Below are 55,235 nucleotides of genomic sequence, written 5' to 3'. Positions count from 1 at the left end.
AACATGGGCTCGATCATCCGCAGCGCCGCCGCGTTCGGCGTCGAACGCCTGTGGCTCGCCGGGAACGCCACCCCGCCCACGCACCGCAACGTCGCCAAGACCGCCCTGGGCACCGAGCGGTTCCTGGAGTGGGAGCACGCCGGCACCGCCGCCGAGGCCGCCGCGGCCGTCCGCGCCCAGGGACTGCGGCTGGTCGCGGTCGAGCTGACCGGCGACGCCGTCCCGCTGCACGAGGCGCCGCTGGACGGCGACGTGTGCCTGGCCGTCGGCAGCGAGGACCACGGCTGCTCCCCCGCCCTGCTGGCCGCCTGCGACGCCGTCACCTACATCCCGCAGGTGGGGCGCGTCGGGTCGTTCAACGTCGCGGTCGCCGCCGCCCTCGCCCTCGCCGAGGCCCGCCGCCGGGAGTGGACCGCCGGCTGACCGCCCCGGACGGCCCCGGCGGCCCCTACCCGGTGATCTTGTCGAGGAACGCGTCCAGATGGGCGCGGGCACGCGCGATCCGCTCCTGCGGCGGCAGCCCGTCCAACCCCCCGCCGGCGATCGTCTGCCTGAGCCCCCGCACGTACAGGGAACAGGCCAGGTCGGTGCACACGTACTGCCCGACCGAGTTGCCCTGCCGCCCCGCCGCGCCGGTTCGCCGCGCCGTCATCAGCGCCACCCCGCCGCCGCTGCGCGTCGTCATGCACAGTGAGCACATGCTGCGCGCGGTGAACCCGCGCGACCCGCCCTTGACCGCGCGCAGCGCGACGCCGACCGGGGCGCCGCCGCGGTCGGCGACCAGCCACGCCCGCTCGGGGGCGCCCGGATCTCGCCAGCCCAGGAAGTCCAGGTCGTCCCAGGGCAGCTCGGCGAAGTCCTTCGGCAGGTTGAGGCGCTTGGCCTCCCCTTTGGAACAGTTGACGAAGGACCCGCGGATGTCACGTTCGGTGAGGGGTTTCATGGACGCGACGCTACCCGGCCTACATGTATCATGCAAAACCTTAAAACCCTTAAGAAGAGGTGCCGGATGCCGCGAGCCGGAGTGACCGCCGAACGCCTGACCCGCGCCGCCGCCGACCTGGCCGACGAAACCGGACTCGACGGCGTCACCGCCAGCGCCCTCGCCCGCCGCTTCGGCGTCACCACCGCCAGCCTCTACTCCCACGTCAAAGGCATCGACGACCTCCGCGCCCGCCTCACCGCCCTCGCCCTGAACGAACTCGCCGACCGGGCCGCCGCCGCCCTCGCCGGACGCGCCGGCAAGGACGCCCTCCTCGCCTTCGCCGACGCCTACCGCGACTACGCCCGCACCCACCCCGGCCGCGTCGAAGCGGCCCGCGCCCGCCTCGCCCCCGCAACCGCCACACCCGACGTCATCACCGCCGGCCGCCGCCACACCGAACTCACCCGCGCCATCCTCCGCGGCTACGGCGTCCCCGAACACGACCAGACCGCCGCCGTCCGCCTCCTGGCCGGCACCTTCCACGGCTACGTCACCCTGGAAACCGCCGGAGGCTTCGCCCACAGCGGCGACACCGACACCACCTGGCGCAAAGTCCTCGACGCCCTGGACGCCGCCCTCACCCACTGGCCCGTCGACTGACACCCGCCCCCGGCCCCGGCCACGCTAAGATCGCCCCGTGCAGTTCCTCTTGTGCGCATAGGACGCCCCGCGCCGCACCCGCTCCCACCCGGTGCGGCCCATCAGCGTCCCCTCACAACGCCCGCCACCCCGGGCCCGCACCCGAGGAACACCCCCCGTGTCCTACAGCGCCGTCCTGCGCGCCCCGCACGCCCGCCGCACCTTCACCCTCACCCTCACCGGCCGCCTCGCCTACGCCACCGCCCCCTTCTCCCTCACCCTCGCCCTCGTCGCCGCCACCGGCTCCTACACCACCACCGGCGCCGTCATGGCCCTCTACGGCCTCACCATCAGCGCCCTCAGCCCCCTGCGCGCCCGCCTCATCGACCGCCACGGCCCCCGCCGCGCCCTCCCCCCGCTCACCGCCGCACACGCCCTCGTCCTCACCGCCCTCGCCGCCGCCACCTGGCACCCCGCCACCCCCGTCCCCGCACTCGCCGCACTCGCCGTCACCGCAGGAGCCACCGCACCCCCGCTCGGCGTCGTCATGCGCACCCACTGGAGCGACCTCCTCCCCGACCGCGCACTCCTCCACCGCGCCCTCAGCCTCGACGGCGTCGCCGAAGAACTCCTCTACGTCACCGGCCCCCTCCTCGCCGGACTCATCGCCGCCACCACCACACCCTCCCTCGGCATCGCCGCCGGCGCACCCCTCATCATCATCGGCACCATCGGCCTCACCACCTCACCCGCACTCCCCCGCACCCGCCCCACCACCCGGCCCGGCCCCCGCCGCCCCACCATCCCCATCGCACCCGCCCTCGCCGCCGCCACCGTCGGCACCGCCCTCGGCTCCATCGGCCTCCTCGCCGTCGCCCACGCCCGCCACCACGGCGCACCCACCGCCACCGCCGCCTGGATCGAAGCCGCCCTCGCCGCCGGCAGCGCCCTCGGCGGCCTCACCTACGGCGCCCTCACCTGGCGCAGCACACCCCACACCCGCCTCACCGTCTGCACCGCCGCCCTCGGCACCGCCCTCGCCGCCGCGGCCCTCGCCCCCACCACCGCGACCCTCACCGCCCTCATCGCCACCGCCGGCCTCTTCATCGCACCCGCCACCACCACCGCCTACCTCATCGCCGACACCGCCGCCCCACCCGACGCCCGCGTCCGCGCCGCCACCTGGGTCAACACCTCCCTCAACCTCGGCGCCACCACCGGCACCGCCGCAACCGGCGCGCTCCTCGACCTCCTCCCCCTCCACCTCTGCTTCCTCATCACCACCCTCCCCGCCGCCCTCACCACCGCCCTGCTCCTCCGCACCCGCCACCGATGACCGCCAACTCACCGAACGGCCCGCCCGCCCGCGACCACCGCGAACCGGGCGGGCCGCCCCCTCACCCCAACTCGTCCAACTTCCCCAACAACACCGCCCGCTCACGCTCGTTACCGCACAACCCCACCGCCGCCTCCAACTCCACACGCGCCTCCTCCACACGCCCCAACCGCCGCAACAACTCCCCCCGCACACTCGGCAGCAAATGCGACCCCGACAACGCCCCCGCCTCCACCAAACCGTCCACCACCGGCAACGCCGCCCCAGGCCCCCGCGCCATCGACACCGCCACCGCCCGATTCAGCTCCACCACCGGCGACGGCGCCAACCGCCCCAACGCCTCGTACAACACCACGATCCGCTCCCAATCGGTCTCCTCCACCGACCCCGCCACCGCATGACACTCCGCGATCGCCGCCTGCAACCCGTAAGCCCCCAACCCCCGCCCCGCACGCTCCGCCCGCGCCAACGCCGCCCGACCACGCCCGATCGCCGCACGATCCCACCGCCGCCGATCCTGCCGCTCCAGCAACACCGGCTCCCCGTCCGGCCCCACCCGCGCCGGAAAACGCGCCGCCGTCAACTCCAGCAACGCCAGCAACCCGTGCACCTCCGGCTCCTCCGGCATCAACCGCGCCATCACCCGCGCCAACCGCTGCGCCTCACCCGCCAGATCGAACCGGATCAACTCACCCCCCGAACTCGCCGACGACCCCTCCGTGAAGATCAGGTAAATAACGCTGAGCACCGAACCCAGCCGCTCCACCCGCTCCCCCGCCGACGGCACCGCGAACCGCACCCGCGCCGCCCCCAGCGTCTTCTTCGCCCGCGTGATCCGCGCCTGCACCGTCGCCGTCGGCACCAGGAACCCGCGCGCGATCTCATCGCTCGTCAACCCCCCGACCACCCGCAACGTCAACGCCACCCGCGCCTCCCGCGACAACACCGGATGACACGACGTGAACATCAACGCCAGCACATCGTCATCGATCTGATCCGGATCCCACAGCACGTCCTCGTCCTCCCGCCCCCCACCCGCCGGCGCACCCCCCGACACCGCACCGCCCTCACCCAGCTCACGCGCCAGGACGGCATACCTCTCATCACGCGCCGCACGCCGCCGGAACGCGTCGATCGCGCGCCGCCGGCCCACCGTCAGCAACCACCCCGCCGGATTCCGCGGCACACCCTCCCGCGGCCAGTTCACCAGCGCCTCCGCCAGCGCCTCCTGCGCCAGATCCTCCGCCAGCGCGAAATCGCCGGTGTACCGCGCGAGCGCACCGACGATCCGCGCCGACTCGATCCGCCACACGGCGGTGACGGCCTCACGACCGTTCGAATCGCCCATCACCCGAAACCCCGCTCAGAGCTGCCCGGTCGCCTCGCGCCAGGCCCGCTCCTTCTGGATCCACTCGTTGTCCTGCGGGAACTCGTCGATCGTCGTGACCCGCCGGATCTCGGTCTTGAACCCCGGACCCGTGATCGGCGACCGCTTGGCCCACTCCACGGCTTCCTCCTTGGAGGCCACGTTCAGGATGTAGAACCCGCCGAACAGCTCCTTGGTCTCCCCGTACGGCCCGTCGGTGACGATGGGCGTCTCGGCGGAATGGTCGACCACGACGCCCTCCGCAGCGTCGTCGAGCCCCTCGGCGGCCAGCAGCACACCGGCCTTGATCAGCTCCTCGTTGTACCGCCCCACCGTCTCCAGCATCTGCGTGAAGTCGACGTTCCCCATCTGCGCGTAGGCCTCGTCGGTCGCGCGCCAGATCAGCATGTACTTCATCGTTCCGTCTCCCTCGAGTCCTCCGGGCCCTCTCCTCCGGGACCCTCTCACCCCAAGGTCGAACGGGAACAGCACGGATCGACACCGCCGCCGAACTTCTCCCGAAAATTTTCTGGAGACCCTCACGCCCCGCCCGGCACACCACGCCAGGCGGATCACCGAGACCACGTACCACTACCTAGGACCGCAGTGCCGACCCGTCCGCCAGTTGTCGGTCGCGGCGGCGATCACACCGTCCAGCCTCTCCAGCGCCCCCACCAGATCATCGATCCGGCGCTCGACGCGGTCCCGCTCGGCAAACCCACCCGTGACCGACCTCGTCACCCCGCCCGCTCCCGTCATCTCGGCCAAGCCGATTGCGCTCCTCGCACCCGACCGGGGCGCGGACCTGCACGTGCGCGTATCCGTGGCGGCGGGCGCGGCTCCCGACCGCCGATCGGACGCGGCCCGGTCCGGGCGCGCGGTCAGGCGCGGGTGCGCTCCATCAGACCGGCGAACTCCTCCAGGGAGATCTTGCCGTCACGGTTGACGTCGCTCTCGACGACCAGCTCCACCGCGCGCGTCCGGTCGGCGTCGAGGCCCAGGGCGCGCATGAGGTTCTGCAGCTCCGGGATGGTGATGTAGCCGTCACCGTCGACGTCGACGAGGTCGAACGTGGGCTTGTAGTCGTCGATGCTGCTCATGGTCGGTGTCTCTCCTTTGTTGACGGTGGGCTGACGTTAGCATCAGCCCACCGGCTTTACACAGTAAGGTAAGGGTGGTCCAGGGGAGTCCGCCATAATCGGACGAGTGCGCCGCTCGTACGAATTCCTCGATCACCCCGGCCCCATCCCGTTCGCCCATCGCGGCGGGGCCGGCGGGCGTCCCGAGAACTCCATGGCCGCCTTCCAGCGGGCGGTCGACCTGGGCTACCGCTACCTGGAGACCGACGCGCACGCCACCGCCGACGGCGTCGTGGTCGCCTTCCACGACCGCACCCTCGACCGGGTGACCGACCGGACCGGCACCATCGCGCGGCTCCCCTACTCCGAGGTGGCGCGGGCCCGGATCGCCGGCACCGAGCCGATCCCCCGGCTGGAGGACGTCCTGGGGGCCTGGCCGGACGCCCGCGTCAACATCGACCTCAAGGACGCCCCGGTCATCGGGCCGCTCGCCGAGGTGCTGCACCGCACGAACTCCTGGCACCGGGTGTGCCTGACGTCGTTCTCCACCCGCAGGCTCGCGCAGATGCGGGCGCGGCTGCCGCTGTACACCGACCGGGACGTGTGCACGGCGCTCGGCCCGCGCGGGGTGATGGCGCTGCGCGCCAAGTCCTACGGGGGGCCGACGGCCAAGCTGGTGCGGCTCGCGGCGACGGGCGTGGCGTGCGCGCAGGTACCCTACGGGCTGGGGCCGCTGCCGTTCGTGACCGAGGGGTTCGTCGCCACGGCGCACCGGCTGGGGCTGCAGGTCCACGCGTGGACGGTGAACGACGAGGCCGCCATGGAGCGGCTGCTGGACCTCGGCGTCGACGGCATCATGACCGACGAACTGGTCACCCTGCGGCGCGTCCTGGCCGCCCGGGGGCTGTGGGAGCGCCCCTCCCCCGCGCCGGAGACACGCGCCGGCGCCTGACGGGCGCGCGCCGGGACGGCCGGCGGTTCAGCGGCCGAACCCGGGCGGCCGGTACTCGGCGGCGATGCGCAGCGGCGCGGCCTGAGGACGGTCGGCGGGCTGAGCGGGCTGCGCGGGCTGTCCCGTCTGGGACAGATCGACCCGCTGCGACCGCACCATCTCCAGCAGCTCCAGATCTTCCGGAGAGACCAGTGCGGCCATCACCTTGCCCCGCCGCGTCAGCTTCACGGGCTCGCCGGTGTAGGCGACCCGGTTGACGAGGTCCGCGAACTGGGCGCGTGCTTCGGTTACCGGAACATCCACGGGATTCATCGTATAGCGAAACATGGTCACTCCCCCTGGCCCAGGCACCGCGCCACCACTAACCTCAGACGTACATAGTGTACGGAATGTACAGAACGAGCGGGAGGGTTCATGAACGAGGAGCCGAGGCCCCGACCCGGAGAGCGGCGACCGGACATGCGGCCGGAGCCCCGGCCGGACACCCACGCGCCCCGCGTCCGGGCCAAGGTCGCCGAGGCGCCGCAGCTCGCGGAGGCGCAGCTGTTCGAACGGCTGCTCGCGCAGCGCATCGTGTTCCTCGGAACCGAGATCGACGACCGGGTGGCCAACCGGGTGAACGCGCAGCTGCTGCTGCTCGCCTCCCAGGACGCCCACCGCGACATCACCCTCTACATCAACTCCCCCGGCGGCGTCGTGGACGCCGGGATGGCGATCTACGACATGATGCAGTTCGTCCCGAACGACATCTCCACCGTCGCGATGGGCATGGCCGCCTCCATGGGACAGACACTGCTGTGCGCGGGAACGGCCGGCAAGCGCTACGCGCTGCGGCACGCGCGCGTCATGATGCACCAGCCGCACGGCGGCATCGGCGGCACCGCGTCCGACATCAGGATCCAGGCCGAGCAGTCGCTCTACCTGAAGCGGACCCTGGCCGAGCGGACGGCGTTCCACACCGGGCAGCCGCTGGAGCGGATCGAGGCCGACGCCGACCGGGACCGGTGGTTCACCGCCGACCAGGCCCGCGAGTACGGGTTCATCGACCACGTCATCGACAGCACCGACCGGGTGGGCACCTGATGCGGGCCGAGAAACGCTCCCTCATCCCCTCCTACGAGGAGCAGACGCCCTACGGGCGCAAGGAGACCGACCCCTACAACAAGCTATTCGAGGACCGCATCGTCTTCCTCGGGACGCCGGTCGACGACGTCAGCGCCAACGACGTCACCGCGCAGATGCTGGCGCTGGAGGGCCTGGACCCCGACCGCCGCATCGCCCTCTACATCAACTCCCCCGGCGGGTCGCTGACGGCGATGATGGCGATCCACGACACGATGCGCTACGTCCGTCCCGAGGTGGAGACCACCTGCGTGGGGCAGGCGGGTGCGGCGGCGGCGGTGCTGCTGGCGGCCGGGACGCCCGGCAAGCGGGCGGCGCTGGCGAGCGCGCGGATCCTGCTGCACGAGCCGGAGGTCGGGACGTCCCGCGGCCAGTCCAGCGACCTGCAGATCCAGGCGGAGGAGGTGCTGCGGCTGCGGGCCCAGACCGAGGCGATCGTCGCCGAGGCCACCGGGAAGGACCCCGAGACGGTCCGCCGCGACCTCGACCGCGACCGCTACTTCACCGCGCGGGAGGCCCTGGAGTACGGGCTGATCGACGAGGTCCTGACGTCCCGGCGCTGACCCCGCCCGGACGGGCGCGCGCCCCCGCGGCACGGGCCGCGCCGAAGGATTCCCGCCGAGCGGCCCGGCCCCGGCGAAACAAGCAGGGTTGGACCGGCCCCCGGACGGGAATCTTGTCACGAGATTCAGCGTTGGTCAGGGCAAGACCGCAAGCCGTCTGGGAGGCACGTGACGATGGCCGAGCGCGCACTTCGCGGCACCCGACTCGGAGCGACGAGCTACGAGAACGATCGCAACACCGATCTGGCCCCTCGGCAAGAGGTGGACTACACCTGCACCAAGGGCCACCGGTTCACCGTGACGCTCGCAGCCGAGGCCGAGGTGCCGATGACCTGGGAATGCCGCAACTGCGGCGCCACGGCCCTGCGGGTCGACGGCGAACTCCCCCAAGCGAAGAAGGGGAAGCCGCCGCGGACGCACTGGGACATGCTCATGGAACGCCGTACCGTCGAGGACCTCGAGGAGGTGCTGGCGGAACGGCTGGAGATTCTGCGGGCCGGGCGCAGGAGGACCGCCTGACCGACACGATCGGGTGACGCTTCGCGGGACGGGCCCGCACCGTGCAAGCACGTGCACGGTGCGGGCCCGTCCCCTTTCTGGTTCTCAAGGCGCAGTGCCCGTTCGCCGGGCGCTGCGCGGTACCGGTGCGGCTACTTCCATTCGAAGACCTTGGACTCGGTCTTGCCGCTCGCGTCGGTTTCGTGCTCGAAGACGGCGGCCACCCCGTTCAGGCGCGACAGCTTCTGCGACGTCGTCCGGTAGAAGATCGATCCACGGAACGAGGTCGCTCCGTCGTTCATGAGCCTGCCGACTCCCTGACCTTCCCAGACGGCGGTCGCCCCGTCGACGGTCGTCGTGCAGCCCTGGCCCTCACCGCGCAGAACACCGTCGGGGCCCAGGACCGACACGTACGTCCCGAGGTCCACGGCGTCGTCATCGAGCAATCGGCCCCGGGCCTCGAAGGAGACCTCGACCCGCGCCTCGCCCTGCTCGGTCGGCGGAAGGACCCGGGTCCCCGTGACCTGCCCTGTGTCGTGTCCCAGCTGCTCTCCCAATGCCATTGTCATCCCCCCGTCGAATGCGGTTCTTCTTCAGGACAGCACCGGCCTATGGGCACGTCAATGCGGTGGTCCGCCGAAAAGGCCACATAGATACCTGCGTCTTCGGCAAGGCGGATCTCCGTTCGGGCCGCCACGAAGATCTCCGGCAAAGCGGGCGAGCACCGGACGCCGTCCCGGCGCGCGAGCAGGGGACGTGCGGCGCTTGACCCGCGGGCGGCCCTTGGCGGTGCCGGAGCTTGCAGGTTTTACTCCCGTGGTCTGGCAGGTGACCAGGTGCTTTGTGAGACTTGGAAGAGGGCTTGGGGCTCACCCTGCGCAGGAGGATCGCTCGACCGGACGAACCGGAGCGGTCCCCGCATCGGACCGAGGGGGGACCATGACCGAAAACGCCGCGATACCGAGATGGCATGTCGTCGGCGACTGGTTCGACGCGTGCAAGTGCGACGTTCCGTGCCCGTGCACCTTCGCTCAGGCACCCACTCACGGCGACTGCGACGGTGTGCTCGCCTGGCACATCCGCGAAGGGCGCTACGGGGACGTGTCCCTGGACGGCCTCAACGTCCTGATGATCGGCTCTTTCACCGGCAACGTGTGGGAAGGCAAGCATTCGGAGCCTTACGCCGCCATTTTCATGGACGAACGCGCCGACGAGGCCCAGCGCGAAGCGCTGGAGCGGGTCTTCGGCGGGCAGGCCGGCGGATGGCCCGCAGAGTTCGTGCGGATGTTCAATCCCGAGATGAAGGGCCTCGAGTACGCGCCCGTCGCCGTCTCGGTCGACGATGATCTCGGCTCCTGGAGCACGGAGGTTCCCGGCCGGGTCGAGGCGAGGGGCGAGGCCCTCGGCGGCCCCACCACGCGCGCGGGGGAACGCGCGCAGAGCACGGGCCTTCCCGGTTCCGAGACCGGGCCGGGCCAGGTCGTGACCTGGGGAAGGGCGCTGTCCTACCGGGCGCAGGCCTTCGGGTTCGATCTGAACCGGCAGAACACGTCGAGCAAGCACATCACTTTCGACTGGAGCGGGCCGGATTGAGGTCCGCGCTGCATGCGCCGTACGCCCGGCGGGGCGGCGGTGCCCGGCCCGCGGCGGCGGAGTTCGTCTTCGTCGCGGTGCTGCTCGCCCTGTCCGCCGCCGCGTGGGTGGCGGTCCACCACTTGGCCACGCCCCACATGCGCATGGGGATCCTCACCGGCGCGGTCCGTCCGGGGCACTCCGGCGGCGGTATGGAGCCGATGCCGATGAGCGGCGGGCTGTTCCTGGGCATGTGGCTCGTGATGATGGCGGCGATGATGCTGCCCGCGGTGGCGCCGGTGATCGTGCGCGTCGACCGGATGATGCGGGGGCGCGGCCTCGGCGGGTCGCGATCGTACGCGCTGGTCGCCGGTTACCTCCTGGTGTGGGGGGTGGCCGGGGTCGCCGCGTACGCGCTGTTCCAGGTGTTCCAGGTGACGGCGTCCGCGGCGGGCTTCCCCGTCGTCGCACGGGTCGGGGCCGGGGTCCTGCTCCTGGCCGGCGTCTACCAGCTCACGCCGATGAAGAACGCGTGCCTGCGGCAGTGCCGGTCGCCGCTGGCCGTGGTCGTCCGGCACGGGCCGCGGATCGCGGCGAGCCGCACGGGCGCGGTGCGTGCCGGGGTCCACCACGGGGCCTACTGCCTGGGCTGCTGCTGGGCGCTGATGGCGGTCCTGCTCGCCGCGGGGATGATGAGCCTGGTCTGGATGGGCGTCCTGTCCGTGGTCGTGCTCGCCGAGAAGACGGCGTGGAACGGCGTCCTGCTCAGCCGCCTGCTGGGCGCCGGGATGATCGCCTTGGCGTTCGTCCTCATCGCCGCGCCCGAGCTGTCTCTCACCGTGACCTGAGCCCGCCGAGACGGTCCGCGTTCCGCCGGACGGGCCTCGACCGGCGCGACCGCGCTGCTGTGGATCGTCGACGTCTACTCGCTCACGGTGGCCGCGCTGCTGGTCACATCCGGCACTCTGGGCGATCGGCTCGGCCGGAAGCGTATGGTGCTGGCCGGCTTCGCCGTGTTCGGCCTCGCGTCCGCGGCGGCGGCGGTGTCCACCACGACCGGACAGCTCATCGGCGCCCGGGTGCTGCTCGGCGCGGGGGCGGTGATGATCATGGCGTCCACAGTGGCGATCATCCGGACGGTCTTCACCAACGGGCGGGAGCGGGCGATCGCCATCGGCCTGTGGAGGCTGGCGCTCATGCCGCTGGCCGCCGCCAACGCCGTCGGCGCCGCACCGTGGCGGGCGGGACGCCGGGGCCACCGGGCGGCCGGGGCGGCCGCGCTGGCGGCCTTCGGCGGCACACTGGCCGCTCTCGCCACCACACCGAACGAAGCCGTCGTCCTCGTCATGCTGGTCGTAGGGTGCTGCCGCCGGCGAGGTGATGACGCTCGGCGCGGACCTGGTGATGTCGACGGCTCGCCCGGAACGTGCCGGCGATCGGCGGGGAGTACGGGACCCGCACGATCGTGCCGACGCTGGCGGCGGCGCCCCGGCGGGGGCTGGTGCCGGCGGCGAAGGCGGCGGTGGTCGCCGGCCTCGTCGCGGCGGCGGGCGCGGCGGGCCGGTTCGTCCTGCCCCGCAACGGGTTCACCGCGGCGGCCGGGTACCCGCCGCTGTCGGTGCTGGACGGCGCGACGACGCGTGCCGCCGCCGGGGGCCTGACGGGCGCCCTGGGGCTGCTGTGGGCCGCGCCGGTGGTCGTCCCGCTGCTGGCGGACGACCGGTGGCGGGAGCGGGTGGAGCGGTTCGCGCCGATGCCGGCGGGCCTGTCGGTGCAGGCGACGCGGGCGCTGGAGCGGGTGCCGATCGGGCCGTGGTCGGGGCTGAGCGTGCCGACGGCGTGGGCGGCGCTGGCGCTGCTGCTGGCGGGGCGGTGCTGGCGCGCCGCGACGCCTGACCCGGCCCGGTGGGCCGGGCGCCGGTCGAGCGCGGGACGGGGTCGGGCGGGGCGGGACGGTCAGGCGAGGGGCTTGCGGCCCGCGTCCCGGTCGGCGCCCGTCGCGCCGCCGTCTCCCCCGGCGCCCTTGCCGGTGTCCTTGTCGAGGTCGATGACCTCGCCCTGGACGACGGGGCCGCGGGGCGTCTCGGGGTCGCGGCCGGGCGCGCCGAAGGGCCCGAACCCGCCGAGGCCGGCCTGGCCGAACGGGCCGGCGCCGAACCCGGCGCCGCCGGGCGGCGGGAACAGGGTGGCCGAGCGGGCCTGCGCGACCTGCATGCGGCGGGCCGCCCACCGCGACAGCAGCCCCCTGACCAGGGGACGGGTGAACGGCAGCACGAACGCGAACCCGAACACGTCGGTGACGAACCCGGGGGTCAGCAGCAGCGTCCCGCCGATCAGGACGAGCCCGGCGTCGGCCAGCTCGCGGTCGGGGACGACGCCGCGGTTGAACGTCTCCTGCAGGGCGCGCCACGCGCGGCGGCCCTCGCGGCGCATGATCCAGCCGCCCAGCAGGCTCTCGAAGACCAGCAGCGCGACCGTCGGCCAAGCACCGATCACCTCGCCGACCTGGATGATCACGTAGATCTCCAGGACCGGCAACACCAGGAACGCCAGGACCAGTGCGAGCGGCAGCATGGCTCCATCTTCGGGGTCGGGAAAGCCTTTACGGGGTCAACGCCGCGACGTCCCCGAACGTTTCCCCGGCGGGGCCCCCATCACTGAGAGCGTAAAGGGGTCAGCGGGGGCCGCGGAACTTGTCGACCCGGTCGGTCATCCCCCACTGGGTGATCCGCATCGCGGCCTCGGCCATCACGTCGCGGCTCATCTTGCTGGTGCCGTGGACGCGTTCGACGAACGTGATCGGGACCTCCACGACCCGCAGGCCCTCGCGCAGGGCGCGCAGCGCCAGGTCGATCTGGAAGCAGTAGCCGCGCGAGTCGACGTCGTCCAGCCCGATCTTCTCCAGGGTGGCGGCGCGGAACGCCCGGTACCCGCCGGTGGCGTCGTGCAGGGGGATGCCGAGCATGAGCCGCGCGTAGGTGTTGGCGCCGCGCGACAGCGCCTCGCGCCGCTTGGGCCAGTTCTCGACGCGGCCGCCGGGCACCCAGCGGGCGCCGATGACCAGGTCGGCGTCCTCGAGGGCGGCCAGCAGGCGCGGCAGTTCCTCGGGCTGGTGGGAGCCGTCGGCGTCCATCTCGACCATGACGTCGTAGCCGTGGTCGGCGGCCCACCGGAACCCGGCGATGTAGGCGGGCCCGAGACCGTCCTTGCCCTGCCGGTGCAGCACGGCGATCTGCGGGTCCTCGGCCGCCATGGCGTCGGCGACCTCGCCGGTGCCGTCGGGGCTGGCGTCGTCGACGACCAGGACGTCCACCGACGGGACGGCTTCGCGGACCCGGCCGGTGATGCGCTCGATGTTGTCCCGCTCGTTGTACGTCGGGATGATCACGAGCACGCGCCCGAGCTCGGCCGGCATCTCCATCGGCGTCATTTCTCCTCGTCGTTCCTGTCCACCGCGTTCCCGTCCACCGCGTGCCCGCCGGTCCCGTGCGCGGCCCGGGCGGTCCGTGCGCTCCGCGCGGAGCGCGTCATGGACCGGGCGGCGGCGCAGGCGGCCAGGACGCCCAGCGCCGCCATGGCCCACTCGGGCGCCGCGCCCATCCGGTCGGACGGCGTGGTCGTCGTGCGCGCCGGGACGGTGGCGACCTGCAGGTCCCGGACGAACTCGGCGGACCGGTCGATCATCCGGCCGTCCGGTGCGACGATCGCGCTGATCCCGCTCGTCGCGGCAACCAAGATCGTACGGCCATGTTCGACCGCGCGCAGCCGGGACATCGCGATCTGCTGCGGCGGCAGGCTGGTGTGCCCGTAGGTGGCGTTGTTGGTCTGCACGACCAGCAGCTGCCCGGCGGCGACGTCGCGGACCTCCTGGTCGTAGGCGACCTCGAAGCAGATGACGTCGCCGACGGTGACGGGCCCGAGCCGCATGACGCCCGAGCGGGTGCCGTGGACGAAGTCGCGGGGGATCTGGTCGAGCCGGTCGATGAACCGCGTCAGGACGTCGCGGAACGGGACGTACTCCCCGAACGGGACGGGGTGCCGCTTGACGTAGTGGTCGCCGGGGCCGGTCCGCGGGTCCCACACGATGCCGCGGTTCTCGACCTTCTCCCCGTCGGGGGTGGCGGTGAGCGCGCCGACGAGGACGGGGACGCCGATGGCCTTGACGGCGCCGTCGATGGCGGCGCGGGCGTCGGGTTCGCGGTAGGGGTCGAGGTCGCTGGAGTTCTCCGGCCAGACGACCAGTTCGGGGCGGGCGACCTCCCCGGCGCGGACGCGGCGGGCCAGCTCGTGGGTGGCCTCGACGTGGTTGTCCAGGACGGCGCGGCGCTGGCCCTGGAAGTCCAGGCCGAGGCGGGGGACGTTGCCCTGGACGACGGCGACGGTGACGGGGTCGCCGCCGGTGGGCGTGGGGATCAGGGCGCCGCCGCCGACGACCGCGCCGGCGATCGCGAGGGGGACGGCGACGGGCACGACCGGGGCCAGGACGCGCCGGGCGCCGCGCCCGCGCGTCCCGCCGTCGCCGCCGTCCCGCTCACCGGACGCGTCGCCGCCGGTGGCGCGGGCGCGCAGGGCCGCGAGGGCGGCGTAGGCGAGGAGCCCTCCGATGAGCGCGGTCAGGAAGGTGACCAGCGGCGCGCCGGCGACGGCGGCGTAGGGGGTGAGGGGGGTGGAGGTCTGGCTGAACGCGAGCCGCGCCCACGGGAATCCGCCGAAGGGGACGCGGCCGCGGGCGGCCTCCTGCGCCACCCACAGGCCGGCGGCCCACACCGGCCAGCCGGGGAGGCGGGCGGCGAGCGCGATCCCGGCGCCCATGGGGGCGAGGTAGGCGGCCTCGACGAGGCTGAGCAGGATCCACGCGTCCGGGCCGATCTTGACGATGCCGGTGAGGACGGGGATGAAGAACGCGGCGCCGCCGAGGAAGCCGAGCCAGGCGCCGGTGCGGGCGGTGCCGCGGACGCCGCCGGGCGCGCGCCGCAGGCCGGGGACGCGGCCGTGCAGGGCGAGGGTGAGGACGGCGACGCCGACGGGCGCGAGGACGACCAGGTCGTGCGGCGGGAACGCGAGCCACATGAGCAGGCCGCCGACGACGGCGAGCAGGGTGCGGGGCCATCCGGCGGCGCCGCCGCGCCGGAACCACGCGGCGAGGCGCCAGTGCCGCCGGGGCCGGGCGGCCGGCCCGGTGCCGGCGGCCGTGTCCCCGCCCGTGTCCCCGGCCGCGTCGGGGGCGGCGGACGCGGCGGCCGGCTGCCGGTCCGGAATGATGTCCTGGGCCAACTCCACGCCCCGTTCGCTCGGTCTCTCGGGTTCTCCCGACTCTGCCTGCTCGGAACGCTACCGGGCCGAGCGGGCGAGGGCGACCACGAGCGGGCCCGGACGCGCGCGGCCCGGCGCGCGCGAACACGCGGGGGCGCGCGGACGGGGGCGGTGACCCGGAGGCCGGGGACACGGAAGAGGGCCCGTGACATCCGTCGGGCCGGAGTCGTCCCACAGGCGGTGAGAGCGAGGCTCCGTTTTCTACTGGATGTCCGGGCCCTTCCCGGGTCCAACCCCCTGGCCGATCGGGCGGCTCCGCCCCGGACGCGGCGTCGGTTCACCGCACTGGCTCGGGCGGGCGGGCGTGCTGCCCGGTCCGCCGCGGCACGGTGCCCGGCAGCGCCGCGGGCGGCCGATCGGTGAGTCCCGTGCTGGACTGGAGCCGAATTTACCGGCTCTCACGGCCTTGTCAACCGCCGCATGTTCTGCGGCTACTCCCCGTTCACCCAGGTCAGGGCCATGATCGGTGGCCGGGGTGACATCTGCGCCGGTCAGGGCGCGGCGGTGCGGTCCGGCCGGTTCCGGTTTTCCGGGCGCGGCGGCCTTCCCGGGCGCGTCGCGGCGGGCCGCGCCGGGGCGTCCCGGGCGGGTCAGTCGCGCGGTCCGGGGACGACGACGGTGCCGGTGGCGGTGGCGGCGACGATCGGCTCGGGGAGGACCTCGGCGGACGATTCTCCCTTGTCGGGCCGCCCCCGGCACACCACGCGGGCCTCGAACTCGATGGTGCGGCTGCGGGTGCCGAGGCGGGCGACGACGGCGACGGTCTCCACGACGTCCCCGGCGCGGACGGGGGCGCGGAACTGCACGTCGGAGTAGGAGGCGAACAGGCCCTCGTCGCCGTCGGTGCGGATGCAGGCCTCGGTGGCGGCGTCGCCGAACAGGGCGAGCAGGTAGGCGCCGTCGACGAGGTCGCCGGCGTAGTGGGCGTGGGAGTAGGGGATGTAGCGCCGGTGCACGACGGTCAGGCCCCGCCGGGGATCGGCGGGCTCGCCGGTGGCGGGTCCGCCGGTGGTGGGTTCGGTCACTGGGGGTCCTCTCCGTGGGCGTCCTCGGGCAGGAGGGCGTGGACGACGTAGCTGGCGACCTCGGCGGGGGTGGTGCCGCGGCCGAAGATGCGGTCGACGCCGAGGTCGGCGGCGGTGACGGTGTCGAAGCGGGGCCCGCCGACGACGAGCAGGGGGCGTCCCATGCCGGGGCCGACGGCGGTGGGGTATTCGGCGTGGAACGCGGCGGCCATCTGCTTGGTGTTGTGCAGGTGGGCGTTGCGCTGGGTGACGACCTGGGAGACCAGGACGGCGTCGGCGTCGACGGCCTTGGCGCGTTCGACGAGTTCGGCGACGGTGACCTGGGCGCCCATGTTCACGACCTGGATCTCGCGGTAGTACTCCAGGCCCTTCTCTCCGGCGAAGCCCTTGACGTTGAGGATGGCGTCGATGCCGACGGTGTGGGCGTCGGTGCCGATGCAGGCGCCGACGACCACGAGCCTGCGGTTGAGGGCGCGGCGGATCGCGAGGTTGACCTCCTGGGCGGTCAGCAGCGGGTACTCGCGTTCGGGCGGCGCGGGGATGGAGGCGTAGTCGATGAGGTGGCGGGTCTTGCCGTAGACGATGAAGAAGGTGAAGTCGGGGCCCATCGGCTTGGCGTGGACGACGCTGGCGGGTTCCAGGCCCATCTTCCCGGCGAGCTGGAGGGCGGCGGCGTCGGCGCGGGGCCCGGCGGGGACGGGGAGGGTGAACGACATCTGCACCATGCCGTCGCCGGTGGTGTCGCCGTAGGGGCGGATGACCTGGCGGGTGTCGGCGGGCTCGGCGGGGGCCCGCGTCCCGGTCCCGGTCGCGGGGCTGTCGACGGTCATGCGGGCACCTCCTGCCCGGCCGCGGCGCGCGCGGCGTCGGATCGCTGCGGGTTCTCGGTGTCGAGGATCTCGATGGCGGGGTTGACGTACCCGTCGGCGCGCTCGACGACGCCGTCCAGGCCCTTGCCGCCGTCGGGCGGGCGGCGGGTGACGCCGAAGGTGCCGTCGGCGATCGCGGTGAGCAGCCCGTCGTCGCCGATGCGCTCGAGCAGTTCGAGGGACTCGGCGAGCACCTGCCGGGCGCGGCGGGCGATCAGCCCGTCGGGGCGGGGGACGAAGTCGTCGGCGAGGCCGCCGCAGGCGTCGCGGACGTAGCGGACGTTCTCCAGGGCCAGGTCGCGGTCCGACAGCCAGGGGGTGTGGATGCCCTCGGTCATCATCCCGATCAGGATGATCGACTGCCCGGTCATGACGCCGGCGAGGTTGAAGAAGGCGTCCAGCAGGTATCCGGCGAAGATGTTGCCGGTCATGTGCTTGGTCGGCGGCATGTACTTCAGCGGCGCGTCGGGGAACAGCTCGCGGACGAGCTGGGCGTGGGCCAGCTCGAGCCGGAACGACTCGGGGATCTTCGGGTCGATCTCGAAGGCGTGGCCGAGGCCGAGCTGGGCGTCGGTGAGCCCGGCCTCGTGCCCGAACCGCTCGTTGAGCAGCTGGCTGACGACGACGGTGTGGGCGGCGTCGACGGCGTCGGCGGTGGTGAGGTAGTTGTCCTCGCCGGTGTTGATGACGATGCCGGCGCGGGCGTGGATCTGCCGCGAGAACCGCTGGTCGATGAACGTGCGGCGCGGGTTGATGTCGCGGAAGATGATCCCGTACATGCAGTCGTTGAGCATCATGTCCAGGCGCTCGAGCCCGGCGAGGGTGGCGATCTCGGGCATGCACAGCCCGGACGCGTAGTTGGTGAGCCGCACGTAGCGGCCGAGCTCGCGCGACACGTCGTCCAGGGCGGCGCGCATCAGCCGGAAGTTCTCCTGGGTGGCGTAGGTGCCGGCGTAGCCCTCGCGGGTGGCGCCCTCGGGGACGAAGTCCAGCAGCGACTGGCCGGTGGAGCGGATGACGGCGACGACGTCGGCGCCCTCGCGGGCGGCGGCCTGCGCCTGCGGGATGTCCTCGTGGATGTCGCCGGTCGCGACGATCAGGTACACCAGCGGGCGGGCGGTGGCGCCGGGGTCGGCGGGGCGGTCGGGCGGCGGCAGCTCGGCGAGCAGCCGGTCGCGTTCGGCGCGGCGCCGGTCGATGCGGGCGATGCCGTCGCGGGCGGCGGCGGTGGCGGCGGCGCGGGCGCGGTCGGCGTCGGCGCCGGCCGGCAGCCGGAAGGAGACGCCGCCGCGGGCGGCGGCGCCCGCGAGGTCGGCGAGGGTGCCGTGCGGGCCGCGCAGCAGGGCGTCCCAGACGGGCAGCGCGACGCCGTGCTCGAGCCCGACCTGGTCGCGGACGGCGTCGGCGAGGTGGTTGGCCCAGGGGCGGCCGCCGTCGTCGGCGCCGGCGAGGCCGGCGAGGCGCAGCACGGCGCGCTCGACCGAGACGGTCGTGTGGGCGCGGGCCATCGCGATGATCGGCTCGGCGGCGCGGGCGGCCAGCCGGCGGGCGGTGCGGACCGCCTCGGGATCGAGGTCGAGCTTTCCGTGCGGCGCCATCGCCGTCTCCCCTCACACCGCCGCCCCTCCCGGGCCGGCCGAACAATCATCCTTCACTTCGCGCGCTCTACGGAAGATCTTCCGTTATCGGAACCGAAATCCGCAAGAAGTCCGATAGATCCGGTTCGCGCGCCGCACCCGCGCCGCTCCCATGCCGCACCCGCGCCGCACCCGCGCCGCTCCCCTACACCTTCCCGCCGCGCGGCGGAACCCCACCCCGCCCGCGGCACGCTTCCCCCGCCGATACCGCTCCGTTGCCCGACCGGACGGTCACCTGACTTCCGCGTGACCGTTCCGGCGACTTTCCCGAACACCCTCCACAGACACTCAACGTGACCTTAAAATCACGCCCAGTGTCGGCGGCCCCTGGTCCGGTGCCGCCTCCGACCCCGAACCCGTGGAGGGGCATGATCGTCTATTTCGCGGCGGCCGCCTGTGCCGTCGGCGTGGTCGCCGTCGCGAGCGCGCTGGTCCGGCGCACGCGCCGCGCCGACGACGACGCGTCCCCCGACGGCCCCACCGTCTCGCACGCCGGGGCGATGCTGTCGGCGCTGTTCCTGCTCGCGTTCGCCATCGCCGTCATCGTCCCCTGGACGACCGCCGACGCGGCCCGCGCCGGCACCTACGCCGAGACGCAGGCCATCGCCGAGACCTACTGGGCCGCGTCCCGCCTGCCCGACGACCAGCGCACCGCCGTACGCAGCGGCCTGCGCGCCTACGTCGACACCGTCCGCGACACCGAGTGGGAGCTCATGGCCGACGGGCGGCTCGCGCCCGCCGGGTGGACGCTGCTGGACCGCGTCCGCCGCGACGTCATCGCGCTGAAGGCCGACGACGACGAGCTCCGCGAGGCCCGCGCCGCCGTCCTCGACAACATCGGGCAGATCGCCGCCGCACGCAACCAGCGCGCCATGGACGCCCGCACCACGCCGCCCGCCGGCCTCACCGCCGTCACGGTCCTCACCGGCGTCGTGGTCGTGCTGCTGCCGTTCCTGGCCGGGGCCGCACCGCGCGGCGCGGCCCTGATCCCGCTCGCGCTCATGGCCGCGCTGCTGGCCGCCGGAACCTACCTGACCATCGACATCGCCCACCCGTTCGACGGGGCCCTGGCCGTCGGGCCGGAGGCCTTCGTCGAACTGCAGGCCGAACTCCAACGCATCGACGGAGGTGGATGACCCTTGCGCCGCGTCCTGATCCTGCCCGCCCTCATCCTGCAGGGCGGGGCCGCCGGCGCCCTCACGCTGGCCGCCGCCCCGCCCGCCCACGCCGACCCGCTGCCGCCCGGCGGCGTCAGCGTCTGCATCGACGGAGAGGTCGAGGTCCACGTCGGCAACGGCCCGGGCGAATGCCCGAAACCGCCGACCCCCGAACCGCCGACGTCCCCGCCCCCGACGCCCGAGCCGCCGCCCGAACCGGAACCGACGCCCGAGCCGCCCGAGCCCACGCCCGAGCCGCCCCCCGAACCGCCCGCCGAACCGTCCCCCGAGCCGCCCGCGGCGCCGCCCCCGGCCGGGCCGCCGGCCGCCGAGCCCGCGCCCCGGCCGCCCGCGCCGCGACCCGCCGCGGTCACGCGGCCGGCCCGCCCCGCACCGCCGCGGGCACTGCCCCGGCCGGCGCCCGCACCGTCGCCGTCGCCGCGCGAGAAGATCGTCCACCACACCGTCCAGCGCGCCTCCGACGAGCGGCCCGAGCGCCGCGACCCGCTCAGCACCTCACTGGTCCTGGTGATCATCGCGGTCGTGGTCAGCGCCGGGACGGCCATCGCCTTCGCCCGCTGAGCACCGCCCGGACCCGCGAGGCCGCCGGCCCCCACCGGCCGGTGTCCGCCCGCCCGACCGGCGCGCGCCGCGCCCGCCCTCCCGTCGGCCCCGGGACCGGGATGGGACGATCGTGTGCCCGTCCCATCCCGGTCCGTCACGGCTTGCGGCCCACCCCGCCGAACACCAGGAACCGCTCCGGGGAGTCGACGCCGCCGTCCTCGGGACGCCACAGCGGCACGTACACCAGCCCCGGATCCAGCAGGTCCCACCCGTCGAAGAACCGAAGGATGCCCTCGTGCGACCGCGCCACGGCCGGGGACGTCGCGCGGTCGTACAGCTTCCCGATCGCCGCGGCCTTGCCCGGCTGCGCGTCGTGCGTGAGATGCGACAGCACCAGATGGCTGCCCGGCGCCGCCGCGTCCCGCAGCGCCGCCACGATGCCGTCCGGCCGCTCCTCCTCCTTCACCAGGTGCAGCGCCGCGACCAGCAGGAACGCCACCGGACGCGACAGGTCCACCAGCTCCGCCAGCAGCGGGTCGCCCAGGATCCGCTCGGGCCGCCGCATGTCGGCCTGGATCACCGCCGCCCGGTCGTTGCCCTCCAGGATCGTGCGGCTGTGCGCGACCGCGACGTCGTCGTTGTCGACGTACACCACCCGGGCGTCCGGATTCACCGCCTGCGCGACCTCGTGCACGTTGCCCTGCGTCGGAATGCCCGACCCGATGTCGACGAACTGGTCCACCCCGGCCTCGGCGACCGCGCGGACCGCGCGGCGCAGGAACGCCCGGTTGGCGTGCGCGAGCTCCCGCGCCTGCGGCTCCACCCGCAGCAACCCGGTCGCAAGGTCACGATCCGACGCGAAATTGTGGTCTCCGCCGAGCAGGAAGTCGTACACCCGTGCGACGCTTGGTCTCCGACTGTCGACTTCGGGTGGGATCCACTCGGGGTCCATGCACGTCTCCCTTGTCCATGGAGGGGCAGCGGCCGCGGGGCGCCCACAGCGTAACGCGGCACCGCCCGCACCACCCCGTACACGGGACTGTGAACACCGATGTCCACGCACCCCGCGGCACGACCGGAACCGGCCGCCCCGCTCGACCCGGCGACGCTCGACCCCGCGACCGTCCTGCTCGACACCGGCGGCACCGTCACCGGGTGGAGCGACGGCGCCGCACGCCTGTTCGGCCGGGCCGCCGCCGACGCCGTGGGCGCCGACCTGCCCGGACTCCTCGGCGGCCCGGCCGCCGCCACGCTCGCCGACGCCGTCGCGCGCGCCGCGTCCGGCCGCCCCTGGACCGGGACGCTCCCGCCGATCCCCGGCGCCCCCGACGGCCTGCGGGCCACCTGCCAGGCCCTCACGGCCGAATCCGGCCGGACGCTCGTCGCGCTCACCGTCGCGCCCCCGTGGGCCGGCGGGCTGGAACTGCTGAACGAGGCCGGACGCCGCATCGGCTCCACCCTCGACCTCGCCCTGACCGCCCGCGAGATCGTCGCCGTCACCGTCCCCCGCTTCGCCGACGCCGGCGCCATCTACGTCCTCGAACGCCGCCTCGCCGACGACGACGCGCCCGTTCCCGACGGCCGCGACGACGGCTCGGTCGTCGTCCGCCGCCTCGCCGTCGCGTTCGCCGGCGACGACCCCGGCGACTGGACCGCCGCGTTCCCCACCGGCGAGGTCATCGTCTACCCGGCCGCCACCCCCTACGCCCGCTGCGTCGCCACCGGCCGCACCGTCGAGTTCGGCGGCGAGGACGCCCTCGACACCATCGCCGCCCGCACCGGCCGCCGCGTCGAGGCCGTCCTCGACCACGTGTCGCTGCTGGCCGTCCCGCTCACCGCCCGCGGCCGCGCCCTCGGCTTCGCGGTGTTCAGCCGCAAACGCGGCCGCGCCCCCTTCGGGCCCGCCGACACCGCCCTCGCCGCCGAACTCGCCGCCCGCGCCGCCACCGGCATCGACAACGCCTGCCTGTACCGGCGCGAGCGCCGCACCTCGACCGCCCTGCAGGCCGGGCTGCTGCCCACCCGCGTCACCGTCCCGCCCGGCCTGCGGATCGCGCACCGCTACCGGCCCGCCCGCGCCGCGGTCGGCGGCGACTGGTACGACGTCGTCCCCCTGCCGGACGAACGCGTCGCGATCGTCATCGGCGACTCGGTCGGGCACGGCGTCACCGCCGCCGCGGCCATGGGCCAGCTGCGGGTCGCCGCGCACACCCTCGTCAGCTGCGAACTGCCGCCCGCCGAGGTCCTCGCCCGCCTCGACGCCATCGCCCAGGACCTGGACGCCGCCCAGTTCGCCACCTGCCTGTGCGTGGTGTGCGACCCGGCGACGCTGCGCTGCGAGCTCGCGTGCGCCGGGCACCCGCCGCCGCTGCTCGCCCTGCCCGACGGCACCGCCCGGCACTTCGCCGTCGCCGACGGCCTGCCCCTCGGCGTCGCCGACCCCGCCCACCCCGCCGAGTACGAGCAGGTCACGGCCGTCCTGCCGCCCGACGGCGTCCTGGCCTTCTACACCGACGGGCTCGTGGAGAGCCGCATGCGCAACATCGAGGACGGCATCACCCGGCTCGGGTCCGCGCTGGTCGCCTCGCACGCCGCCGCCGGCGGCTCCCTGGAGGACGCCGCCGACGGCATCCTGGCGCTGCTGGCCGACCAGCAGGGCCAGGACGACATCGCGCTGCTCCTCGTCGCCCCCGAACCTGACCGGCGCTGATCACCGGCCCCGCGGCGGGGCCCCGCTCACAGGCCCGGGATCTGGTGGTTGCGGAACGCGTCCACGAACAGCCGGTGGTCGTCCCGCACGACCTCCGCGTACGCCATGCCGAACCGCACCATGTCCTCGACGAACGCCGACTCGTCCGCCCCGATCACCGAGCTGATCGCGTCCTCCACCTGGAACCCCACCAGCGTGTGGTCGGAGTCGCTGTCCGACACGCAGTGGATCTTCGCGGTGGCGCGGCCCAGGTCGTCCAGCACCGACAGCATCTCCTCGGGCTCGGTCAGCCCGCCCCAGTCCAGGTCCTCCTCGTACGGCGACAGCTCCTGCACCACGAAACCGACCCCGTCGATCTCGGTGTACCCCAGCCACGGGTCGGTGTTGGCCTGCAGCGCCCGCCGCGACACCGCCGTCCGGTGCCCGTGGTGCTTGAAGTACTCCCGGATCCGCGCGTCGTCCACCACCCGGCTCGGCGCCGCCACGTTCCCCTGCTTCATCGACAGGATCACGTCGTTCTCCAGCGCCTGCGAACGCCCCTCCACCAGGATGTTGTAAGCCGACAGCCCCGCCGACCCGATCCCGAACCCCGACGCCCCCACGATGTCCTTGATCTCGTAGGTCAGGCTCGCGAACCGCTTGTCGGCCGGGATCGTCTCCAGGTACTCCCGGTAGGCCGCCTCCACCTTCGCGCGCTCGGCCTCGTCCAGCCGCCGCACCCCGGCCCGGTCCCGGAACCGCCGCTCGTGCGCCTCCAGGACCGTCTTGCCCTCCAGCAGCCCGATCCGCGTGGACGACAGCGCGTCGATCAGCACGCCCCGCACGTACCCGTCGGTCGTGTCGAGCGTCAGCGCGAAGTCGTCCCCGCCGCCCGACGCGAACCGCCGCACCTGGTCGACGTACGCCCGCACGTACGCCTCGATCAGCCGCCGGATGTCGGCGTCGGAGATCGCCTTCTGCCACGCCAGCAGCGCCAGGCTCGCCACCAGCCGCTTCACGTCCCACGTGAAATGCCCGACGTACGCCTCGTCGAAGTCGTTGACGTCGAACACGAACACGCCGTCGTCGTTCATGTACGTACCGAAGTTCTGCGCGTGCAGATCCCCCTGGATCCACACCCGCGCCGTCCGCTCGTCCGCCCACGGGTCGTCGTCGTCGACGATGTCGGCGTAGAACAGGCAGGCGCTCCCCCGGTAGAACGCGAACGGATCGGACGCCATCTTCCGGAAGCGGCGGCGGAACTCGGCGGGACTGCGCTCCATCAGGTCCGAGAACGCGTCCACCAGGACGTCCACGATCTGCGCCTGCCGCTCCTTCGGGTCGCGACCGCGCAGGTCCTCGGTGATGCTCGCCATCGGGCTCTCTCCTCAGATGATCGGGTGACTCCCCGCCGCTGCCGGGACGTACCCGGTCATTGTGCCGGGTCCGCCCCCGTGCGGGCGGTGAACAACGCGCGAACCCCCGGCTCGGCGCGCAGGAGGTCCAGCGCGTATTGGGCGTGCCCCGGCACGTATCCGTTCCCGATCAGCATCGTCACGTCCGCCGCCAGCCCCTCCGCGCCCAGCGCCGCCGCCGGGAACGACGTCGCCATCGAGAAGAACACCACCGTCCCGCCCTGCGCGGTCGCCAGGATCGCGCCGTGCTCGCACCCCGGCACGTCCACGCACACCACCGTCACGTCCGCGGGCCCCCCGGCGGCCTCCGCCACCGCCCGCGACACCGCCACCGGATCCCGCGCGTCCGCCCGCACCACGGCGTCCGCCAGCCCCGACGCCGCCAGCCGCGCGCCCTCCTCCGCCGACGGCACCAGCCCCACCGTCCGGGACGCCCCGGCGCGCCGCGCCGCCGCCAGCGACAGGCACCCGCTCTTGCCCGCCGCGCCCAGCACCGCCACCACCGGCGCCGCCCCGGACGCCGCCCGCGCCTCCACCACGCGCCGGGTCAGCGCCGGCGCGCCGCACACGTCCATCACCGACAGCGCCAGCGGGACGGGCACGTCGCCCGGCAGCACGGCGGCGATCGACCGCGCGAACAGGATCGCGTGACCGCGCGCGGGCACCTGCTCGGAACGCCCGTCCCACCCGGCGAGCCCGTCAGTGACGGCGAGCGGCGTCAGCGTGAGCGACACCAGCGTCGCGACGCGGTCGCCCGGCTCCAGGCCGAGCGGCGACTCCGGCCCGGCCTCGTCGACGACGCCGACGAGCATCCCGCCCGAACCGGTGACGGGATTGTGCATCTTGCCGCGCTCGCCGATGATCCGCAGCACCTCGGCGCGGACGGCGTCCGGGTCCCCGCCGTGCGCGGTGCGCAGCTGCCGGAAGGACGCCGCGTCCAGGTTCAGCCGCTCGACCGCGACCCGCACCTCGTCCGGGCGGATCCGCGGGTCGGGGTCCAGCCGGTGCGCCGCCTGCGGCAGCACCCCCGCCGGCTCCAGCACCCGGTGCAGCCCGATCTCCGTCCCGCCGCCCGTCCCGCCGCCCGTCCCGCCGGCGCGCTCCGCGGCCGTCCCCTGGGTCATTGCGCCTCCCCTTCGGTCACCGACAGCCCATGGAAGATATACCGAGGGCACCTGGTTTGATCGAAAGTCTTCCCGTAATGTCGGCCCTACACAAGATTTTTGTGCGATCACGTGAAGCGAGGAGGGGTCGACGATGACCACTGCCCTGCATCCGGACACCGGCGCCGGCGCCCGGAACGCGCAGACCGCGGACACCACCGCGGAGCAGGCGCCCGGACGGCCGGCCGACCAGCCCTACCGGTACCGGCGCCGCCCCCTGGAGGAACCCGACTGGCGGCGCATCCCCGGCTGGCGCGACGTCACCACCGCCGAATGGGAATCGGCCCAATGGCAGCGCGCCCACTGCGTCAAGAACCTCCGCCAGCTCCGCGCGGTCATGGGCGACCTGCTCGACGACTCCTTCTACGCCGACCTCGAGCGCGACCAGGCCGAACGCGCCACGATGTCGATGCTGCTGCCCCCGCAGATGCTCAACACCATGGACGTCTCCTCCACCGCCGCGTTCCGCGCCGACCCCGTCCGCCGCTACATGCTCCCGGTGTTCTCCGACCGCCGCACCGACTGGCCGTCCCACCCGCACGCCGCCCGCGACTCCCTCCACGAGGCCGAGATGTGGGCCGTCGAGGGCCTCACCCACCGCTACCCCACGAAGGTCCTCGCCGAACTGCTGCCGACCTGCCCCCAGTACTGCGGCCACTGCACCCGCATGGACCTCGTCGGCAACTCCACCCCCAACGTCGACAAGCACAAGTTCACGATCCGCCCCCCGGACCGCCACGAGGCCATGCTCGACTACCTGCGCCGCTCCCCCGGCGTCCGCGACGTCGTCGTCTCCGGCGGCGACGTCGCCAACCTCCCCTGGCCCCGGCTCGAAGCGTTCGTCGACGCCCTGCTCGGCATCGACAACATCCGCGACATCCGCCTCGCCAGCAAGGCGCTCATGGGCCTCCCCCAGCACTGGCTGCAGGACGAGGTCCGCGCCGGCATGGAACGGCTGGCCACCAAGGCCCGCGAGCGCGGCGCGCAGATCGCGATCCACACCCACGTCAACGCCGCCCGGTCGGTGACGCCGCTCGTCGCGCGCGCCGCCCGCGCGATGCTCGACACCGGCATCCGCGACGTCCGCAACCAGGGCGTCCTGCTGCGCGGCGTCAACGACTCCCCCGACGCGCTGCTCGACCTGTCGTTCGCGCTGCTCGACGAGGCCGGGATCATGCCGTACTACCTGTACATGTGCGACATGATCCCCGGCAGCGAGCACTGGCGGCTCGCGGTCTGGGAGGCGCAGGAGCTGCAGCACGCGATCATGGGCTACCTGCCCGGGTTCGCGACCCCCCGCATCGTCTGCGACGTCCCCTACGTCGGCAAGCGGTGGGTGCACCAGCTCGCCGACTACGACCGCGAGCGCGGCATCTCCTACTGGACCAAGAACTACCGGACCGGGCTCGAAGCTTCCGATCCCGATGCTCTGACCAGGCGATACGAGTACCACGACCCGATCTATACCCTCCCGGAGGAGGGCCGTCGCTGGTGGCGGGAGCAGGCCGTGGCATGACGCGGTGTAAAAATGTGCAATGAGGTGATTGAACCCGCCCGAGGCCTTTACGTTGTAGATCATTAGCGGGCGGCCTATCCTCGGGCGCATGGCCCGCGATCTTCCGGCCCGGTTCCCCGTCGGCGCGGCGGTGACGGTCGCCGACCTCGAGGACGACCCGCATCCGCACCTCGCCCGGCTGCGCGCCGCCGAGCCGGTGTCCTGGCTCCCCGCGCTCGGCGGCTGGCTCGTGACCTCGCACGCCCTGGCCGTCCGGGTCATGCGGGACGCCGCCGCGTTCACCGTCGACGACCCGCGCTTCTCCACCGCCCGCGTCGTCGGGCCCAGCATGCTGTCGCTGGACGGCCCCGCCCACGCCCGCCACCGCGACCCGTTCGCCCGCCCGTTCCGGCCCGCGCGGACCCGGGAGCGTTTCGCCGCGTTCGTCGAGGCTGAGGCCGGCCGGCTCGCGGGCGCGCTCGCCCCGGCGGGACGGGCGGAGCTGCGCGGCGACCTGGCGGGACCGCTGGCCGTCGCGGTGGTCGCCGAGGCCCTCGACCTGCCCGAGGTCGACGCCGCGACCGTCCGATCCTGGTACGGGACGTTCGTCGACGCGGTGTCGGCGCTGACGGGCGCCCCCGAGGGCGGCGCGGACGAGGGCGCGGCGCTGGAACGTTCCGGTGCGGCGTACGCGGCGCTGCGGGAGGCGGTCGCGGCGGCGATGGCCCGCCCCGGTTCCCTGCCCGCCGAGGCCGCGCGCGGCGACGCGGGGCGGGCCGGGCTGGACGCCGCGGAGGTGGTGGCGAACGCGGCCGTGCTGATGTTCGGCGGCATCGACACGACCGAGGGGCTGATCTCCAACGCAGCGCTGCACCTGCTCTCCGACCCCGCACTGGCGGCGGCCGCCCGGGACGACCGGGGCCTGCTGCCCGCCGTGATCGAGGAATCGCTGCGCCTGGAGCCGCCCGCCGCCGTCGTCGACCGCTACGCGGTCCGCGACGCCGACCTCGGCGGGGCGCCGGTACGGGCGGGCGACCTGGTGCGGGTGTCGATCACCGGGGCCAACCGCGACCCGGCCGTGTTCGCCGATCCCGGCCGCTTCGACCCGTACCGGCCCGACGCCGCCGAGCACCTCGCGTTCGCGCACGGCCCGCACTTCTGCTTCGGCGCCACCCTCGCCCGGATGGAGGCCCGCGCCGCCCTCGGCGCGGTGCTCGACCGGTTCCCCGGCGTCCGGCTCGACCCCGGGCGGCCCGCGCGGCCGCGGGGGCTGGTGTTCCGCAAGCCGGACCGCCTGGACGTCCGCTGGGACGCGTCCGCGCAGGTGATCACGCCGCCGCGGGGGCCGGACGACCGGCCCGATATGGCACCATCGGGCAGATGATCGTAGAACGCCGGGTCGAACTCCGCTTCGGGCAGCAGAGCCGGGAGGCGGAGACCCACACCAACCTGTCCGCGATCCGCCAGGACGGCCCCTGCCTGTGGGCGGCGGGCGACGAGACGGCCACCGTCGAGCGCCTCACCGCCGTGACCGGGCCGGACGGCCGCGTCACCGGGTACGAGGGGCACGTCACCGTCCCGCTCGCCGACCTGGTCCCGCTGCCCGCCGGCCCGGACGAGGAGGCCGACATCGAGGGGCTCGGCCGGGCGGACGGGTGGCTGTGGGCGATCGGGTCGCACAGCCTCAAGCGCAAGAAGATCAAGCCGGGCCAGTCGGCGGCGAAGTCGCGCAAGCGGCTCGCGACGGTCCTGCGGGAGGACAACCGCTTCATCCTGGCGCGGATCCCGCTGGTCACCGGGGAGGACGGGCTGCCCCGCGCGGTGCGCGAGGACGGCGACCGCACCGCCGCGGTGCTCGGGCTGAACGGCGACTCGATCACCGACCTGCTGGCGGAGGACCCGCACCTGGCGCCCTTCCTGCACCTGCCCGGCAAGGACAACGGCGTCGACATCGAGGGCGTCGCGGTGCACGGCGACCGGCTCTACGTCGGGCTGCGCGGGCCGGTCCTGCGCGGCTGGGCGGTGCTGGTGGAGATCCGGCCCGGCCCCGACCCCGACGACCCGCGGCGGCTGCGGGCGCTGCCGGTCGACGGCGACGCCCCGTACCGCACCCACTTCCTCGACCTCGGCGGCCTCGGCGTCCGCGACCTGTGCCCGCACGGCGACGACCTGCTGATCCTCACCGGCCCCAGCATGGACCTGGACGGCCCGGTGCGGGTGGTGCGGTGGCGCGGCGCGGCGACCGCCGACGCCCCGGAGATCGTCCACGCCGACGACCTGGAGGTGCTCGGCGACCTGCCGTACGGCGACGGCGACGACCACGCCGAGGGCATCGCCGTCCTGGACGAGCCCGGGCCGGGCCTGCGGCTCCTGGTCGTCTACGACAGCCCGTCCCCCGATCGCCTCACCGCCGCCGGCGGCGTGGTCGCCGACGTCGTCCACCTACCCTGACCCGCCGCCAAGTAAGCGCTAGCTTTTGCCGTCTGCTTTCATGGTCGCAAGACCCCTACCGGCCGGAAAGAACGAGGCGAGCATGATCGAGTGGTCCGACGAAGACCTGATGATCCGGGACGCGGTCCGCGACTGGATCGACGCGGAGGTCCGTCCCAACCTGGACGCGCTGGAGTCGGGCGAACTGCCGCCGTACGACATCATCCGCGGCCTCTACAAGACGTTCGGCATGGACGAGCTGGCGCGCTCGTCGTTCAAGGCCCGGATGGAGAAGGAGCGCGCGGCCGCGGCAGGCGGGACGGACGCCTCCGACGACGACGGCGACGGCGACGACGCGGGGACCGGCCGCGGCGGCAACGCGGCGATGAGCATGATCCCGATCATCGAGCTCTGCAAGGTCGCCCCGGGCCTGGTCTCGGCGATGGGCGTCGGCCTCGGCCTCGCCGCCGGGACGATCATGAAGCGCGGGACGGTCGAGCAGAAGGAGCGCTGGGCCCTCGACCTGCTCACCATGGAGAAGGTCGGGGCGTGGGCGATCACCGAGCCCAACTCCGGCTCGGACGCCTTCGGCGGCATGCAGGCCACCGCCCGCAAGGTCGGCGACGAGTACGTCCTCAACGGCAGCAAGACGTTCATCACCAACGGCCCGTACGCCGACACGATCGTCTTCTACTGCAAGCTCGACGAGGACGGCGTCGAGCCCCGCGACCGCGAGATCCTCACGTTCGTCCTCGACACCGGCATGGACGGCCTGGAGCAGAGCAAGCCGCTGCGCAAGATGGGCCTGCACTCCTCCCCCACCGGCGAGCTGTTCCTCAACGACGTCCGCGCGGGCGCCGACCGGCTGCTGTCGTCCGGCAAGGGCGGCGGCAAGGAGTCGGCCAAGCAGAACTTCGTGACCGAGCGCGCCGGCGTCGCCGCGATGGCCCTCGGCGTCATCGAGGAGTGCCTGAAGCTGTCGGTCGAGTACGCCAAGACCCGCGAGCTGTGGGGGCAGCGGATCGGCGACTTCCAGCTCATCCAGCTCAAGCTCGCCAAGATGGAGGTCGCGCGCCTCAACGTGCAGAACCTCGTCTTCCGGCACATCGAGATGCAGCGCGCGGGCCGCGCCCCCACCCTCGCCGAGGCGTCCGCGATGAAGCTGTACGCCGCGCAGGCCGCGAGCGAGGTCGCGCAGGAGGCCGTCCAGCTGTTCGGCGGCAACGGCTACATGAGCGAGTACCGGGTCGAGCAGCTCGCCCGCGACGCCAAGTCGTTCCAGATCTACGCCGGCACCGACGAGATCCAGGTGACGCACATCGCCCGCGACCTGCTGTCGCGCTGACGTCCCGGCCGTTCCGGCCGTTCCGGCCGTTCCGCGGCGGACTGTCGGGGGCCTCTGTGATCATGAGGCGCCCGACAGTCCCCGTGGAAAGGCCCCCATGTCCACCGACCTTTACGGCGCGCGCGTCCTGGACGTCGTCCCCGGCGAGGCCCGCGTCCGGTTCCGCGTGTTCGTCGTGTACTACGACGTCGCGTACAAGGACCACGCGCCCCTGCCCGGCGACGACGTCGGGTTCTTCTTCCGCCTGCTGTGGGAGGCGGCGCACGACCTGCCGATCGTCCGGTGGGACGCGCTGCAGGCCGTCCCGCTGGACGACTTCCTCGAACCGGAGTGGGTGAACGCCAACGCCCACCGGTACGTGCGCCGCGTCGACCGCGTCGCCGTCCGCAACCACCCGGTCGGCGACGACGGCTGGGACGGCCTGCACGACTTCTACTACGAGCGCGACGGCGGCTGGACGAACGAGGACGGGCTCGTCCAGGCCGACTACGACGTCCACGTCGCCGACGCCGCCTGGCTGGAGCAGCTCGAGGCGGGGCACTCCTGGGGCACGACCAACTACGTGTCCGACGCCGACCTCGTCACCGACCCCGGGGCCCCCGCGGTCGTCGACCTGCGGGAGGCGGCCCGCGTCCTGGACCCGTTCCCCGGCGCGGACACCGACGACGCCACGCCCTCCGACCTCGCGTTCTCCGACGACGGAGCGTACCTCGCGGTCACCAGCCAGGCCTGCGAGCTGGTCGTGTACCGCACCGCGGACTGGAGCGAGCACGCCCGCCTCCCCCACGACGGCCGCGTGCCGTGGGGCCAGGACGTCCAATGGGTGCCGGGGACGCACCTGCTGACCGGGCGCGTGCTCGAACGGTCGGCCGCCCCGCCGACGCGGGCGTACGACGTGGACGGAGGCGCGCTGGTCGACGTCCCGGAACAGCCCGGCGAGGCGCGCTCGCGGTCCGGGCGGTACCGCGTCGACTACGGCGACGGGCACATCCGCTTCGCGGCCGCCGACGGGAGCACCGCGCGGCGGGCGCCGGTCCCCGGCCGGTACGCCGCCGGCGCGTCCTTCACCGCCGACGAGACCCGCATGTTCGTCGGCGGCGGAGCGGACGTGCACGTGCTCGACCCGTCCGACGGGCGGCTCCTCGCCAGCCTCCCCGGTGTCGGGGCCGGCGCGGTCGTCCGGCCGGACGGCGCCTACCTCGCGGGCACGGCCAGCGATACCCCCGGCGACCCCGAGGCCATCGGCCTGTGGAGCGCCGAGGACGGCCGCCCGCTCATGCGCTGCCGCCCGAAGGACCACCACTACGTGTCCACCCTGGCCTGGTCGCCGGACGGGAGCGTCCTCGCCGCGTCGCTCATCCAGAGCCGCCACGGGTACGGCGGCGCCGTCCATCTCTTCGCACCCGGCGACCCGCTCACCGCACCCGAGGCGGGCGAGCCGTCCGAGGAGGTGCTGCGCGAGGGCCTCGACCGGAGCTACGTCCCCGACGACATCGTGTTCCTCACCGGCCTGCTCGCCGACCGCGAGGACGACCCGGAACGCCGGGCGCGCGCCTGGCGGGCGACCGCGAAGAGGCTCGCGGACTGGGCCACCCCGCCGGTCCCCGCCGTCGCCGAGGCGTACCGCCGGGCACTGGAGCACGGCACCGGCCCCGCCGCCGTGTCCGACGGCGTCTCCCTCTCGCACCTGCTGTACGGGCGGGACGACCTCGACGGGGCGGTGGACGCGGCCCGCGCCGCCCACCGCCGCGCCGCGGAACTCGGCGACCGCGCGCCCGCCGGCCTGCGGCACGCCGCCGCCGTCCGCCTGGCGGACATGACCCGCACCCGCGGCGCCGGCGGCGACCTCGACGAGGCCGAGGCCGCCTACCGCGTCTGCCTGGACCTCCGGCCCGACGACCCGTGGACGCTGCTGGGCCTCGGCTGGGTCGCCGCCGAGCGGGGCGACTACGACGCGGCGCGGCCCCACCTGTTGGCGGCCGTCGACGCCGGCGACCCGAAGACCGAGGGCTACGCGGCCATGCTGCTCGCCGCCCCGGCGAAGCAGGCCCGGGACGTCGGCGAGGCGCTGCGCTGGTACGAGCGGGCCCTCGCCGCCGACGACCGGCACGCGCCGCTCGCGACGGGCCACCTCGGCGAGCTGCACTACTGGATGGGCGACCGGGACGCCGCGCGCCGCTGGTACGAGCGGATGCTGGAGGTCACCGACCTGCCCGACCTGGTCGCCGAGGCGTGCTGCCGGCTCGGCGAGATGGCCGCCGCGGACGGCGACGCCGCCCGCGCGGCGCAGCACCTCGAGCGGGCCGCCGCAACGGGCGACCCGGCGTTCGCCGGGAAGGCCCGCGAGCTGCTCGCCCGGCTGCCGCGGAACTGACCGGTTCCGGGCGAACTTTCAGGGAAGCTCCGCCATCGAAGAGGTGGAGGGCGGGTGCGGGCGATCGCCCGCCCTCCAGAAGATCTTTTCTGGACAGCCGACGACGGGAACTGGATACTCACGAACATGGACGGTGGGCCCTCATACCCGGTGCGGGCGTCCGACGGCGAGCGCGACCGGGTGCTGCGCGTCCTCAGCGACCGCGTGGCCGAGGGCCGCATCTCGCACGAGACGTTCGAGCGGCGCGTCGACATGGCGCTGCAGGCCCGCAGCCGCGCCGAACTGGACGAGATCGTCCACGACCTGCCGCCGCCCGGCCGGGTGGTCGGCCGCCTCACCGGGCTGGTGTCGTCGTTCTCGCAGGCGACCGCGCGCATCGAGGCGGCGTGGCGGGCGCCGCGGCTGCCCCGGTTCGCGCTGCCGTCCGGCGGGCCGTCGCGCATCGTGGTGGGGCGCGCCCCCGCCTGCCAGTTCGTGCTGAGCGACCTGACCGTCTCCCGCTTCCACGCCGAGATCTACCGCACCGGCGACACCTGGATGATCACGGACCTGGGGTCGATGAACGGCACCCGGGTCAACGGGTGGCGGCTGACCGGACCGGCCCGGGTGCGGCCGGGCGACGAGGTCGGCTTCGGCGATTCCAGCTTCATCGTCTCCGCCACCTGACCCCGGCCGCCGCGGACCCGGATCTGGTTGGATGCCCGGTATGGCCGACCTCGACGACGCCCGCGCCTGGGCCGCCCGCTCGATCCGGGCCCTGACCGACGACGCCGCGCGCGCCGAGCCCACCCCGCTGATCCCCTTCCCGCTGCCGGACGGCTGGGGCGTGTCCCTCCTGCTGAAGGACGAGTCCGCGCACCCCACCCGGACCCTCAAGCAACGGGCGGCGCGCGCGCTGTTCCGGCACGCGATCGCCTGCGGCCGGATCGTCGAGGGCACCCCGGTCGTGGAGGCCACCGGCGGCGGCGCTGCCGTCGCGCAGGCGTACACGGCGCGGCTGCTCGGGCTGCCGTACACCGCGGTGATGCCGGGCGAACCGGACGAGCGCCGCGCGGCGCCCGTCCGGGAGCTGGGCGGCGACGTCCGGTTCGTCACTCCCCCGCTCGCGATCTACGACGAGGCGCGGCGGCTCGCGGCCGACTCCGGCGGCTGCTTCCTCGACCAGTTCGGCTGGGCCGAGCGGGCGCTGGACCACCGCGGCGACGACCTGGCCGGCGAACTGTTCGCGCAGGCGGGACGGCCGGACTGGGTGGTCGCCGGGGCCGGGACGGGCGCGACGGCGGCGTCGCTGGGGCGGCACGTCCGCGAGCACGGGCTGCCGACGCGGCTCGCGGTGGTCGATCCGGAGAACTCCGCGTACTTCCCCGGATGGGCGTCGGGCGCCGCGGACTACGCCACCGGGATGCCGTCCCGCATCGAGGGCATCGGCCGTCCCCGGATGGAGCCGGGGTTCCTGCCGTCCCTGATCGACCTGATGATCCCGGTCCCGGACGCGGGGAGCGTCGCGGCCGCGCGGGCGGTGCGGGCCGCGACCGGGCTGCCGGTGGGCGGCTCCACGGGCACGTGCCTGTGGGGCGCGCTGCACCTGGTGTCGCGGATGCGGGACGCGGGCGCGCGCGGCGGCGTGGTCGCGATCATCGGCGACGCCGGCGACCGGCATCTGGCCACCTACCACGACGACGGTTGGGCGGCACGCAAGGGCCTGGATCCGGCGCCGCACGCGGCGGCGATCGACCGGTTCCTGCGCGGCGGGCCGTGGGAGCCGCCCGCCATGAGCGGGTGACGCGCGGGGGTGAGCGGAGGCGCGAGCCGGATCCGGTAGATTCGGCGCTTTGGCCGGTCCTGAGCGGGGCGGGCGCCTTGACAAAGTAAGGTCCGGCCGGTCGGGGCCGGGCGCGACGAGGAGGAGGACAGCCGTGCAGATCGGGTTCGCCGTACCGGTGGCGGGGGCGTGGTCGACCCCGGCCAACCAGGTGCTGATCGCGCAGCGGGCCGAGGAACTCGGCTACGACTCCCTGTGGACGCTGCAGCGCGTGGTCAACCCGGCCGGTTCCGCGGACCAGACGTACCGCAACGTCCCCGACCCGCTGATCACGCTGGCCTACCTCGCCGGGTACACCGCGCGGGTGCGGCTCGGCGTCGCCGTGGTCAACCTGCCGTTCTACTCCCCCGCCCTGCTCGCCAAGCAGGCGATCACGCTCGACCACGTCACCGGCGGGCGCCTGGACCTCGGGCTCGGGCTCGGCTGGATGCCCGAGGAGTTCGCCGCCGTCGGCGCGTCCATGGAGCGCCGCGGCGCCCGCGCCGAGGAGTTCCTCGCGGCGCTGCGCGCCTTCTGGACGGGCGAGCCCGGGGAGGTCAGCGAGTACCACGGGGAGTTCTACGACATCCCGCCGGTCACCATGGACCCGCGGCCGCTGCAGGACCCCGAGCCGCCGATCCTGCTGGGCGGCGCGTCGGAACCGGCGCTGCGCCGCGCCGGGCGGCTCGCCGCCGGGTGGGTCAGCTCCAGCCGCGCGAAGCTGGCCGACATCGGACGCTCGATCGACATCGTCCGCGAGGCGGCCGAGAAGGCCGGCCGGGACGCCGCCGCGCTGCGGTTCGTCTGCCGCGGCGCGGTGCGGATCCGCGAGGAGGGCGACGACGCCTCCGACATCGGCACCGGCGCCGACCGGCGGCCGCTGACCGGCACCTACGACCAGATCGTCGGCGACTTCGACGCGCTCGCCGAGCAGGGCGTCACCGAGCTGTTCCTCGACCTGAACTTCGACCCGCGGCTCACCGGTCCCGACGCCGACCCGTGGGACTCGATGTACATCGCCCGCGAGGCGCTCGAGGCGCTCGCCCCGCGCTGACCCCGCCGGGCCGCACGTTCAGAGCTCGGAGCCGTCCGCCGTGCCGTCGGGCCGCGGCGGGCGGCCCTCCCACGGGGTGCTGAGGACGACGGTGGTCCGGGTGGCGACGTTCGCCGCCGCCCGGATCCGCTGCAGCAGGTCCTCCAGCTCGTTCGGCGACCCGACGCGCACCTTCAGGATGTAGCTCTCGTCCCCGGCCACCGAGTGGCACGCCTCGATCGCGGTGAGATGCGCCAGCCGGTCGGGCGCGTCGTCGGGCGCCGCCGGATCGATCGGCTTGATCGACACGAACGCGGTGAGCGGCAGCCCGATCCGCGCGTGGTCGAGCCGGGCGGTGAACCCCTGGACGATCCCGCGCTTCTGCAGCCGCCGCACGCGCTGGTGCACGGCCGACACCGACAAGCCCGTCTCCTTGGCCAGGTCGGTGAAGCTCATCCGCCCGTCGTCGGCCAGCAGCCCCAGGATCTGGCGATCGATCTCCTCCACGAGGGGAATCTAGCGCGCCCGCGGGACCGCGCGAGCCGCCACAGATCACAGATCGGCGCCATCCCGCGGAATCGCGCGACATTCCGGGCAGATCACCGGCGCCCGGAGCGCAGCGCCCCGCAGGACCCGCGCACGACGAGCTCGGTCGGCAGCCGGACCGGCCCGCCGCGGCCGCGCCGCGCGGGCTCGCGCAGCAGCAGCTCGCACGCCCGGTACCCGATGTCGCGGCCGGGCCGGGCGACGGCGGTCAGCGGCGGGTCGCACAGCTCCGCCCACGGGACGTCGTCCACCATCGCGATCGACACGTCCGCGGGCACCCGCAGGTCCAGCTCGCGCGCCACCAGCACCGCCGCCTCGCCGAGCAGGTGCTCGGCGGCGACGACGGCGGTGACGTCGGCGCGGCGCTGCAGCAGCCCGGCGGCGGCCGCGTAGGCGGCGTCGCGGGCGGGGCGGGCCGCCACGACCAGGTCCTCCTCGGCGGGGACGCCGAGCCGGGCGAGGGTGTCGCGGAACGCCCGCTCCCGCACGCCCGGCTCGCCGCCGGGCGCGGCGGCGCCGAGGAACGCGATCCGCCGGTGCCCCAGCCCGACGAGGTACTCCGCGAGGGACCGGACGCCGCCCGCGTCGTCGGCGAGCACGGTGGGGATCTCGGCGAGGCCCGGCAGCACCCGGTCGGCGAACACGACGCTCGAGCACACCCGGGCGGCGGCGCGCCAGTCGGCGGTCTCCCCCGCCGGGCACGCGATGATCCCGTCGACGCGCTGCTCGACGAACCGGTCGACGATCTCGGCCTCGCGCTCGGCGTCGCCGTGCGCGGCGTCCACGATGACGTGCCCGCCGAGCGTCCGCGCGCACGCCAGCACGCCCGCGACCAGCTCGGCGCAGAACGGGTCGGTCACGTCCGGGACGATCAGCCCGATCCCGCCGGAGCGCCGCAGCTTCAGGCCGCGGCCGAGGGCGCTCGGCCGGTAGTCCAGCTCGCGGGCGGCGGCCAGCACGCGCTCGCGGGTGGCGTCGGCGACCGCGCCGGTCCCCGAGAACACGCGCGACACCGTGGCGATGCCGACGCCGGCCGCGGCCGCCACGTCCTTGATGGTCGCCGATCGCCGCTCCGCCATCGGCCGTCCTTCCCCCGGGAGGTTTTCGATCATCTTCTCATAACGGACTCTCCCCTGGAAACGGTTCCATGATGTTTACTCCACACAACGCAGCAAAAGCCCTGCTCGGCAGGGTACTGAGGAAACGTTTCCACAAGGAGCGCGAGGGATCCGATGGCGAAGATCACGCTGGACCAGGTCGACAAGGTGTACTCCGGCGGCGTCAAGGCCGTGGACGGCCTGAACCTGGAGATCGGCGACGGCGAGTTCATGGTGCTGGTCGGCCCGTCCGGCTGCGGCAAGTCGACCGCGCTGCGGATGATCGCCGGGCTGGAGGAGATCAGCGGCGGGAAGATCTCCATCGGCGACCAGGTCGTCAACGACCTCGCCCCCAAGGACCGCGACATCGCGATGGTCTTCCAGAACTACGCGCTCTACCCGCACATGACCGTCGAGCAGAACCTCGCGTTCGGCCTGAAGCTGCGCGGCACCCCCAAGTCGGAGATCAAGCAGAAGGTGCAGGAGGCCGCCAAGATGCTCGGCCTCGAGCAGTTCCTGTCCCGCAAGCCGGCCGCGCTGTCGGGCGGCCAGCGGCAGCGCGTCGCGATGGGCCGCGCGATCGTCCGGCAGCCGCAGGCGTTCCTGATGGACGAGCCGCTGTCGAACCTCGACGCCAAGCTGCGCGTGTCGATGCGGGCGTCGCTCAGCCAGCTCCACGAGCGGCTCGGCGTCACCACCGTCTACGTCACCCACGACCAGATCGAGGCGATGACGCTCGGCACCCGCGTGTGCGTCCTGCGCGAGGGCGTCCTGCAGCAGGTCGACACCCCGCAGCGGCTGTTCGAGAACCCCGTCAACCTGTTCGTCGCCGGGTTCATCGGGTCGCCCGCGATGAACTTCGTCACCGCCGACCTCGCCCGCGGCGACGGCGGCGCGCACGTCTCGTTCGCCGGCTACACGCTGCCCGTGCCGGACGCGACGCTGGACGCCAAGCCCGGCCTGCGCGACTACCTCGGCAAGCAGGTCGTCCTCGGCATCCGCCCGTCGGACTTCGAGGACGCCGCGCACGCCAAGCCCGAGTGGGCGCCGATGTCGGTGCGCAGCACCGTCACCGAGGAACTGGGCAGCGAGATCAACGTCATCTTCACCATCGACGCCCCGCCGGTCGAGCACAAGGACACCGCCGACCTCGCCCGCGACGAGTCCGAGGGCGAGGAGGACATGGCGATCCCGCTCGCCGAGAACAAGGCGCTCTGGACGGCCCGCGTCAACTCGCGCTCGCAGGTCCGGCCCGGCCAGCACGTCGACCTGGCCGTCGACACCGGCCGCCTGCACTTCTTCGACCCCGCCAGCGGCCTGGCCATCGGCCACCCCGACCGCAAGCCGGGCGCCCCGTCGGTCACCAAGGCCGACGCCTGACGGATCGCGCCCGGGCGGGAGAGCCCGCCGGAACGGACGATGCCCGCGGCCCCGGAAGGGGTCGCGGGCATCGCCGTCGGTCCGGGCACCGCCCGGTCCGGCTCACATCACCGTGTTCACTTCACCAGGCTCACTTCACCGAGCCGGCCAGCACTCCCTGCACGAAGTACCGCTGGAACGCGAAGAACACCACCAGCGGGACGATCAGCGACAGGAACGCCCCCGGCGCCAGAATGTCGATGTTGCCGGTGAACTGCCGCATCTGCGACTGCAGCCACTTCGTCATCGGCTGCGCCTCCGTGTCGGCGAACACCAGCGCCACCAGCAGGTCGTTCCACACCCACAGGAACTGGAAAATGCCGAGCGAGGCGATCGCGGGACCGCCCAGCGGGAAGATCACCCGCCGGAAGATCGTCCACTCCGAGCCGCCGTCCATCCGCGCCGCCTCGAGCAGATCCCGCGGGATCGCCGCGAAGAAATTGCGCAGCAGGAAAATGGCGAACGGCAACCCGAACGCCACGTGGAACAGCACCACGCCGGTGATCGAGCCGAACATCTGGAACCCGCCGAACTCGATGGCGCCGTACAGCTTCGCCACCGGGATCAGCGCGACCTGCACCGGCACCACCAGCAGCGCCACCACCAGAAGGAACAGCCAGTCCCGGCCGGGGAACTCCATCCACGCGAACGCGTACCCGGCGAGCGCGGCGATCACCACGACCAGCACGGTGGCCGGGACGGTGATCAGCATCGTGTTCCAGAACGAGTCGACGAAGTCGTCCCGTCCGAGCAGCGAGGAGTAGGCGTCGAACGTCAGCTGGGACGGTTCGGTGAACACGTTCCACCAGCCGTCCGCGGTGTTGTCCTCGGTGGAGCGCAGCGACGCGACGAGCAGCCCGAGCGTCGGCACCAGCCAGAAGAGCGCGATGAGCACGAGCAGCGCCTGCGCCGCCCCGCCGCCGACCTTCCCGACGATGCGGGCCGCGACGCCCCGGCGCGGGGCGCCCGACGCACCGCCGCCCGGCGGGGCCGTCTTCGCTGCGCCCTTCTCCCCCGTGCCCTTCTCCCCGGTGCCCTTCTCCCCCGTGCCCTTCTCGCCCGTGTCCACGGCCGCGGCCTTCCCGTCCACGGCCGTCTCCTCCGGAGGAGTCTCGTCCGAAGCGGACCGTTCCGTGCCGTCCGCGGTGCTCATTTCCGCTCCTGCCGCATTCGCCGGATGTTGAACAGCATGGCGGGCAGCACCAGCAGGAACAGCAGCACCGCGATCGCGCTGCCGGCTCCCTGGTCGTTGCCGCCGCCGAACGACTCGGTCCACATCTCCAGCGCCAGCACGCTGGCGTCCGGATCTCCGCCGCCGATGATGTAGACGAGGTCGAAGACCTTCAGGACGTTGATGACCAGCGTCACCAACACGACCATCAGGACGGGCGCCAGCAGCGGGATCGTCACCCGCCGGAACACCTGCCACTCGGTCGCGCCGTCCACCCGGGCCGCCTCGAGCGCGTCCCGCGGGATGGCCGCGAGCCCGGCCGCGATCAGCACCATCGCGAACCCGGCCCACACCCACAGGTACGCGCCGATGATCGCGGGCGTGATGAGGGTGCTCCCGAGCCATTCGGCGCCGCGGTACGCCTCGGTGAAGTTGCCCTGCGGCAATCGGATCGTGACCTGCCCGGACCCGACGTCCTCCAGCGTGAACGTCCCGTCCGGGCGGGTGGTCGCGGTCGCCACCACCTCGCCGCCGCGGACCGCCTCGACCCGGACGCCCGGCAGCCCGCTCTCGCCCTGGTTCGGCTGGTTGAGCGTGCCGCCCCCGCCCCGGGTGAAGTCGAACCACACCGCGCCGGTGATCTCACCGGAGCCCGCCCGCGGCGGGGCCGCCGCGGGCTCCGCCGTGTCCGGCAGGTACTCCGGCTTGACCTTCACCAGCGGCAGGACCGCGGTCTGCCCCGCCGACACCGGCCGCGCGGTGACGACGGCGCCGCCGTCCTCGCGCACCGGCTGGTCGCCGGCGGTCCGGGGACCGGCCCCCGGGTAGGTGCGGTCGGTGCTGAACATGTCGTGCACGGCGACCATCGCGGCGTTGGCGATGCCCTTGTCGGGGTCCTGCTGGTACACCAGCCGGAAGATCACGCCGGACGCGAGGAACGAGATCGCCATCGGCATGAACACCACGAGCTTGAACGCCGTCGCCCACCGGATCCGCTCGGTGAGGACGGCGAACACCAGGCCGACGATGGTGACGATCGTCGGCGCCACCACCACCCAGATCGCGGTGTTGCGGACCGCGACGAGGTTGTCGCGCCCCTGGAAGACCCCGGTGTAGTTGTCGATGCCGGCGAAGTCGCCCGCGGCGTCGAAGAAACTGCGGATCACCGAGTAGACGATCGGGTACACCACGAGGAAGCCGAGCAGCAGCAGCGCCGGCAGCAGGAACAGCAGCGCCAGCCACGACGGCGGCGTCAGGCGCTCGCGTCCCCCGCGGCGGGGCGGCGCGCTGCCCGCACCCGTGCCCGCCGCGCCGGCACCGCCGTCCACGGCGGCGGCGCCGCCGGCCGTCACGGCCGGCGGCGTCCCGTCTTTCGGAGCCTTCATCGGGGTCCCTTACTTGTACGCCTCGGCGGCCGCGGACTCCAGCCGCTCCTGCGTCCCCTCGACGTCGGTCGGCTTCTGCACGAACTGGCGCAGCGCCTCCCACATGCCGTCGCCCGGGGTCGCGCCGAACGCGGCCGGCGTCAGGTCGGACATGTCGTAGCGGGCGGCGTCGCCGGCGGCCTGGAGCTGCTGGATGAGCTGCTTGGCGATCGGGTCGGAGTAGGCGTCCGGCGGCACGTTCTTGTTCGGGGTGAGGTAGCCGCCGAGCCCGGCCCAGGTCTTGCCCGCCTCGGGCGAGGCGAGGAACTTCATCAGCTCCTGGGTGCCCTTGTCGGCGGTCAGCGCGACGGCGACGTCACCGCCGAGGATCGCCGGCGCGGTGTCCCCGGCCTGCGGGAACGGGAACACCTTGGCGTCCGTGCCGACCTTGGCCTCGGTGGTGCCGATGTTGGCGGCGGCGAAGTCGCCGCCGTACACCATGGCGCCCTTCTGCTCGCCGAAGACCTGCGTGACCGACTCGTCGAACTTGGTCTTGGTGGCGGTGGCGACGCCGCCGTTGAGGAAGTCGGGCTTGCCCCAGATCTTCGCGAGCGTCGTCAGTGCGTCCGCGACGGTCTTGTCGGTCCACTTGAGCTCGTGCTCGGCGAGCTTGTCGTAGTTCTCCGGCCCGGCCTGCGACAGGTAGACGTTCTCGAACCAGTCGGTGAGCGTCCAGGAGTCCTGCGGCCCGGCGGCCAGCGTGAACGGGGTGGTGCCGGAGTTCAGCAGGGTCGTGGACGCCTGCGCCAGCTCGTCGAACGTCTTGGGGGGCTGGACGCCCGCGGTGGAGAACGCCTCCGGCGAGTACCAGATGATCGACTTGTAGGCGGCCTTGATCATCACGCCGTAGGTCTTGCCGTCGCTGGAGCCGAGCTCCTTCCAGTACGGCTCGAAGTTCTTCTCGACCTCCGCGACGACGTCGGCGCCGAGCGGCTTGAGCTTGCCGTCCCCGGCGTACTGCCGCATCAGGCCCGGCTGCGGCAGGATCGCCACGTCCGGCGGGTTGCCGGCCGACAGCCGCGGACCGAGGTAGGCGTCGGTGTTCTCGCCGGTGGAGGCGTAGTTGACGGTCGCGCCGCTCTGCTTCTCGAACGCGTCGAGGACCTTGCGGAAGTTCTCCTCTTCCGGGCCCGTCCACTTCGCCGCGACCTCGACCGTGACGCCCTTCAGCGGGCCGTCGCCGCCGCCGTCGCCCTCACCGCCGCCGTCGTCCCCGCCGCACGCCGCGGCGGACGACACCAGCATCCCCGCCGCGACGGCCGCGCCGAACGCCCGGCGGCCGAACCATGAGACCCTCATCCCTCATCCTTCCTGAGCGGACCGGCCGCGCCGTCTGCTCCCCAGATCGACGCGCCGGACTCGATATCGAAGAAGTGCAGGCGCCCGGTGTCGACGCGGATCGTCACCGGGTCGCCCGCCTTCACGCGGGTGCGGGGGCTGAACCGGGCGACGATGTTCGTGCGCTCCTCGCGCGCGCCGCCCGGCACGTCGGCTCCCGCGTCGCGGGCGAGCTCCTTGGTGTCCTCGGTGACGACCGGCGCCGCCTCGACCGCGAAGTGGACGAGCACGTCCGAGCCCATCGCCTCCACCAGGTCGGCGGCGGCCTCCAGCCGGGTCCCCTCGGGGGCCTCGGCGAGCTCGGCGTCCTCCATGTCCTCGGGGCGGACGCCGACGACGACGTCGCGCCCCAGGTAGGACGCCAGGGCCGGGCGCTCGGTCAGCACCGCGGGCGGCAGCGTCAGCGTCCGGGCGCCGATCTCCAGGCGCGGGTTCTCCGCGTCCCCGGTGAGGGCGCCCTTGAGCAGGTTCATGGCCGGCGATCCGATGAAGCCGGCGACGAAGAGGTTCGCGGGCCGGTCGTAGAGCTCCTGGGGCGGCGCGACCTGCTGCAGCTCGCCCTTCTTCATGACCGCGACCCGGTCGCCGAGCGTCATCGCCTCGGTCTGGTCGTGCGTGACGTAGATGGTGGTGACGCCGAGGTCGCGCTGCAGGCGGGCGATCTCGGCGCGCATCTGCACGCGCAGCTTCGCGTCGAGGTTCGACAGCGGCTCGTCCATCAGGAACGCCTGCGGCTCGCGGACGATCGCGCGGCCCATCGCGACGCGCTGCCGCTGGCCGCCCGACAGGTTGCGGGGCTTGCGGCCCAGATGCTCGGTGAGGCCGAGGATCTCGGCGGCCCGGTCGACCTTCTCGCGGATCTCGGCCTTCGGCAGCTTGCGCAGCGACAGGCCGAAGCCGATGTTGTCGCGGACCGACAGGTGCGGGTACAGGGCGTAGCTCTGGAACACCATCGCGACGTCGCGGTCGCGGGCCGGCACTCGGTTGACGACGCGGCCGCCGATGGTGACCTCGCCCTCGGAGATGTCCTCGAGGCCGGCGACCATCCGCAGCGCGGTCGTCTTGCCGCAGCCGGAGGGGCCGACCAGGACGAGGAACTCCCCGTCGGCGATGTGGAGGTTCAGGTCGGTCACGGCCCGCGTGCCGTCGGGATAGACCTTCCCGACGCTGGTCAGGTCGACCTCTGCCACGGCGTCTCCTCTTCTTCCGGCACGGGTTCCCGGCGCGTCCGGGCAGGTGGAAGCCCGGACGCAACGCGGGAGAAACGGTCACTACCCCGGCGTAACTTGAAACAAGGTGGTACATCGCGGAACGCCCCCACCGCAATACGCGGTGTGCCGGGGAACGCATTTGGTGCAGAGATCGTTATCGTCGCGATCCCGGCCGTTGATGGGCGTCTCGGCCGCGCCATTCATTGGACGTCCGAAATGCCGGGAGGGCGGGACGAAAACGTCCCGCCCTCCCCCGGTTGCCGATCGGAAAACCGGTCTTACCCGAATCGCCTGATCAGGCGGTGCGTCAGCCGACGATCACGAGTCCGCGCCCGGTCACGTTCATCGGCTCGTACCCGTCCTCGGTGCACACGACGATGTCCTCGATGCGGGCGCCGTGCGGCCCGGGGTAGATGCCGGGCTCGATGGAGAACGCCATCCCGGGCTCCAGCGGCTCGGTGTTGCCCGCGACGATGTACGGCTCCTCGTGCGACTCCAGGCCGATGCCGTGCCCGGTCCGGTGGAAGAAGTGCTCGCCGTGGCCCGCCGCCGCGATGACGTCGCGGCCCGCCGCGTCCACCGCCTCCGGCGTCGCCCCGGGCCGGACGGCCTCGCACGACGCGCGCTGCGCCTCCTCCAGCACCGCGTAGTAGGCGCGGTAATCGGCGGGCGGCTCACCCACGCAGTAGTTGCGGGTGGAGTCGGAGCAGTAGCCGGACGGCATCGTGCCGCCGATGTCGACCACGATCGGCTCGCCGGGCCGGATCTCCCGGTCCGACAGCTCGGCGTGCGGGTTGGCGCCGTTCGGGCCCGACCCGACGATCACGAAGTCGACCCTCTCGTGCCCCTCGGCGATGATGGCGTCCGCGATGTCGCGGCCCACCTCGCGCTCGGTGCGCCCGGGATGCAGGAACTCCGGCACCCGGCGGTGCACCCGGTCGATCGCGGCGCCCGCCTCGCGCAGCGCCGCCACCTCGGCCGCGCTCTTGCGCATGCGCAGCTCCCGCAGCACCGACCCCGCCGCGACCTGCTCGGCGCCCGGCAGCGCCGCCCGGAACCGCAGCGCCATGACCGCCCACATCCGGTCGGCGACCCCGATCCGCGCGACGTCCCGCGGCAGCCGGGCCGCGGCGAGCGCGAACGGGTCGTCGGTCTCGTCCCACGGCACGAACTCGATCCCGAGATCGCCGGCGGGCGACTCCTGCGCGGCGGGCAGCTCCAGCCGCGGGACCATCATGAACGCGTCGCCCGACGCGGGCACCACCAGGCACGTGAGCCGTTCGAGCGGCAGCGCGTCGTAGCCGGTGACGTAGCGCAGGTCGGGGCCCGGGGTCAGCAGTACCGCCCCCAGCCCCGCACCGGCCGTCGCCTCCTGAACACGGCCGAGCCGCTCGCGCGGATACAACTCCATCGTCACATCCGTCTCCATCTTCGCGGGCAGCGGCGCGCGCGTCCGCCGGGACGCCCGCCTCGCGGGACGTCCCCGGCGATGCGCGATCGCCGCTTCCTCCTCCCCTGTGACCTGGTCCTGTTACATTCTGCATGTGCTCCGACACAGGATTAGCCGCCTCGGATACGTCCCCAGCATCGCAAGAACCGGCGGACGACGCCGCCCCGGGCCGCCCCGCCGGCACGGCGGCTGACCGGGTGCCCGCGAGGGAGACCGGCCGCGCCGCCGGGCGGGCGGCGGGCCGGACCGACGCGAGACCGGACGCGCGGGCCGAGGCACGGGCCGAGTCACGGGCCGAGGAGCGCGCCGAACGGCTCCGGGCCGCACGGGCCGCCGCGCTCGCCGCCGGGGAGGCGGCCGCCGCCGACCGGCGGCGCCGGCGGGCCGCCGGGGAGCGCCGGGTCGCCGTCGAGCTGCAGCGCGCGGTGCTGCCGCTGCCCCGCGGCGTCCGCGACCTGCCCGGCCTGCGCGTCGCCGTCCGCTACCTGCCCGCGCGCGACGAGACCCGGGTCGGCGGCGACTGGTACGAGGCGGCGCCGATCGCCCCGGACGAGGTGCTGCTCGCCGTCGGGGACGTGTCGGGGCACGGCCCGGCCGCCGCCGCCGAGATGGCCCGGCTGCGCGGCGCCCTCGGCGGCCTCGCCCGCACCGGCGCGTCCCCCGGCGCGCTGCTCGGCCTGCTCAACGAGACCCTGGCGGGACCGGCCGACGCCCCCGGCGCCGCGGACCCGCGCACGGCGAGCGTCGTCGCCGCCCGGTACCGTCCCGGTCCGCGGCTGCTCACCTGGGCGCGGGCCGGGCATCCGCCGCCGGTCCTGCTGCGCGGCCGCCGCGCCCGCCCGCTGGACGCGCCCGGCGGCGTGCTGCTCGGCGTCCCGGGCGCGCCCCGCCCCGCCGACGCCGAGATCCGCCTCCGCCGCGACGACCTGCTGCTCCTCTACACCGACGGCCTCGTCGCGCGGCGCGGCCGGGAGCCCGCCGACGGGCCGGCGATGCTGTGCGCGGCCGCCGCGGAACGGCACGCCGCCCCGCCGGACGCCGTCGTCGACCACGTCCTGCGGTCGCTGGGCGCCGCGAACCCCGACGACGACATCTGCCTCCTCGCCGCGCGGGTGACGTGAGAGAACACGGAGCGTCGGACCCGCGTGGAAGGATGTGCGCATGAGCGGGCTGATGCTGCTGGACACGCCGTCGCTGTACTTCCGCGCCTTCTTCGGCGTGCCCGAGTCGGTCACGGCGCCGGACGGGACGCCGGTGAACGCCGTGCGGGGGCTCGTCGACATGATCGCACGGCTCGTCCAGGACCGCTCCCCCGACCGGCTCGTCTGCTGCATGGACGCCGACTGGCGGCCCGCGTTCCGGGTGGCGGCGCTGCCGTCCTACAAGGCGCACCGGGTCGCCGAGGACGGCGGCGACCAGACGCCCGACCCGCTCTCCGCGCAGCTGCCGATCATCGACGCCGTGCTCGACGCGTTCGGGCTGGCCCGCGCCGGCGTCCCCGGGTTCGAGGCCGACGACGTCATCGGCACCCTCGCGGTGCGCGGCGCCGCCGACGGGCCCGTCGACATCGTGACCGGCGACCGCGACCTGTTCCAGCTCGTCGACGACCGCGGCCCCGTCTCCGTGCTCTACACCGCGCGGGGCGTCCGGAACCTGCAGGTGATGGGCGAGAAGGAGGTCGCGGAGAAGTACGGCATCCCGGGCCGCGGCTACGCCGACTACGCGACGCTGCGCGGCGATCCCAGCGACGGGCTGCCGGGCGTCCCGGGGGTCGGCGACAAGACGGCGGCGGCGCTGGTCACCCGGTTCGGCTCGGTCGAGGGCATCCTCGCGGCGCTCGACGGGGGCGACGAGGGCTTCCCGGCGGGCGCGCGCAAGCGGATCGACGCCGCCCGCGACTACCTCGCGTCGGCCGAGACCGTCGTCCGCGTCGTCACCGACATCGAGGCGCCGGAGCTGGCCGCGCTGGACGACCGCCTGCCCGCGGGCGCGCGGGACCCGGAAGCGCTGGTGGAGCTGGCGGACCGGTGGAACCTCTCGAGCCCGGTGAACCGGCTGCTGAACGCCCTGGCGCGCTGATCTGCCCGCTCCGCACGATCCTCTCCGCACGGCCGCGCGCGGCACCGTCGGCGCAATCCGGACTACAAGTTGCACCGAAAGTGTCAGATGACGCAGACCGGCCGTGCCCGCGGGTGCAGCATCGGGAACGGTAAGGGGCTTTCCTTGGCACATGCATGCAGCACGCACAGCGCCGCGAGGCCGGTCGTGACCCCCGCCCGGCCGCGTCGGCGGCATGAACGGACCGGCACCCGGGGCTCTGGGCCTCACCGCCCCACTCCCCCCATTGCCGCGGGTGCCGGTTCACGCGTCCGCCCGGCCGCGCCCCCGGGGCGCGTCGCGGGTGCGGAAGGGGAACTCCGGTGAGCCCGGCGACGGCCCGCGCGGCGCGGAGCGCGGGCGACGGCTTCTGGGAGGACCTCGACGGCGCGCAGCGGACGGCGCTGCGACGGGCGGGCCGTCCCCGCTCCTATCCGGCCCGGGCCCCGCTGTGCTACCAGGGCGAGGACTCCGACCACATCATCGTGATCGAGGACGGCTGGGCGAAGGTCGCGTCGGCGACCGAGGACGGCCGCGAGATCGTCCTGGCCGTGCGCGGGCCGGGCGACCTGGTGTGCGAGAGCGCCGTGCTCGGCAGCCGGCAGCGGTCGGCCACCGTCACCGCGCTCAACGCGGTGCGGGCGCTCATCGTCCCGGCGGCGCGCTTCACCGCGTTCCTGGACGCCCATCCCGGGATGTGGCTGCTGGTCAGCGGGACGTTCGTGCGGCGCCTCGACGACGCCGACCGCCGCCTGCAGGCGACGGTGTCCGCCCAGGGCGCCCGGCGGCTCGCGCTGCTGCTGGCCGACCTCGCCGACCTGTCCGCCCGGCACGTGCCGCCCGCGGCGGGCGGCGGGATCGAGATCGCCCCGCCGCTCTCCCAGGGCGAGCTGGGCAGCTGCATCGACGCCTCCCGCGAGACGGTCGCGCGGGCCCTCGCCGTCCTCCGCGGGGCCGGCCTCGTCCGGACGGCCCGCCGCCGCATCACCGTCCGGGACCCCGAGGCGCTCCGGACCTTCGCCGAGAACGCACTGGATTGACGGCCGCTGCCGACACTCCACCCGCTGCCTTTACGTTGTAGATCACTAAAGATCCGGTTCATCGCGTCGTCGCGTCGCCGGGCGGGCGATGTCTCGTTGCGCCATCGCTCACTCGGTGTTGGCGGCCTCCAGGACGGGTACGGCCGCGGCGCGGCGCGCGGGCAGCACGGACGTCGCCAGGGTCGCGGCCGCCGCACCGGCCGCGACCAGCGGGAACAGCCACCACGGCGGGTCCGGGCGCAGGAACGAACTGCCGGTCGTCACGTGCAGCAGCGCCGACGTTCCCGTCGCGATCGCGAGGCCGAGCGCCGTGCCGAGGGCGACGACCGTGGCCGCCTCCCAGCGGACCATCGAGCGGATCTGCCTCGTGGTGGCGCCCACGGCGCCCAGCAGCCCGAACTCCCGGGTGCGTTCGGCGACGCCCAGCGACACCGTGGTCGCCATGCCGAACAGCGCCAGCAGCAGCGCCATGCCCACGAAACCGTACGTCGCCCGCAGCGGCCGGGTGAGCGAGTCCGACGCCGCGTCCACGTACGCGTCGCGGCCGAGGACGCGCGCCCCCGGCACCGCCGCGACGGCGCGGGCCAGCGCGTCCGGGGAGCCGCCCCGCACCAGGACCGCCCGGGTCGCGGCGTTGGCGTCGAGCCGGTCCATCGTCGCGGACGCCACCAGCGCCTGGTCGGCGAACAGGTGCGAGGGGTCGTGGTAGGCGGCCGCGACCGTGAGCGCGACCCGGCCCCCGGCTCCGCGCACGACGATCTCCTGCCCGCGCCGGAGCCCCCGCTGCTCCATGACGGCCGAGGCCAGCGCGATCTCCCCGGGACGGAGCGCGGGCGGACGTCCGCCGAGCCGCAGGACGTCGCGCAGCCCGGTCTGCTCGGCGCCGCTGACGAGGAGGGCGGACGGCTCGGGCTCCTCGTCCCGTTCGGCGCCGACCCGCGGCGACACCAGCGCGACCTCGGTCTGGGTGAGGGCCACGGCCCGCGACACCCCGGGCGCGCCCGCCGCGAGGGCGGCCACGTCGCGGGACAGCGGCGCGGGCGCCCCCTCGGCCGTCTTGGCGGTCGCGGCGATCGCGTGCTCGGCCGCCATGACGTCCCGTCCCGCCTCCCGGAACCGGTCGTCGACCGACGCCGTGACCAGCGCCACGGAGGCGACCAGCGCGACGCCCAGCATCAGCGACGAGGCGGCGGAGGAGACCCGGCGCGGGCTGCGGGTGATGGTGGCGTGCGCCAGGCGGCCCGTCTCCCCACCGATCAGGGTGCCGAGCCGGCCGACGAGCCCGCCCAGGGGCGCGACGAAGAACGGCGTGAGGACGGCCAGCGCCGTCACGGCGAGCATCGAGCCGAACAGGACCATCAGCGCGACGCCGAACGTCCGGTCCTGTCCGGGCGGATCGCCCGCGCGGACGGCCACCGCGACCGCCCACCAGAAGCACGCGCCGGCGAGGAGCGCGGACGCGCCCAGCAGCCGCGGCCACCGGCGTCCCGGAGTCTCGGCGACGCTGCTCCGCAACGCCTGGACGGGCGAGACGTCCGCGGCGCGGCGGGCCGCCCGCCACGCCGCCAGCTGGGTGACGACGATGCCGGCCGCGGCCGGGACCGCCGACGCGACCCAGCCGATCTGGGGGCCCGCGGCGGAGACGTCGAAGCCGTCCCGCGCGAACGACCGGGTGATCAGGGCGGACAGCGGGTGGCCGGCGGCCACGCCGCCCGCCGCGGCGAGCACGCCCAGCACCAGCGCCTCCAGGCGGATCAGCCGGTGGATCTGCCGCGGCGTCGCGCCGATCGCCCCGAGCAGCGCCAGCCGCCGGGTCCGCTGCCGCACCAGCGTGCCGAAGGTGTTGGCCACCACGAACAGGCCGACGAAGATCGCCACCGCGGCGAGCATGCCGACGACCCCGGCGATCGACGCACCCTCGCCCGCCGCGGCGGCGGCCTGCGCGTCCCGCACCGACTCCGCGGTCCGGACGGTCGCCGTCCCGCGCAGGTCCCGGGCCAGCTCGGCGCGCAGCCGCTCGGCGGACGTCCCCGGGGCGGCCTTCGCCCAGACGGTCCGCCAGACGCCCGCCGGGAGCATCGCGGCGCGCCGCACGGTCTCGGGCGGCGCCAGCACCAGGTCGCCGGCGGCGACCGCGCCCCGGCCCTGGACGCTCACGACCCCGGTGACCGTCGCCCGGCGCGTCTCGCGGGGCAGCGTCAGCGTCAGCGTGTCCCCGACGCGCAGGTCCCCGGCGCGCGCCATGTGCCCGACCACCGCCACCTCGCCGTCGGCGGCCGGGGCGCGGCCCGCCTCCAGCCGGTACGGGTTCAGCCGCGGGTCGGGCACCCAGGGGCGCAGCAGCGTGCCGCCCTCGGCCGGCGCCGTGATCGCCCGCCCGCCGGGCCCGGACGCCGTCACCGCCACCGCGGCGTCCCCGGCGACCGCCGCGACGCCCGGCCGGGACGCGACCCGGTCCAGCCGGATCCGGCCGTCGGGCGGCGCGTCCGGGTCGTCCGGGACGTCCGTGCCGCCCCGGACGAGGACGTCCGCGCGGAAGTACTCGCTCGCGTCGGCGCTCGACACCGCCTCCTGCGCGCGCAGCGCGAACTGCAGCGACCCGGCGATGAGCGCGACCGAGCCGAGCGCCGCCAGCAGCGTGGCGGTCAGCCGGGGCCACCCGTCGGCGAACGAGCGGCGCGCGATGAGCCACAGGGCGTTCCCCACGGTCAGCCCTCCGTCTTCCGCATGATGGCGTGCACGGCGTCGACGGTGGGCGCGGCGAGGTCGTCCACGATCGTCCCGTCGGCGAGGAACAGCACCCGGTCGGCGCGGGCGGCGGCGGCCGGATCGTGCGTCACCATGACCACCGTCTGCCCGTGGGCGTCGACGGCCGTCCGCAGGAAGCCGAGCACCTCGGCGGCGGAGCGGGAGTCGAGGTTGCCGGTCGGCTCGTCGGCGAACAGCACCTCCGGCCGGGTCAGCAGGGCACGCGCCACGGCGACCCGCTGCCGCTGCCCGCCGGACAGTTCCGAGGGACGGTGGCCGAGGCGCCCGCGCAGCCCGAGCGCGTCCACGATCGTGCCGAACCAGCGTTCGTCCGCGCGGCGGCCCGCCAGCCGTCCGGTGAGCCGGATGTTCTCCTCGGCGGTCAGCACGGGCAGCAGGTTGAACGACTGGAAGACGAAACCCAGCCGGTCGCGGCGCAGCTCGGCGAGCCGGGTGCGCGACAGGCCGGTGATGTCGACCGCGCCGATCACGACGGTGCCGGACGTCACGGTGTCCAGGCCGGCCAGGCAGTGCAGGAACGTCGACTTGCCCGACCCGGACGGCCCCATGATCGCGGTGAACCGCCCGCGCGCGAACGCCGCCGACACCCCGCGCAGCGCGTGCACCGCGCCGTCCCCGGTCCCGTAGGTCTTGACGACGCCGGTGGCGACCATGGCCCGCTCCCCGGCGTGCGCCTCGGGCGGCCCCGCGTTCCTCGCCGTCCCCGCATGCGGGGACGGGACGGGCGCGGCCGGTCGTCCTGGACGACGGAGCGGTGCTCGTCGGCGGGTCGGCTCGGGCATGTGTCTCCTCCGGTCGGTCGTCCAGCGGTGAATCACAAGAGATAATCTCATATGAGATTATATCAAGTGGTCCTAGACTGGGACCATGCTCGACGACCTGCTCGAACGCCTCCTGTCCGGCGAGGGCGGCCCCGCCGCCGACCACGTGGGGCTCGGCATGCTGCTGGCCGAGGCCCACAACCGGAGCCGGGAACGGCTCAACGGCGCGCTGCGCCCGCTGGGCGTGAACGTCCGCGGGCTCTGCGTGCTCCTCGCGCTGCCGATGTACGGCCCGGTCAGCCAGCGCGACCTGATCGACCGCATCGGCATCGACAAGTCCACGATGGTCCGGCTCGTCGACGAACTGGAGGACGGCGGGCTGGTCTCCCGCGAGCGGACCCCGCAGGACCGGCGCGCCTATTCGATCGTCCTGACGCCGCGGGGCGAGGAGACGCTGGCGGAGGCGCGGCGGATCGCGCAGGAGGCGGGCGACGAGATCTTCGGCGGGTTCACCGGTCCCGAGCGCCGCCGGCTCGTCGACCTGCTGCGCCGCCTCGCCGAGCCCGCGGCCTCCCCCGGTGCGGACGGACCTGGACCCGGCCCGCGCTGATCACCGATACCGGCCCGCGCACCAAGCGCCCGTGCTGCCGCCGTCCGGACGGTGCGGCCGCTCGCCGAAGAGCCCGCTCAGGGACGGCCGTGCACGGAGGCCGCGGGCAGGGACAGCGCGGGGGCCAGCCAGCGCTCGAGCATGGCGCGGAGCCATGCCTCGTCGTGCGGGGGCTCGCCCGGGTGCTGCAGCAGCGACGTCAGGAGCCGCATGATGATCTCGGCCAGGCCGTCGAGGTCGTCGTTCCCGATTCCGGCGGCCGCCCAGTCGACGGGGTAGCGCTGCAGCATCTTCGCGCCGTAGGCGATGGTGTCCGCGGTCGTGGCGCCGCGGCCGAAGGCGCTCGCGTCACCGAGCCGCAGCAGGAGGCTGAGGCGCGGGTCGGCGGGGATGGTCCGCACGCAGAAGACCATGCCCTCGACGACGGCCTCGGCCGGGTCGGTGACGCCCTGGAGGTGGGCGATCAGCCGGTCGACGAACGACTCGGCGCCCTGGGCCGCCACCTCGGCGATGATGTCGCTGATGCGGCCGAAGTGGCGGTAGACGGTCTGGCGGGTGACGCCGAGCTCGTTCGCGACGTCGGACAGGGTCGTCTTCGTGACACCGTGCCGCTCGATGCACCGGACGGTCGCGTCGACGATGCGCTGCCGGGCCTCGGCGTCCGACGCGGGTGGCCGCCCTCCCCAGCCGTGGTGCCCCATGGCCCTAGGATCGCACAGGCTCGGCCGTCCTCCGTGCGCCGGCCGCGCGGGACGCGGCCGCGATGAACGCCGTCGCGGCGGCGATGCACGGCACGACGTACCAGAGGCTGCCGATCGGCGTGCCCTGCTCGGTGACGCCGTCCGTCGCCGCGAAGTATGCCGGCAGTGCGAGCAGCCACAGGACGACGTGGACGCCGAGGTACAGCGCCGGGTAGATCCGCGCGAACAGCGGCGACGCCGCCGGGGACGGCTCGGCGCGCGTCGCGCGCCAGGCGTCCGCGAGCAGCAGCAGGCCGGCGATCCAGACCACGGCGAGTTCGGCACCGAGAACGGCCCGCTGGATCCCGAGCTGCTCCTCGCCGCGGAAGGCGCCGCTCGGCGCGCTCACGATGATTATCGCCAGCGGGGTCGCGGCGCCCGCGACGGCGGCGCGCCAGCCGATCCCGGGGCCGGTGAGCGTGCGCGGGCCGTCCTTCCCGCCGGTCAGCCGGACGACGAGGTACGTCATCGCGCCGAAGGACACCGAGGCGAACAGGAGCATGCTGTTCATCGGGACCGAGGCCAGCGCCGGCTGGTTGATCGTCTCGTTCTCGGTGTTCCACGCCCACCACTTCAGCTGCGGCCCGAGATGGTCGAAGATCTCGTAGAAGACCTGGCAGGCGAACGCGACCGCCACCGAGCCGGCCAGCGGGCCGCGCCGCGCGAAGACGCCCAGGACGCGGACCAGCTCGTAGGCGAGCTGCGACAGCGCCGGGTAGAAGGCCACGATGTAGAGCGGCAGCCGGTCGAACATGAACTGCACGGTGAACACGTTGTGGGAGAAGATGAACCCGACGTGCCCCTCCAGGCCGAACCACTCCGGGAAGTAGAGCGGCGGCTCGATCACGGCCAGGTAGACGACCGACGCGAACCACAGCGCGATGTTGGCCGGGTCGCCGTCGCGCCGCCACCGCCGCCACGCGTGGACGAGCGCGAACACCGCGCCGCCGATGACGAGCAGTTCCAGGACCGGCATCGTGCCGCTCTCGAGGCCGAACGGGTTGCGCAGATCGACCACCGGTTCGGTGTCGTGGCAGGAGAAGCCGAGTCCCTCCGCGAGGCGCTCGGCCGCGGTGCCGCAGGTGTAGTCCATGCGTGGCTCCTCGGGATGCTCTTATGGATGTCAAGCGGCGAGTTCGAGATCGTGAGCGGTGATGATCTGGAAGAGCTCGCGTGCGACGTAGCGTTTGAGGCACCGGA

General features: G+C 74.1%; 53 protein-coding genes and 1 pseudogene (1 of these 54 running past the window's edge). 26 read left to right on the top strand and 28 right to left on the bottom strand.

Translation table 11 applies throughout. The features are described 5' to 3' along the window. Nucleotides 1–423 carry the 3' portion of a TrmH family RNA methyltransferase gene (locus AB0L25_RS34470; protein ID WP_500176968.1) on the top strand. The gene continues 123 nt to the left of window position 1, outside the view, so 423 of the gene's 546 nt are visible here — the last part of the coding sequence; its start codon lies off the left edge, out of view; the stop codon is at nt 421–423. 25 nt (nt 424–448) lie between these two features. Here the strand turns inward: AB0L25_RS34470 and AB0L25_RS34465 are convergent, their stop codons facing one another. After that, entirely contained in the window at nt 449–943 is a 495-nt protein-coding gene (locus tag AB0L25_RS34465) for an FBP domain-containing protein (protein ID WP_500176966.1), read from the bottom strand. Nucleotides 944–1,009: 66 nt separating this feature from the next. On the opposite strand from AB0L25_RS34465, the gene AB0L25_RS34460 reads away from it, so the two are divergent. Next, a complete protein-coding gene (locus AB0L25_RS34460; protein WP_500176964.1) occupies nt 1,010–1,585 on the top strand; it encodes a TetR/AcrR family transcriptional regulator in 576 nt (191 codons plus the stop codon). Nucleotides 1,586–1,742: 157 nt separating this feature from the next. Further along, nucleotides 1,743–2,900, top strand: coding sequence for an MFS transporter (locus tag AB0L25_RS34455; protein WP_500176963.1), 1,158 nt, complete (start codon nt 1,743–1,745; stop codon nt 2,898–2,900). Nucleotides 2,901–2,961: 61 nt separating this feature from the next. Here AB0L25_RS34455 and AB0L25_RS34450 read toward each other — a convergent pair whose 3' ends face one another. From AB0L25_RS34450 to AB0L25_RS34435, 4 genes are all read right to left on the bottom strand, one after another. Further along, nucleotides 2,962–4,248, bottom strand: a complete 1,287-nt coding sequence (locus AB0L25_RS34450; protein ID WP_500176962.1) for an RNA polymerase sigma factor — start codon at nt 4,246–4,248, stop codon at nt 2,962–2,964. Between the two features lie 15 nt (nt 4,249–4,263). Beyond that, a complete protein-coding gene (locus AB0L25_RS34445; protein WP_500176960.1) occupies nt 4,264–4,683 on the bottom strand; it encodes a YciI family protein in 420 nt (139 codons plus the stop codon). A 174-nt stretch (nt 4,684–4,857) separates the two neighbouring features. Next, complete coding sequence (locus tag AB0L25_RS34440; protein ID WP_500176958.1) at nt 4,858–5,034, bottom strand: hypothetical protein; 177 nt, start codon at nt 5,032–5,034, stop codon at nt 4,858–4,860. A gap of 113 nt (nt 5,035–5,147) precedes the next feature. Further along, nucleotides 5,148–5,366: an EF-hand domain-containing protein gene (locus AB0L25_RS34435; RefSeq protein WP_500176956.1), complete on the bottom strand. Its 219-nt coding sequence runs from the start codon at nt 5,364–5,366 to the stop codon at nt 5,148–5,150. A gap of 106 nt (nt 5,367–5,472) precedes the next feature. On the opposite strand from AB0L25_RS34435, the gene AB0L25_RS34430 reads away from it, so the two are divergent. Next, on the top strand, nt 5,473–6,297 hold the full coding sequence (locus tag AB0L25_RS34430; protein WP_500176954.1) for a glycerophosphodiester phosphodiesterase family protein: 825 nt from the start codon (nt 5,473–5,475) through the stop codon (nt 6,295–6,297). Nucleotides 6,298–6,324: 27 nt separating this feature from the next. On the opposite strand, the gene AB0L25_RS34425 is transcribed toward AB0L25_RS34430, so the two are convergent. Continuing rightward, nucleotides 6,325–6,609 (bottom strand): type II toxin-antitoxin system Phd/YefM family antitoxin, encoded by a 285-nt coding sequence (locus tag AB0L25_RS34425; protein WP_500176952.1) that lies wholly within the window; start codon nt 6,607–6,609, stop codon nt 6,325–6,327. A gap of 147 nt (nt 6,610–6,756) precedes the next feature. Between AB0L25_RS34425 and AB0L25_RS34420 the strand changes: the two genes are divergently transcribed. From AB0L25_RS34420 to AB0L25_RS34410, 3 genes are all read left to right on the top strand, one after another. Beyond that, nucleotides 6,757–7,380 carry a ClpP family protease gene (locus AB0L25_RS34420; protein WP_500176950.1) on the top strand — a complete coding sequence of 208 codons (624 nt, stop codon included), beginning with the start codon at nt 6,757–6,759 and terminating at the stop codon, nt 7,378–7,380. After that, complete coding sequence (locus AB0L25_RS34415) at nt 7,380–7,982, top strand: ATP-dependent Clp protease proteolytic subunit (protein WP_500176949.1); 603 nt, start codon at nt 7,380–7,382, stop codon at nt 7,980–7,982. Before AB0L25_RS34420 ends, AB0L25_RS34415 begins: the two co-directional genes overlap by 1 nt. A 174-nt stretch (nt 7,983–8,156) precedes the next feature. After that, entirely contained in the window at nt 8,157–8,501 is a 345-nt protein-coding gene (locus tag AB0L25_RS34410) for an RNA polymerase-binding protein RbpA (protein ID WP_075903421.1), read from the top strand. 131 nt (nt 8,502–8,632) lie between these two features. Here the strand turns inward: AB0L25_RS34410 and AB0L25_RS34405 are convergent, their stop codons facing one another. After that, the gene (locus tag AB0L25_RS34405; protein WP_500176947.1) at nt 8,633–9,043 is read right to left on the bottom strand and encodes a hypothetical protein; all 411 of its coding nucleotides are present in this window, start codon (nt 9,041–9,043) and stop codon (nt 8,633–8,635) included. Nucleotides 9,044–9,419: 376 nt separating this feature from the next. Here AB0L25_RS34405 and AB0L25_RS34400 point away from each other — a divergent pair, with 376 nt between their 5' ends. The 3 genes and pseudogenes from AB0L25_RS34400 to AB0L25_RS34390 form a co-directional block, all read left to right on the top strand. Then, nucleotides 9,420–10,073 (top strand): DUF1326 domain-containing protein, encoded by a 654-nt coding sequence (locus tag AB0L25_RS34400; protein WP_500176945.1) that lies wholly within the window; start codon nt 9,420–9,422, stop codon nt 10,071–10,073. Next, nucleotides 10,070–10,900, top strand: a complete 831-nt coding sequence (locus AB0L25_RS34395; protein ID WP_500176943.1) for a DUF2182 domain-containing protein — start codon at nt 10,070–10,072, stop codon at nt 10,898–10,900. Before AB0L25_RS34400 ends, AB0L25_RS34395 begins: the two co-directional genes overlap by 4 nt. A gap of 87 nt (nt 10,901–10,987) precedes the next feature. Then, nucleotides 10,988–11,185: pseudogene (locus tag AB0L25_RS34390) on the top strand (MFS transporter); the annotation flags it as partial. Between the two features lie 211 nt (nt 11,186–11,396). Here AB0L25_RS34390 and AB0L25_RS34385 read toward each other — a convergent pair. The 7 genes from AB0L25_RS34385 to kamD form a co-directional block, all read right to left on the bottom strand. Then, a complete protein-coding gene (locus AB0L25_RS34385; RefSeq protein WP_500176985.1) occupies nt 11,397–11,633 on the bottom strand; it encodes a hypothetical protein in 237 nt (78 codons plus the stop codon). A 375-nt stretch (nt 11,634–12,008) separates the two neighbouring features. Beyond that, on the bottom strand, nt 12,009–12,626 hold the full coding sequence (locus AB0L25_RS34380; protein WP_500176942.1) for an FxsA family protein: 618 nt from the start codon (nt 12,624–12,626) through the stop codon (nt 12,009–12,011). 100 nt (nt 12,627–12,726) lie between these two features. Beyond that, nucleotides 12,727–13,482: a polyprenol monophosphomannose synthase gene (locus AB0L25_RS34375; RefSeq protein WP_500176941.1), complete on the bottom strand. Its 756-nt coding sequence runs from the start codon at nt 13,480–13,482 to the stop codon at nt 12,727–12,729. Beyond that, the gene (gene lnt / locus AB0L25_RS34370; protein ID WP_500176939.1) at nt 13,479–15,332 is read right to left on the bottom strand and encodes an apolipoprotein N-acyltransferase; all 1,854 of its coding nucleotides are present in this window, start codon (nt 15,330–15,332) and stop codon (nt 13,479–13,481) included. The genes AB0L25_RS34375 and lnt overlap by 4 nt, the downstream gene beginning before the upstream one ends. Nucleotides 15,333–15,955: 623 nt before the next feature. Beyond that, nucleotides 15,956–16,390 (bottom strand): 3-aminobutyryl-CoA ammonia lyase, encoded by a 435-nt coding sequence (gene kal / locus AB0L25_RS34365; RefSeq protein ID WP_500176937.1) that lies wholly within the window; start codon nt 16,388–16,390, stop codon nt 15,956–15,958. Beyond that, nucleotides 16,387–17,220, bottom strand: coding sequence for a lysine 5,6-aminomutase subunit beta (kamE, locus tag AB0L25_RS34360; RefSeq protein WP_500176936.1), 834 nt, complete (start codon nt 17,218–17,220; stop codon nt 16,387–16,389). The genes kal and kamE overlap by 4 nt, the downstream gene beginning before the upstream one ends. Then, entirely contained in the window at nt 17,217–18,857 is a 1,641-nt protein-coding gene (kamD, locus tag AB0L25_RS34355; RefSeq protein ID WP_500176934.1) for a lysine 5,6-aminomutase subunit alpha, read from the bottom strand. The genes kamE and kamD overlap by 4 nt, the downstream gene beginning before the upstream one ends. Before the next feature lie 407 nt (nt 18,858–19,264). Between kamD and AB0L25_RS34350 the strand changes: the two genes are divergently transcribed. Together AB0L25_RS34350 and AB0L25_RS34345 are read left to right on the top strand one after the other, a co-directional pair. Continuing rightward, complete coding sequence (locus AB0L25_RS34350) at nt 19,265–20,032, top strand: bestrophin-like domain (protein WP_500176933.1); 768 nt, start codon at nt 19,265–19,267, stop codon at nt 20,030–20,032. A gap of 3 nt (nt 20,033–20,035) precedes the next feature. Further along, a complete protein-coding gene (locus tag AB0L25_RS34345) occupies nt 20,036–20,635 on the top strand; it encodes a hypothetical protein (protein ID WP_500176932.1) in 600 nt (199 codons plus the stop codon). A gap of 136 nt (nt 20,636–20,771) precedes the next feature. Here AB0L25_RS34345 and AB0L25_RS34340 read toward each other — a convergent pair whose 3' ends face one another. Next, nucleotides 20,772–21,569: an SAM-dependent methyltransferase gene (locus AB0L25_RS34340; protein ID WP_500176931.1), complete on the bottom strand. Its 798-nt coding sequence runs from the start codon at nt 21,567–21,569 to the stop codon at nt 20,772–20,774. Between the two features lie 99 nt (nt 21,570–21,668). On the opposite strand from AB0L25_RS34340, the gene AB0L25_RS34335 reads away from it, so the two are divergent. Continuing rightward, complete coding sequence (locus AB0L25_RS34335; protein ID WP_500176930.1) at nt 21,669–23,327, top strand: SpoIIE family protein phosphatase; 1,659 nt, start codon at nt 21,669–21,671, stop codon at nt 23,325–23,327. A gap of 26 nt (nt 23,328–23,353) precedes the next feature. On the opposite strand, the gene AB0L25_RS34330 is transcribed toward AB0L25_RS34335, so the two are convergent. After that, a complete protein-coding gene (locus tag AB0L25_RS34330) occupies nt 23,354–24,682 on the bottom strand; it encodes a DUF2252 domain-containing protein (RefSeq protein ID WP_500176929.1) in 1,329 nt (442 codons plus the stop codon). 56 nt (nt 24,683–24,738) lie between these two features. Then, entirely contained in the window at nt 24,739–25,845 is a 1,107-nt protein-coding gene (kdd, locus tag AB0L25_RS34325; protein WP_500176928.1) for an L-erythro-3,5-diaminohexanoate dehydrogenase, read from the bottom strand. 133 nt (nt 25,846–25,978) lie between these two features. On the opposite strand from kdd, the gene AB0L25_RS34320 reads away from it, so the two are divergent. The 8 genes from AB0L25_RS34320 to AB0L25_RS34285 all read left to right on the top strand — a co-directional run bounded on the left by AB0L25_RS34320 (nt 25,979) and on the right by AB0L25_RS34285 (nt 36,383). Beyond that, on the top strand, nt 25,979–27,400 hold the full coding sequence (locus tag AB0L25_RS34320; protein WP_500176927.1) for a KamA family radical SAM protein: 1,422 nt from the start codon (nt 25,979–25,981) through the stop codon (nt 27,398–27,400). Between the two features lie 88 nt (nt 27,401–27,488). Further along, nucleotides 27,489–28,763 (top strand): cytochrome P450, encoded by a 1,275-nt coding sequence (locus AB0L25_RS34315; protein ID WP_500176926.1) that lies wholly within the window; start codon nt 27,489–27,491, stop codon nt 28,761–28,763. Then, nucleotides 28,760–29,830 carry a DUF3616 domain-containing protein gene (locus AB0L25_RS34310; RefSeq protein WP_500176925.1) on the top strand — a complete coding sequence of 357 codons (1,071 nt, stop codon included), beginning with the start codon at nt 28,760–28,762 and terminating at the stop codon, nt 29,828–29,830. Before AB0L25_RS34315 ends, AB0L25_RS34310 begins: the two co-directional genes overlap by 4 nt. An 82-nt stretch (nt 29,831–29,912) precedes the next feature. After that, complete coding sequence (locus AB0L25_RS34305; protein ID WP_500176924.1) at nt 29,913–31,154, top strand: acyl-CoA dehydrogenase family protein; 1,242 nt, start codon at nt 29,913–29,915, stop codon at nt 31,152–31,154. Nucleotides 31,155–31,251: 97 nt separating this feature from the next. Next, entirely contained in the window at nt 31,252–33,528 is a 2,277-nt protein-coding gene (locus AB0L25_RS34300; protein WP_500176923.1) for a tetratricopeptide repeat protein, read from the top strand. A 126-nt stretch (nt 33,529–33,654) separates the two neighbouring features. Beyond that, entirely contained in the window at nt 33,655–34,194 is a 540-nt protein-coding gene (locus AB0L25_RS34295; protein ID WP_500176922.1) for an FHA domain-containing protein, read from the top strand. Nucleotides 34,195–34,225: 31 nt separating this feature from the next. Continuing rightward, a complete protein-coding gene (locus AB0L25_RS34290; RefSeq protein WP_500176921.1) occupies nt 34,226–35,311 on the top strand; it encodes a PLP-dependent cysteine synthase family protein in 1,086 nt (361 codons plus the stop codon). 133 nt (nt 35,312–35,444) lie between these two features. After that, nucleotides 35,445–36,383 carry a TIGR03619 family F420-dependent LLM class oxidoreductase gene (locus AB0L25_RS34285; protein ID WP_500176920.1) on the top strand — a complete coding sequence of 313 codons (939 nt, stop codon included), beginning with the start codon at nt 35,445–35,447 and terminating at the stop codon, nt 36,381–36,383. Between the two features lie 18 nt (nt 36,384–36,401). Here AB0L25_RS34285 and AB0L25_RS34280 read toward each other — a convergent pair whose 3' ends face one another. Both AB0L25_RS34280 and AB0L25_RS34275 read right to left on the bottom strand, forming a co-directional pair. Next, nucleotides 36,402–36,869 carry an Lrp/AsnC family transcriptional regulator gene (locus AB0L25_RS34280; protein ID WP_500176919.1) on the bottom strand — a complete coding sequence of 156 codons (468 nt, stop codon included), beginning with the start codon at nt 36,867–36,869 and terminating at the stop codon, nt 36,402–36,404. 92 nt (nt 36,870–36,961) lie between these two features. Further along, the gene (locus AB0L25_RS34275; RefSeq protein ID WP_500176918.1) at nt 36,962–37,987 is read right to left on the bottom strand and encodes a LacI family DNA-binding transcriptional regulator; all 1,026 of its coding nucleotides are present in this window, start codon (nt 37,985–37,987) and stop codon (nt 36,962–36,964) included. Nucleotides 37,988–38,140: 153 nt separating this feature from the next. Here AB0L25_RS34275 and AB0L25_RS34270 point away from each other — a divergent pair, with 153 nt between their 5' ends. Further along, nucleotides 38,141–39,385 carry an ABC transporter ATP-binding protein gene (locus AB0L25_RS34270; RefSeq protein WP_500176917.1) on the top strand — a complete coding sequence of 415 codons (1,245 nt, stop codon included), beginning with the start codon at nt 38,141–38,143 and terminating at the stop codon, nt 39,383–39,385. A gap of 130 nt (nt 39,386–39,515) precedes the next feature. Here AB0L25_RS34270 and AB0L25_RS34265 read toward each other — a convergent pair whose 3' ends face one another. The 5 genes from AB0L25_RS34265 to AB0L25_RS34245 all read right to left on the bottom strand — a co-directional run bounded on the left by AB0L25_RS34265 (nt 39,516) and on the right by AB0L25_RS34245 (nt 45,979). Next, nucleotides 39,516–40,577: a carbohydrate ABC transporter permease gene (locus AB0L25_RS34265; protein WP_500176916.1), complete on the bottom strand. Its 1,062-nt coding sequence runs from the start codon at nt 40,575–40,577 to the stop codon at nt 39,516–39,518. Continuing rightward, entirely contained in the window at nt 40,574–41,980 is a 1,407-nt protein-coding gene (locus AB0L25_RS34260; protein ID WP_500176915.1) for a carbohydrate ABC transporter permease, read from the bottom strand. Before AB0L25_RS34260 ends, AB0L25_RS34265 begins: the two co-directional genes overlap by 4 nt. A gap of 9 nt (nt 41,981–41,989) precedes the next feature. Beyond that, nucleotides 41,990–43,318 (bottom strand): ABC transporter substrate-binding protein, encoded by a 1,329-nt coding sequence (locus AB0L25_RS34255; protein WP_500176914.1) that lies wholly within the window; start codon nt 43,316–43,318, stop codon nt 41,990–41,992. After that, a complete protein-coding gene (locus AB0L25_RS34250) occupies nt 43,315–44,547 on the bottom strand; it encodes an ABC transporter ATP-binding protein (protein WP_500176913.1) in 1,233 nt (410 codons plus the stop codon). Before AB0L25_RS34250 ends, AB0L25_RS34255 begins: the two co-directional genes overlap by 4 nt. A gap of 328 nt (nt 44,548–44,875) precedes the next feature. Continuing rightward, a complete protein-coding gene (locus AB0L25_RS34245; RefSeq protein ID WP_500176912.1) occupies nt 44,876–45,979 on the bottom strand; it encodes a M24 family metallopeptidase in 1,104 nt (367 codons plus the stop codon). A 236-nt stretch (nt 45,980–46,215) separates the two neighbouring features. Here AB0L25_RS34245 and AB0L25_RS34240 point away from each other — a divergent pair, with 236 nt between their 5' ends. From AB0L25_RS34240 to AB0L25_RS34230, 3 genes are all read left to right on the top strand, one after another. Then, complete coding sequence (locus AB0L25_RS34240) at nt 46,216–47,139, top strand: PP2C family protein-serine/threonine phosphatase (RefSeq protein WP_500176911.1); 924 nt, start codon at nt 46,216–46,218, stop codon at nt 47,137–47,139. 40 nt (nt 47,140–47,179) lie between these two features. After that, the gene (locus AB0L25_RS34235; protein ID WP_500176910.1) at nt 47,180–48,097 is read left to right on the top strand and encodes a 5'-3' exonuclease; all 918 of its coding nucleotides are present in this window, start codon (nt 47,180–47,182) and stop codon (nt 48,095–48,097) included. Between the two features lie 341 nt (nt 48,098–48,438). Next, nucleotides 48,439–49,155: a Crp/Fnr family transcriptional regulator gene (locus AB0L25_RS34230; protein ID WP_500176909.1), complete on the top strand. Its 717-nt coding sequence runs from the start codon at nt 48,439–48,441 to the stop codon at nt 49,153–49,155. 108 nt (nt 49,156–49,263) lie between these two features. Here the strand turns inward: AB0L25_RS34230 and AB0L25_RS34225 are convergent, their stop codons facing one another. Together AB0L25_RS34225 and AB0L25_RS34220 are read right to left on the bottom strand one after the other, a co-directional pair. Then, nucleotides 49,264–51,861 carry an FtsX-like permease family protein gene (locus AB0L25_RS34225; RefSeq protein ID WP_500176908.1) on the bottom strand — a complete coding sequence of 866 codons (2,598 nt, stop codon included), beginning with the start codon at nt 51,859–51,861 and terminating at the stop codon, nt 49,264–49,266. 2 nt (nt 51,862–51,863) lie between these two features. Further along, complete coding sequence (locus tag AB0L25_RS34220) at nt 51,864–52,577, bottom strand: ABC transporter ATP-binding protein (RefSeq protein ID WP_500176907.1); 714 nt, start codon at nt 52,575–52,577, stop codon at nt 51,864–51,866. A gap of 214 nt (nt 52,578–52,791) precedes the next feature. On the opposite strand from AB0L25_RS34220, the gene AB0L25_RS34215 reads away from it, so the two are divergent. Beyond that, nucleotides 52,792–53,295, top strand: coding sequence for a MarR family winged helix-turn-helix transcriptional regulator (locus AB0L25_RS34215; RefSeq protein WP_500176906.1), 504 nt, complete (start codon nt 52,792–52,794; stop codon nt 53,293–53,295). A gap of 77 nt (nt 53,296–53,372) precedes the next feature. On the opposite strand, the gene AB0L25_RS34210 is transcribed toward AB0L25_RS34215, so the two are convergent. Then, complete coding sequence (locus AB0L25_RS34210; RefSeq protein WP_500176905.1) at nt 53,373–53,996, bottom strand: TetR/AcrR family transcriptional regulator; 624 nt, start codon at nt 53,994–53,996, stop codon at nt 53,373–53,375. 4 nt (nt 53,997–54,000) lie between these two features. Then, nucleotides 54,001–55,128 carry a hypothetical protein gene (locus AB0L25_RS34205; RefSeq protein ID WP_500176904.1) on the bottom strand — a complete coding sequence of 376 codons (1,128 nt, stop codon included), beginning with the start codon at nt 55,126–55,128 and terminating at the stop codon, nt 54,001–54,003. Nucleotides 55,129–55,235 lie beyond the last annotated feature (107 nt).

Origin of the sequence: Spirillospora sp. NPDC052242 (genome assembly GCF_040679555.1) — a bacterium.
Lineage (GTDB): Bacteria > Actinomycetota > Actinomycetes > Streptosporangiales > Streptosporangiaceae > Spirillospora.
This window is presented reverse-complemented; position numbering and strand designations above follow the sequence as displayed.

What these genes read in the sequence shown, in the direction of transcription:
- AB0L25_RS34295 (WP_500176922.1), top strand. Translation starts at nt 33,655, where the DNA reads ATGGACGGTGGGCCCTCATACCCGGTGCGGGCGTCCGACGGCGAGCGC.
- AB0L25_RS34210 (WP_500176905.1), bottom strand. Translation starts at nt 53,996, where the DNA reads ATGGGGCACCACGGCTGGGGAGGGCGGCCACCCGCGTCGGACGCCGAG.
- AB0L25_RS34205 (WP_500176904.1), bottom strand. Translation starts at nt 55,128, where the DNA reads ATGGACTACACCTGCGGCACCGCGGCCGAGCGCCTCGCGGAGGGACTC.
- AB0L25_RS34330 (WP_500176929.1), bottom strand. Translation starts at nt 24,682, where the DNA reads ATGGCGAGCATCACCGAGGACCTGCGCGGTCGCGACCCGAAGGAGCGG.
- AB0L25_RS34315 (WP_500176926.1), top strand. Translation starts at nt 27,489, where the DNA reads ATGGCCCGCGATCTTCCGGCCCGGTTCCCCGTCGGCGCGGCGGTGACG.
- AB0L25_RS34220 (WP_500176907.1), bottom strand. Translation starts at nt 52,577, where the DNA reads ATGGTCGCCACCGGCGTCGTCAAGACCTACGGGACCGGGGACGGCGCG.
- AB0L25_RS34335 (WP_500176930.1), top strand. Translation starts at nt 21,669, where the DNA reads ATGTCCACGCACCCCGCGGCACGACCGGAACCGGCCGCCCCGCTCGAC.
- kamE (WP_500176936.1), bottom strand. Translation starts at nt 17,220, where the DNA reads ATGACCGTCGACAGCCCCGCGACCGGGACCGGGACGCGGGCCCCCGCC.
- AB0L25_RS34350 (WP_500176933.1), top strand. Translation starts at nt 19,265, where the DNA reads ATGATCGTCTATTTCGCGGCGGCCGCCTGTGCCGTCGGCGTGGTCGCC.
- kdd (WP_500176928.1), bottom strand. Translation starts at nt 25,845, where the DNA reads ATGACCCAGGGGACGGCCGCGGAGCGCGCCGGCGGGACGGGCGGCGGG.
- AB0L25_RS34405 (WP_500176947.1), bottom strand. Translation starts at nt 9,043, where the DNA reads ATGGCATTGGGAGAGCAGCTGGGACACGACACAGGGCAGGTCACGGGG.
- AB0L25_RS34305 (WP_500176924.1), top strand. Translation starts at nt 29,913, where the DNA reads ATGATCGAGTGGTCCGACGAAGACCTGATGATCCGGGACGCGGTCCGC.
- AB0L25_RS34340 (WP_500176931.1), bottom strand. Translation starts at nt 21,569, where the DNA reads ATGGACCCCGAGTGGATCCCACCCGAAGTCGACAGTCGGAGACCAAGC.
- AB0L25_RS34310 (WP_500176925.1), top strand. Translation starts at nt 28,760, where the DNA reads ATGATCGTAGAACGCCGGGTCGAACTCCGCTTCGGGCAGCAGAGCCGG.
- AB0L25_RS34445 (WP_500176960.1), bottom strand. Translation starts at nt 4,683, where the DNA reads ATGAAGTACATGCTGATCTGGCGCGCGACCGACGAGGCCTACGCGCAG.
- AB0L25_RS34415 (WP_500176949.1), top strand. Translation starts at nt 7,380, where the DNA reads ATGCGGGCCGAGAAACGCTCCCTCATCCCCTCCTACGAGGAGCAGACG.
- AB0L25_RS34300 (WP_500176923.1), top strand. Translation starts at nt 31,252, where the DNA reads ATGTCCACCGACCTTTACGGCGCGCGCGTCCTGGACGTCGTCCCCGGC.
- AB0L25_RS34265 (WP_500176916.1), bottom strand. Translation starts at nt 40,577, where the DNA reads ATGAGCACCGCGGACGGCACGGAACGGTCCGCTTCGGACGAGACTCCT.
- AB0L25_RS34465 (WP_500176966.1), bottom strand. Translation starts at nt 943, where the DNA reads ATGAAACCCCTCACCGAACGTGACATCCGCGGGTCCTTCGTCAACTGT.
- AB0L25_RS34270 (WP_500176917.1), top strand. Translation starts at nt 38,141, where the DNA reads ATGGCGAAGATCACGCTGGACCAGGTCGACAAGGTGTACTCCGGCGGC.
- AB0L25_RS34450 (WP_500176962.1), bottom strand. Translation starts at nt 4,248, where the DNA reads ATGGGCGATTCGAACGGTCGTGAGGCCGTCACCGCCGTGTGGCGGATC.
- AB0L25_RS34235 (WP_500176910.1), top strand. Translation starts at nt 47,180, where the DNA reads ATGAGCGGGCTGATGCTGCTGGACACGCCGTCGCTGTACTTCCGCGCC.
- AB0L25_RS34260 (WP_500176915.1), bottom strand. Translation starts at nt 41,980, where the DNA reads ATGAAGGCTCCGAAAGACGGGACGCCGCCGGCCGTGACGGCCGGCGGC.
- AB0L25_RS34255 (WP_500176914.1), bottom strand. Translation starts at nt 43,318, where the DNA reads ATGAGGGTCTCATGGTTCGGCCGCCGGGCGTTCGGCGCGGCCGTCGCG.
- kamD (WP_500176934.1), bottom strand. Translation starts at nt 18,857, where the DNA reads ATGGCGCCGCACGGAAAGCTCGACCTCGATCCCGAGGCGGTCCGCACC.
- AB0L25_RS34460 (WP_500176964.1), top strand. Translation starts at nt 1,010, where the DNA reads ATGCCGCGAGCCGGAGTGACCGCCGAACGCCTGACCCGCGCCGCCGCC.
- AB0L25_RS34425 (WP_500176952.1), bottom strand. Translation starts at nt 6,609, where the DNA reads ATGAATCCCGTGGATGTTCCGGTAACCGAAGCACGCGCCCAGTTCGCG.
- AB0L25_RS34400 (WP_500176945.1), top strand. Translation starts at nt 9,420, where the DNA reads ATGACCGAAAACGCCGCGATACCGAGATGGCATGTCGTCGGCGACTGG.
- AB0L25_RS34435 (WP_500176956.1), bottom strand. Translation starts at nt 5,366, where the DNA reads ATGAGCAGCATCGACGACTACAAGCCCACGTTCGACCTCGTCGACGTC.
- AB0L25_RS34320 (WP_500176927.1), top strand. Translation starts at nt 25,979, where the DNA reads ATGACCACTGCCCTGCATCCGGACACCGGCGCCGGCGCCCGGAACGCG.
- AB0L25_RS34410 (WP_075903421.1), top strand. Translation starts at nt 8,157, where the DNA reads ATGGCCGAGCGCGCACTTCGCGGCACCCGACTCGGAGCGACGAGCTAC.
- AB0L25_RS34215 (WP_500176906.1), top strand. Translation starts at nt 52,792, where the DNA reads ATGCTCGACGACCTGCTCGAACGCCTCCTGTCCGGCGAGGGCGGCCCC.
- AB0L25_RS34290 (WP_500176921.1), top strand. Translation starts at nt 34,226, where the DNA reads ATGCCCGGTATGGCCGACCTCGACGACGCCCGCGCCTGGGCCGCCCGC.
- AB0L25_RS34375 (WP_500176941.1), bottom strand. Translation starts at nt 13,482, where the DNA reads ATGACGCCGATGGAGATGCCGGCCGAGCTCGGGCGCGTGCTCGTGATC.
- AB0L25_RS34420 (WP_500176950.1), top strand. Translation starts at nt 6,757, where the DNA reads ATGCGGCCGGAGCCCCGGCCGGACACCCACGCGCCCCGCGTCCGGGCC.
- AB0L25_RS34380 (WP_500176942.1), bottom strand. Translation starts at nt 12,626, where the DNA reads ATGCTGCCGCTCGCACTGGTCCTGGCGTTCCTGGTGTTGCCGGTCCTG.
- AB0L25_RS34275 (WP_500176918.1), bottom strand. Translation starts at nt 37,987, where the DNA reads ATGGCGGAGCGGCGATCGGCGACCATCAAGGACGTGGCGGCCGCGGCC.
- AB0L25_RS34245 (WP_500176912.1), bottom strand. Translation starts at nt 45,979, where the DNA reads ATGGAGTTGTATCCGCGCGAGCGGCTCGGCCGTGTTCAGGAGGCGACG.